Source organism: Aquabacterium sp., from assembly GCF_016234775.1.
Lineage (GTDB): Bacteria > Pseudomonadota > Gammaproteobacteria > Burkholderiales > Burkholderiaceae_C > Aquabacterium.
The window spans coordinates 171,310-228,980 of the sequence record NZ_JACRAH010000042.1 but is presented as its reverse complement, the minus strand read 5'-3'; the positions used below and the strand labels follow the sequence as shown (position 1 = coordinate 228,980).

45 protein-coding genes and 1 pseudogene (2 of these 46 only partly in view) are annotated in these 57,671 nt (G+C 63.4%); 14 read left to right on the top strand and 32 right to left on the bottom strand.

Annotated elements, in window-relative coordinates:
* Positions 1-154, top strand: partial view of a UbiX family flavin prenyltransferase gene (locus HY836_RS13255; RefSeq protein ID WP_290676622.1) — the 3' portion only. It extends 434 nt beyond the left edge of the window; only the last 154 of its 588 coding nucleotides appear in the window; its start codon lies off the left edge, out of view; it ends in the stop codon at positions 152-154.
* 1 nt (position 155) lies between these two features.
* On the opposite strand, the gene HY836_RS13250 is transcribed toward HY836_RS13255, so the two are convergent.
* The 3 genes from HY836_RS13250 to HY836_RS13240 all read right to left on the bottom strand — a co-directional run bounded on the left by HY836_RS13250 (position 156) and on the right by HY836_RS13240 (position 3,546).
* Positions 156-959, bottom strand: a complete 804-nt coding sequence (locus HY836_RS13250) for a PEP-CTERM sorting domain-containing protein (protein WP_290676621.1) — start codon at positions 957-959, stop codon at positions 156-158.
* A gap of 113 nt (positions 960-1,072) precedes the next feature.
* Positions 1,073-1,747 carry a lytic transglycosylase domain-containing protein gene (locus HY836_RS13245; RefSeq protein WP_290676620.1) on the bottom strand — a complete coding sequence of 225 codons (675 nt, stop codon included), beginning with the start codon at positions 1,745-1,747 and terminating at the stop codon, positions 1,073-1,075.
* 35 nt (positions 1,748-1,782) lie between these two features.
* Positions 1,783-3,546: a proline--tRNA ligase gene (locus tag HY836_RS13240; protein WP_290676619.1), complete on the bottom strand. Its 1,764-nt coding sequence runs from the start codon at positions 3,544-3,546 to the stop codon at positions 1,783-1,785.
* A gap of 104 nt (positions 3,547-3,650) precedes the next feature.
* Here HY836_RS13240 and HY836_RS13235 point away from each other — a divergent pair, with 104 nt between their 5' ends.
* Positions 3,651-4,268, top strand: coding sequence for an RNA pyrophosphohydrolase (locus tag HY836_RS13235; protein ID WP_290676618.1), 618 nt, complete (start codon positions 3,651-3,653; stop codon positions 4,266-4,268).
* A 78-nt stretch (positions 4,269-4,346) separates the two neighbouring features.
* Here HY836_RS13235 and HY836_RS13230 read toward each other — a convergent pair whose 3' ends face one another.
* The 12 genes and pseudogenes from HY836_RS13230 to HY836_RS13175 all read right to left on the bottom strand — a co-directional run bounded on the left by HY836_RS13230 (position 4,347) and on the right by HY836_RS13175 (position 16,365).
* The gene (locus tag HY836_RS13230; RefSeq protein ID WP_290676617.1) at positions 4,347-5,417 is read right to left on the bottom strand and encodes a putative solute-binding protein; all 1,071 of its coding nucleotides are present in this window, start codon (positions 5,415-5,417) and stop codon (positions 4,347-4,349) included.
* A gap of 203 nt (positions 5,418-5,620) precedes the next feature.
* Positions 5,621-6,739 (bottom strand): glutamate 5-kinase, encoded by a 1,119-nt coding sequence (gene proB / locus HY836_RS13225; RefSeq protein ID WP_290676616.1) that lies wholly within the window; start codon positions 6,737-6,739, stop codon positions 5,621-5,623.
* Between the two features lie 59 nt (positions 6,740-6,798).
* Positions 6,799-7,467 (bottom strand): histone H1-like repetitive region-containing protein, encoded by a 669-nt coding sequence (locus HY836_RS19010; RefSeq protein ID WP_367114696.1) that lies wholly within the window; start codon positions 7,465-7,467, stop codon positions 6,799-6,801.
* Between the two features lie 36 nt (positions 7,468-7,503).
* A pseudogene (gene cgtA / locus HY836_RS13215) lies at positions 7,504-8,541 on the bottom strand (Obg family GTPase CgtA); the annotation flags it as partial.
* Positions 8,542-8,766: 225 nt separating this feature from the next.
* Positions 8,767-9,024 carry a 50S ribosomal protein L27 gene (gene rpmA / locus HY836_RS13210; protein WP_290676615.1) on the bottom strand — a complete coding sequence of 86 codons (258 nt, stop codon included), beginning with the start codon at positions 9,022-9,024 and terminating at the stop codon, positions 8,767-8,769.
* A 45-nt stretch (positions 9,025-9,069) separates the two neighbouring features.
* On the bottom strand, positions 9,070-9,384 hold the full coding sequence (rplU, locus tag HY836_RS13205) for a 50S ribosomal protein L21 (RefSeq protein WP_290676614.1): 315 nt from the start codon (positions 9,382-9,384) through the stop codon (positions 9,070-9,072).
* A gap of 36 nt (positions 9,385-9,420) precedes the next feature.
* On the bottom strand, positions 9,421-10,782 hold the full coding sequence (locus HY836_RS13200) for a patatin-like phospholipase family protein (RefSeq protein WP_290676613.1): 1,362 nt from the start codon (positions 10,780-10,782) through the stop codon (positions 9,421-9,423).
* A gap of 91 nt (positions 10,783-10,873) precedes the next feature.
* Positions 10,874-11,836 (bottom strand): arginase, encoded by a 963-nt coding sequence (gene rocF, locus HY836_RS13195; RefSeq protein ID WP_290676612.1) that lies wholly within the window; start codon positions 11,834-11,836, stop codon positions 10,874-10,876.
* Between the two features lie 15 nt (positions 11,837-11,851).
* A complete protein-coding gene (locus tag HY836_RS13190) occupies positions 11,852-12,763 on the bottom strand; it encodes a TIGR00730 family Rossman fold protein (RefSeq protein WP_290676611.1) in 912 nt (303 codons plus the stop codon).
* 149 nt (positions 12,764-12,912) lie between these two features.
* Positions 12,913-13,698, bottom strand: a complete 786-nt coding sequence (locus HY836_RS13185; RefSeq protein ID WP_290676610.1) for a HesA/MoeB/ThiF family protein — start codon at positions 13,696-13,698, stop codon at positions 12,913-12,915.
* Between the two features lie 9 nt (positions 13,699-13,707).
* Positions 13,708-15,144, bottom strand: a complete 1,437-nt coding sequence (locus HY836_RS13180; protein WP_290676609.1) for a S41 family peptidase — start codon at positions 15,142-15,144, stop codon at positions 13,708-13,710.
* A 240-nt stretch (positions 15,145-15,384) separates the two neighbouring features.
* The gene (locus HY836_RS13175) at positions 15,385-16,365 is read right to left on the bottom strand and encodes an MBL fold metallo-hydrolase (RefSeq protein ID WP_290676608.1); all 981 of its coding nucleotides are present in this window, start codon (positions 16,363-16,365) and stop codon (positions 15,385-15,387) included.
* A 185-nt stretch (positions 16,366-16,550) separates the two neighbouring features.
* Here HY836_RS13175 and HY836_RS13170 point away from each other — a divergent pair, with 185 nt between their 5' ends.
* Entirely contained in the window at positions 16,551-19,322 is a 2,772-nt protein-coding gene (locus HY836_RS13170) for a CHASE domain-containing protein (protein WP_290676607.1), read from the top strand.
* Between the two features lie 38 nt (positions 19,323-19,360).
* On the opposite strand, the gene HY836_RS13165 is transcribed toward HY836_RS13170, so the two are convergent.
* From HY836_RS13165 to HY836_RS13140, 6 genes are all read right to left on the bottom strand, one after another.
* Complete coding sequence (locus tag HY836_RS13165; RefSeq protein WP_290676606.1) at positions 19,361-21,223, bottom strand: nucleoside-diphosphate sugar epimerase/dehydratase; 1,863 nt, start codon at positions 21,221-21,223, stop codon at positions 19,361-19,363.
* A gap of 27 nt (positions 21,224-21,250) precedes the next feature.
* The gene (locus HY836_RS13160) at positions 21,251-21,574 is read right to left on the bottom strand and encodes a chorismate mutase (RefSeq protein ID WP_290676605.1); all 324 of its coding nucleotides are present in this window, start codon (positions 21,572-21,574) and stop codon (positions 21,251-21,253) included.
* Positions 21,575-21,823: 249 nt separating this feature from the next.
* Positions 21,824-23,398 carry a glycosyltransferase family 39 protein gene (locus HY836_RS13155; RefSeq protein WP_290676604.1) on the bottom strand — a complete coding sequence of 525 codons (1,575 nt, stop codon included), beginning with the start codon at positions 23,396-23,398 and terminating at the stop codon, positions 21,824-21,826.
* Positions 23,399-23,487: 89 nt separating this feature from the next.
* Positions 23,488-24,381, bottom strand: a complete 894-nt coding sequence (locus tag HY836_RS13150; protein ID WP_290676603.1) for a ChbG/HpnK family deacetylase — start codon at positions 24,379-24,381, stop codon at positions 23,488-23,490.
* A 4-nt stretch (positions 24,382-24,385) separates the two neighbouring features.
* Positions 24,386-25,390 (bottom strand): glycosyltransferase family 2 protein, encoded by a 1,005-nt coding sequence (locus HY836_RS13145; RefSeq protein WP_290676602.1) that lies wholly within the window; start codon positions 25,388-25,390, stop codon positions 24,386-24,388.
* 133 nt (positions 25,391-25,523) lie between these two features.
* On the bottom strand, positions 25,524-25,955 hold the full coding sequence (locus HY836_RS13140) for a hypothetical protein (protein ID WP_290676601.1): 432 nt from the start codon (positions 25,953-25,955) through the stop codon (positions 25,524-25,526).
* A gap of 173 nt (positions 25,956-26,128) precedes the next feature.
* Between HY836_RS13140 and HY836_RS13135 the strand changes: the two genes are divergently transcribed.
* The 4 genes from HY836_RS13135 (at position 26,129) to HY836_RS13120 (ending at position 28,841) form a co-directional block, all read left to right on the top strand.
* Entirely contained in the window at positions 26,129-26,365 is a 237-nt protein-coding gene (locus HY836_RS13135; protein WP_290676600.1) for a DUF1653 domain-containing protein, read from the top strand.
* A 95-nt stretch (positions 26,366-26,460) separates the two neighbouring features.
* Positions 26,461-26,961 (top strand): hypothetical protein, encoded by a 501-nt coding sequence (locus HY836_RS13130; RefSeq protein WP_290676599.1) that lies wholly within the window; start codon positions 26,461-26,463, stop codon positions 26,959-26,961.
* Between the two features lies 1 nt (position 26,962).
* A complete protein-coding gene (locus tag HY836_RS13125; protein WP_290676598.1) occupies positions 26,963-27,889 on the top strand; it encodes a response regulator in 927 nt (308 codons plus the stop codon).
* A gap of 19 nt (positions 27,890-27,908) precedes the next feature.
* Positions 27,909-28,841, top strand: a complete 933-nt coding sequence (locus tag HY836_RS13120) for a hypothetical protein (RefSeq protein ID WP_290676597.1) — start codon at positions 27,909-27,911, stop codon at positions 28,839-28,841.
* Here HY836_RS13120 and HY836_RS13115 read toward each other — a convergent pair.
* The 3 genes from HY836_RS13115 to HY836_RS13105 form a co-directional block, all read right to left on the bottom strand.
* Positions 28,806-29,102 (bottom strand): 2Fe-2S iron-sulfur cluster-binding protein, encoded by a 297-nt coding sequence (locus HY836_RS13115; protein ID WP_290676596.1) that lies wholly within the window; start codon positions 29,100-29,102, stop codon positions 28,806-28,808. The two genes, HY836_RS13120 and HY836_RS13115, sit on opposite strands and share 36 nt — an antisense overlap.
* A gap of 4 nt (positions 29,103-29,106) precedes the next feature.
* On the bottom strand, positions 29,107-30,303 hold the full coding sequence (gene dinB / locus HY836_RS13110) for a DNA polymerase IV (protein ID WP_290676633.1): 1,197 nt from the start codon (positions 30,301-30,303) through the stop codon (positions 29,107-29,109).
* A 73-nt stretch (positions 30,304-30,376) separates the two neighbouring features.
* A complete protein-coding gene (locus tag HY836_RS13105; RefSeq protein ID WP_290676595.1) occupies positions 30,377-30,676 on the bottom strand; it encodes a flagellar basal body protein in 300 nt (99 codons plus the stop codon).
* 219 nt (positions 30,677-30,895) lie between these two features.
* On the opposite strand from HY836_RS13105, the gene HY836_RS13100 reads away from it, so the two are divergent.
* Positions 30,896-32,098: an NAD(P)/FAD-dependent oxidoreductase gene (locus tag HY836_RS13100; protein WP_290676594.1), complete on the top strand. Its 1,203-nt coding sequence runs from the start codon at positions 30,896-30,898 to the stop codon at positions 32,096-32,098.
* Between the two features lie 22 nt (positions 32,099-32,120).
* On the opposite strand, the gene HY836_RS13095 is transcribed toward HY836_RS13100, so the two are convergent.
* Both HY836_RS13095 and HY836_RS13090 read right to left on the bottom strand, forming a co-directional pair.
* A complete protein-coding gene (locus HY836_RS13095) occupies positions 32,121-35,366 on the bottom strand; it encodes an adenylate/guanylate cyclase domain-containing protein (RefSeq protein WP_290676593.1) in 3,246 nt (1,081 codons plus the stop codon).
* A gap of 15 nt (positions 35,367-35,381) precedes the next feature.
* A complete protein-coding gene (locus HY836_RS13090; RefSeq protein ID WP_290676592.1) occupies positions 35,382-37,928 on the bottom strand; it encodes a winged helix-turn-helix domain-containing protein in 2,547 nt (848 codons plus the stop codon).
* Positions 37,929-38,324: 396 nt separating this feature from the next.
* On the opposite strand from HY836_RS13090, the gene HY836_RS13085 reads away from it, so the two are divergent.
* The gene (locus HY836_RS13085) at positions 38,325-39,506 is read left to right on the top strand and encodes a hypothetical protein (RefSeq protein ID WP_290676591.1); all 1,182 of its coding nucleotides are present in this window, start codon (positions 38,325-38,327) and stop codon (positions 39,504-39,506) included.
* An 8-nt stretch (positions 39,507-39,514) separates the two neighbouring features.
* On the opposite strand, the gene HY836_RS13080 is transcribed toward HY836_RS13085, so the two are convergent.
* The 5 genes from HY836_RS13080 to HY836_RS13060 form a co-directional block, all read right to left on the bottom strand.
* Positions 39,515-43,243: a DUF748 domain-containing protein gene (locus tag HY836_RS13080; RefSeq protein WP_290676590.1), complete on the bottom strand. Its 3,729-nt coding sequence runs from the start codon at positions 43,241-43,243 to the stop codon at positions 39,515-39,517.
* A 123-nt stretch (positions 43,244-43,366) separates the two neighbouring features.
* Complete coding sequence (locus HY836_RS13075; RefSeq protein WP_290676589.1) at positions 43,367-43,954, bottom strand: nucleotidyltransferase family protein; 588 nt, start codon at positions 43,952-43,954, stop codon at positions 43,367-43,369.
* Positions 43,951-45,042: an XdhC family protein gene (locus HY836_RS13070; RefSeq protein ID WP_290676588.1), complete on the bottom strand. Its 1,092-nt coding sequence runs from the start codon at positions 45,040-45,042 to the stop codon at positions 43,951-43,953. The genes HY836_RS13075 and HY836_RS13070 overlap by 4 nt, the downstream gene beginning before the upstream one ends.
* Entirely contained in the window at positions 45,035-47,293 is a 2,259-nt protein-coding gene (locus tag HY836_RS13065; RefSeq protein ID WP_290676587.1) for a xanthine dehydrogenase family protein molybdopterin-binding subunit, read from the bottom strand. Before HY836_RS13065 ends, HY836_RS13070 begins: the two co-directional genes overlap by 8 nt.
* Positions 47,290-47,760: a (2Fe-2S)-binding protein gene (locus HY836_RS13060; protein ID WP_290676586.1), complete on the bottom strand. Its 471-nt coding sequence runs from the start codon at positions 47,758-47,760 to the stop codon at positions 47,290-47,292. Before HY836_RS13060 ends, HY836_RS13065 begins: the two co-directional genes overlap by 4 nt.
* 55 nt (positions 47,761-47,815) lie before the next feature.
* On the opposite strand from HY836_RS13060, the gene HY836_RS13055 reads away from it, so the two are divergent.
* The 5 genes from HY836_RS13055 (at position 47,816) to putA (ending at position 57,054) form a co-directional block, all read left to right on the top strand.
* Positions 47,816-48,415: a TetR/AcrR family transcriptional regulator gene (locus tag HY836_RS13055; protein ID WP_290676585.1), complete on the top strand. Its 600-nt coding sequence runs from the start codon at positions 47,816-47,818 to the stop codon at positions 48,413-48,415.
* Between the two features lie 91 nt (positions 48,416-48,506).
* The gene (locus HY836_RS13050; protein WP_290676584.1) at positions 48,507-49,325 is read left to right on the top strand and encodes a polysaccharide deacetylase family protein; all 819 of its coding nucleotides are present in this window, start codon (positions 48,507-48,509) and stop codon (positions 49,323-49,325) included.
* 1 nt (position 49,326) lies between these two features.
* A complete protein-coding gene (locus HY836_RS13045) occupies positions 49,327-50,760 on the top strand; it encodes a putative glycoside hydrolase (RefSeq protein WP_290676583.1) in 1,434 nt (477 codons plus the stop codon).
* 21 nt (positions 50,761-50,781) lie between these two features.
* Positions 50,782-53,259 (top strand): serine hydrolase, encoded by a 2,478-nt coding sequence (locus HY836_RS13040; protein ID WP_290676582.1) that lies wholly within the window; start codon positions 50,782-50,784, stop codon positions 53,257-53,259.
* Between the two features lie 30 nt (positions 53,260-53,289).
* Complete coding sequence (gene putA, locus HY836_RS13035; protein ID WP_290676581.1) at positions 53,290-57,054, top strand: trifunctional transcriptional regulator/proline dehydrogenase/L-glutamate gamma-semialdehyde dehydrogenase; 3,765 nt, start codon at positions 53,290-53,292, stop codon at positions 57,052-57,054.
* 36 nt (positions 57,055-57,090) lie between these two features.
* On the opposite strand, the gene HY836_RS13030 is transcribed toward putA, so the two are convergent.
* Positions 57,091-57,671, bottom strand: partial view of an SDR family oxidoreductase gene (locus HY836_RS13030; protein ID WP_290676580.1) — the 3' portion only. 172 nt of this gene lie beyond the right edge of the window; the window shows 581 of its 753 coding nt (coding positions 173-753); the start codon falls outside the window, past its right edge; the stop codon is at positions 57,091-57,093.

Sequence of the window (57,671 nt, the reverse complement as noted above, 5' to 3'; positions counted from 1 at the left end):
CGTCACCGAAATGGGCGGCATCATCTTCCCGCCCTTGCCCGCCTTCTATCACCGCCCGCAGTCGATCGACGAACTGGTCAACGACACCGTGGAGCGCGTGCTGGCCCTGCTGCACATCGAGCAGGCACAGCCACAGGAATGGCGCGGGTTGTGAATCAGCGCTGACGGCGAGCAGCGAAGCCCAAGCCGAGCAACCCCAGGCTCATCAAGGCCCACGACGCAGGCTCTGGCATAGCGGATACGTCCTTCACCAGGAAGACACCTCGACTCAGGTCCGCGGACATCGGCGAGACCGACGCCGTATGTCGACGGAGAAAGTCACCGAAATTCGTATCAATGGGCGACGATGTGGAGGTCTGGCCCTCAAGCCAAGGAGACGCGCTGTTATTGAGCAACTGCGCCAGTACCTCACGCGTGATCACCGGGCCTTCCACAACACCTTGGGAAGACCCGACATCGACCCAATCACCCTCCAGTTCCGCAGGACGATTGACGATCTCCCCAGAATTGATTCGGGTATCGCGAGTCAACAGCAAGCGATCCACCCGCACCGTGCCGTCTGCACGAAAGCCATCACCAGCCAGTACGCCGGCCAACATGGTGGTCGAGCCACCCAGGTAAGCACTGACCTCTGGCGAAGCTGCCCACGCGCCCATCCAGGCCATGAAATCCAGCTGAGTGGCGCCGTGTTGCACCAGTTGATCCAGCTCCGACGCCTTCGCGAAACGGAAACCTTGCGACAACCAGTCTGACGACAAGGCATTACCTGAGGAGATCACGTCAAAAACCGACATGCCGCGCGTCGCCGTGACGTCCAGCCATGCCAGACCAGTCTCACTGTCCACCGTCAACAGTCCATCACCCTGTGTGGACAGATCAGCCGACGACAAACCAGCCAGTGCGACCGATGACACGCTGGCGGCCAACAAGCCAACCAGCCATCCCTTGAACTTGATCATGGTATCCCTTGTGTTTGTTGATGTATTGAACGGAGCGCATTTTAACGGGCAGAAGGCCGCGCACCACATCCCGCATTCACACGTTCTCACAAGGTGCGATGCTGCGCCACCACTCAACGACGCAGCGCCGAGCCCGCGTCGGCCATCTGCGCACCAGCGCCGTCACCCAATTGCCAGGCGCGGCGTGCCGCCGTGACCATGTTCGGGTACTCGGGCTTGCCGCGGCTGCCGTTGTAGCGCCCCAGGGCCATGTAGAGGTTGCCCTTCTCCACGTCCAGGTAGTGGCGCAGGATCACGCAACCAAAGCGCAGATTGGTCTGCATGTGGAACAGGCTGCTGGCTTCGCCATTGCCGATCACGCGCGACCAGAAAGGCATGACCTGCATATAGCCACGCGCGCCAACGGGTGACATGGCGTACTTGCGGAAGCCGCTTTCCACCTGAATCAGGCCCATCACCAGAGAAGGATCCAACCCAGCGCGCTTGGACTCGTAGCACACCGTCTGCAGGAACTCGCGGCGCACCAGCTCTTCGGGCTTGCGCTTGGCCAGCTTGGCCTCCAGCGTGGCAGCCCAGGATTCGCACTGCTGGCGTTGGCCGGCATCGGCAAATACCAGCTGCGGCGCACTCTTGCCCACGGCAGCCGACAAGGCCGTGCGCACGGCGTCCGCCAAGGGCTCTTCCACCTGGGCGCCAGCCTGCGCCACCAAAGGCGCGCACAAGCCCGCCAGCAGGCCCAGGCCTGCCAGCGCACACGTCAGAGAAGAAAGCCAGCGTCGCGACAACATGAACGTCAAAGATAAACCAATCGGCGCCCTTGTGGTCAGCCGATTTGCACGCGCGACAGCACGTGATTGAGGACTTCCGTCACAGCAATCTTGCTGGCGGCGGCATCCTGGCGGCCCTGGTACTCGGCCAGACCATCTTTCAGGCCCTTGTCGCCCAGCACCACGCGGTGCGGCACACCGATCAGCTCCCAGTCGGCGAACATGGCACCGGGGCGTTCGCCACGGTCGTCCAGGATCACGTCCACGCCCTTGGCCAGCAGTTCGCTGTGCAGCTTGTCTGCGGCGGCTTTGACGTCTTCCGAGCGGTCATAGCCCACGGGGCAGATCACCACCGAGAACGGCGCGATCGAATCGGGCCAGATGATGCCGCGGTCGTCGTGCTTTTGCTCGATGGCCGCACCCAGGATGCGGGTCACGCCGATGCCGTAGCAACCCATCTCGAAGTGCTTGGGCTTGCCGTCCACGTCCAGGAAGGTCGCGTTCATGGCCTTGGAGTACTTGTTACCCAGGTAGAACACGTGGCCGACTTCGATGCCGCGCTGAATGGCCAGCACGCCCTTGCCGTCAGGCGAAGGATCCCCTTCCACCACATTGCGGATGTCGGCCACCAGATCGGGCTCGGGCAGGTCACGGCCCCAGTTCACGCCCTGGATGTGGAAGCCTTCTTCATTGGCGCCGCACACGAAATCAGCCATGTTGGCCACGGTGCGGTCGGCGATCACCTTCACGGGCTTGAGCAGCTTGACGGGGCCCAGGTAACCGGGCTTGCAACCAAAGTGCTCGATGATTTCCTTTTCGGTGGCAAAGCGGAAGCCAGCCTTCAAACCGGTGCCATCAGCCAGTTCGATCTTGCCCGCCTTGACTTCGTTGAGGTCGTGATCACCACGCACCAGCAACAGCCACACGGCGGATTTGGCGATCTCGCCATGCTCGTTGAGTTCGTCCGTGGCCAGCACCAGCGACTTCACGGTCTGGCTCAGCGGCAGACCCAGCAACTCGGCCACGTCGGGGCAGGTGCTCTTGCCGGGGGTGGCGACCTTCTCGAAAGCCACCGAGGCTGCGCCACGTTGCGCGATCAGGGCCACACCTTCGGCCAACTCGATGTTGGCTGCGTATTCGCTCGTGGGGCAATAGACGATGGCGTCTTCACCCGTGTCGGCGATCACCTGGAACTCGTGCGAACGGTCGCCACCAATGGCGCCGGTGTCAGCGGCCACGGCGCGGAACTGCAGGCCCAGGCGTTCGAAGATGCGCGTGTAGGCCGCGAACATGGCGTCATACGTCTTGCCTGCGCCTTCCACATCGCGGTCGAAGGAGTAGGCATCCTTCATCGTGAACTCACGGCCACGCATGATGCCGAAACGGGGGCGACGCTCGTCGCGGAACTTGGTCTGGATCTGATAGAAGTTCTTGGGCAACTGGCGGTAGCTGCGCAGTTCCTGGCGGGCGATGTCGGTCACCACTTCTTCGGCGGTCGGCTGGATCACGAAGTCGCGCTGATGGCGATCCTTGAAGCGCAGCAACTCGTCGCCCATCTTGTCGAAACGGCCGGTCTCCTGCCACAGCTCGGCAGGCTGCACCACGGGCATCACCAGCTCGACCGCACCGGCCTTGTTCAGCTCGTCACGGATGATGGCTTCGACCTTGCGGATGGTGCGCAAGCCCATGGGCATGTAGTTGTACAGGCCCGCGCCCAGCTTCTTGATGAAGCCTGCCCGCGTCATGAGCTTGTGGCTCACGATTTCAGCGTCGGCAGGGGCTTCCTTGAGGGTCGAAATGAAGAACTGGGAGGCTTTCATATGCGTAAAAAATACACCGCGCAAATGAGGCATTGACAAAGGCTACTAGCCGTCAAGCCATTGCGGTGCAATAATGAAACTAGTTGAAAAATTCGGAGTTGATTATGCTCGACCGGGAAGGCTTTCGGCCTAACGTCGGCATCATCCTGCTCAATCACCGGAACCAGGTATTTTGGGGCAAACGTATCCGCACCCATTCCTGGCAGTTCCCGCAAGGCGGCATCAAGCATGGTGAGTCGCCAGAGCAGGCGATGTTCCGCGAGCTCCACGAAGAAGTGGGCTTGCTGCCCGACCACGTCCGCATCATCGCTCGCACCCGCGATTGGTTGCGCTATGAGGTGCCGCAGCACTTCATACGCAAGGACGCCAGAGGGCATTACAAGGGCCAGAAACAGATCTGGTTCCTGTTGCAATTGACGGGGCGTGACAGCGACATGAACCTGCGCGCCACCAGCCACCCGGAGTTCGATGCCTGGCGATGGCATGAATACTGGGTGCCCCTGGAAGCCGTGATCGAGTTCAAGCGCGGCGTGTATGAAATGGCCCTGAGTGAGTTGGCGCGCTTTCTGCCCAAGCCACAAGGGCACCAGAACCGCTACCTGCGCGGCAACATGCGTGGCAGCAATGGCCGGCGATCAGATGGCCAGGAGGACACGGACATGCCGATCGAAACCATCAGCGAGCAATTGATTCAGGTGGAGATCGAGATCAAGCAATCCTGACATCGTCGTCAGATCGCACCACCAAATGAAAGGGCTCCCAAGGGAGCCCTTTTCGCATGCCATCAACGCAGAGGTCGATCACTCGATCTCGATCTTGGTGGCGCACTCGGCATCGGTCGGGTTGATGCTGCAACGGGCACGCTTGATGATGTTCAAGCCCTGCTTGTTGTACAGGCCTTGCCTGGCGATCTCGATGCGTGACTCGCGGAACATCAGCACGTACTTGGGAATGTGCTCGGCAGGCAGTTCATCCCACATGGCAGCAGGAATGCCCTTTTCAGCCGTCTGAACAATGTTCATCGCACGGTCAAACTGCGACAACCAGTAATTGCGCGACTTCTCGCCAAAGCCATCGGGGAACTTGGACTTGTTCAACACGACCTGCACGGTGGGGATCATGATGGGGAAGCGGCCGATGCCCCCCGTCTTGCCGATACCCTTGTAGAGCTCAAAGGGCTTGAAAGCCACCGCGGGCAAGCTCACCATGTCAACGAAGCCGTTGTTGAACTTGGGGCCGATGTTGGTGATGTCAACGGACACCGGCTGGGCGCCGATACGCTGGATCATCACACCCTGAGCCTTGTCGTAGTCGAACGCGGCGATCTTCTTGCCTGACAGGGCTTCAACCGAGTTGATCTTGCGATCGCGCACGATGGGATATGCAGCGCCCAGCGGGAAGATGCCACCGATTTCGTAGTTGCCTTCGGTCATCAGCTTGCCGGCCTTGGGATCCGCGAACACCTGAATCACCTTGCGCACGACTTCGTAGCTCGCGTCCATGTCGACCTTGCCGTTCTTGATCACGGTGGTCGAACCGATGCTGTCCAGCGAGCCGGCCACCATATTGAACTGGCGGGTACGGAAGGCGGTGGCGATCACACCGTCACACTGACCGGCACGGAAGTCCTCAATGGCCACGCGCTCATCGACATAGCTCTTGAGTTCGATGTCGGCACCATTTTTCTGCATGGCCACGGCGTAGTCCGTCGCTGCCGCAAACACATCACCTGTCTTACCCGCCACGTCCCATACGCAGACCAGGCTTTTGGCCTGTGCAGCGGAGACCATCCCCAGGGTGCCACCCAGTACGGCGGCAGCAGCCAGCGAGATAGAAGAAAAACGAGCAAGGGTGTTATTCATCAGAGCCATCAAGACCTCCTCGGAGGAATCAGAAAGAAAAGGAAACAAGGGTCACGTTTTTAACGTAAAACGCCACCACCCCAAGGACAGTACGAACCCTTGGTCACGAGCAAAGAGGGGGGTGAAAGCGGGCTTTACGCTTCCGTCAGGCGAAATTTCCCTGACAGAAGTTACCCGCAGTTAACTGGCTTTCGCCAAGCGCAATACGCTATTCAGGCCAGGACCAGGTTGTCCCGATGGATCATTTCGGGCTCGCTGGTGAAGCCCAGCACGCCTTCGATTTCGGACGAGGCTTTGCGCACGATCAGACGCGCCTCACTGCTGGCGTAGTTGGCCAGGCCACGGGCCACATCCTGCCCGGCCTGATTGCGCACGGCGATCACGTCACCGCGATGGAACTCGCCCACCACTTCCGTCATGCCAATGGGCAGCAGGCTCTTGCCTTCGTCGCGCAACTTGGCCACGGCGCCATCGTCGATGATGACGGCACCGCGCAGTTGCAGATGATCGGCCATCCACTGTTTACGCGCTGTCTGCTTGGCGGTGGCCGCCACAAACAGGGAGCCAATGGCTTCGCCCTGCGTGAGGCGCACCAGCACGTCGGGCTCACGCCCCCAGGCGATCACGGTGGAGGCGCCGCTGCCAGCAGCGCGCTTGGCGGCCAGCACTTTGGTGATCATGCCGCCCGTGCCCACACGGGAGCCTGCGCCCCCCGCCATCTGCTCCAGAGACGGGTCACCCGCCGTGCAGACATCGATGAAACGGGCGTTGGGGTCCTTGCGCGGATCGGCGCTGTACAGACCCTTCTGATCGGTCAGGATGACCAGGGCATCGGCTTCGACCAGATTGGCCACCAGCGCACCCAGGGTGTCGTTGTCGCCGAACTTGATCTCGTCGGTGACCACGGTGTCGTTCTCGTTGATGACCGGCACCACCTTGTGCGACAGCAGTGTCAACAAGGTTGAGCGGGCGTTCAGGTAACGCTCGCGGTCAGCCAGGTCGGCGTGCGTGAGCAGCACCTGGGCACTGCCCATGCCGTGCTCGCGCAGCTTGGTTTCATACATCTGCGCCAGGCCCATCTGGCCCACGGCGGCAGCGGCCTGCAAGGCATGGATCTCGTGCGGGCGCGTGGCCCAACCCAGGCGCTTCATGCCCTCGGCAATGGCGCCACTGGACACCATGATGACTTCGCGCCCATCGGCTGCCAGCGCCGCCATCTGGCGACACCAGGTACCAATGGCATCTGCGTCCACACCCTTGCCTTCGTTGGTGACCAGGCTGGACCCCACCTTGACCACTATGCGGCGGGCGCTCTTCAACACATCGTTCATGGGCAGACTCGGGCGTTCTTCATCAAGTGGCCAATGCAGTGTTCATTGGCCGAATGGGATCAACGGACAGACTTCCTGGCTGCGGCCTTCTTGGCGACCACCTTCTTGGCGACCACCTTCTTGGCGACCACCTTCTTGGCGACCACCTTCTTGGCGGCAGCCTTCTTGGCCGGAGCAGCCTTCTTGCTGGCGACCTTCTTCACCGCGGCCTTTACCGCCACCTTCTTGGCCGCGACTTTCTTGGCCACAGGCTTCTTGGCTGCGACCGGCTTCTTCACGGCGGCTTTCTTCACTGCAGCCTTTTTCAGGGCCACCGTCTTCACCGCCGCTTTCTTGGCGGCCACTTTCTTGGCTGCAGGCTTCTTCACCGCAGGTTTCGTGGCCACCTCGGCCTTCACGGCGGCTTTCTTCGCCACCTTCTTGACCGGCGCGACCTTGCTCGTCACCGTTTTGGCTGCAACGGCCTTTTTGGCGACCGCCTTCTTGGATGCCACCTTCTTGGCCGCTACCTTCTTCGCTGCCGCCTTCTTCACAACAGGCTTCTCGGCAGCAGGCTTCTTGACGACTGGTTTGACCGTCTTGGCTGCAACCTTCTTGGCAACTGCCTTCTGGACCGCAGCTTTCTTCGGCGCAACCGTCTTCTTCGGCGCTGCGCCGTCCTCATCAGCCTTCTTGGGCTTGATCAACGCCTCCAGATCGGGGTCGTAGCTCAAGCCAGCTTCGGCCATCAGGTCGCTGGCCATGGGCAGATTGGCTTCCACATCGAAGCGGATATCAGATTCAACATGGTGCTCCTGCATGGAGGCCACGTGCTGGTAGATGGTCTGAACAAGCTGTTCGCAGCCCTGGCGGGTCAGCGCGGAAATCTGGAAGACGGGGCCCTTCCAGCCATAGCGGCGTACGAAGTCCAGCACCTTCTTCGTGCGGTCTTCGGGCTGGATCATGTCCAGCTTGTTGAGCACCAGCCAGCGAGGCTTGTCGAACAGGGCCTGGTCGTAAATCTTGAGTTCGTTGACGATGGCGCGCGCCTGTTGCACGGGATCGGTGTCATCGAAAGGTGCCAGGTCGATCACGTGCAGCAGCACGCGGGTGCGCTGCAGGTGGCGCAGGAAATAGTGGCCCAGGCCAGCGCCTTCCGAGGCGCCTTCGATCAGACCGGGAATGTCGGCCACGACGAAGCTCTTCTCAGGTCCCACGCGCACCACACCCAGGTTGGGGTGCAGGGTCGTGAAGGGGTAGTCGGCGATCTTGGGGCGGGCGTTCGAGATGGCCGCGATCAGGGTGGACTTGCCGGCATTGGGCATGCCCAGCAGCCCCACATCAGCCAGCACACGCAGTTCCAGCTTGATCTTGAAGGCCTCACCAGGCCAGCCGGGCGTCTTCTTCTTGGGCGCGCGGTTGGTGCTGCTCTTGTAGTGCATGTTGCCGAAGCCACCATCGCCCCCCTTGGCCAGCATGCGCTGCTCGCCGTGCTCCAGCAGTTCCATCATGATTTCGCCGGTTTCGGCGTTACGGATGATGGTGCCCACGGGCATGCGCAGGATGATGTCGTCAGCCGCGTGGCCGAACTGATCCGAGCCGCGACCGGCTTCGCCATTGCGCGCTTCGTGGCGGCGGGCGTAGCGGTAGTCGATCAGCGTGTTGATATTGCGGTCTGCCACCACAAAGACGTGCCCGCCTCGCCCACCGTCGCCACCATTGGGGCCACCGAAGGGGATGAACTTCTCGCGACGGAAGCTGATGCAACCGGCGCCGCCATTACCAGCGGCCACATCGATGGTGGCTTCATCAACGAATTTCATGAGACAGGTGTCCTTGGAATGGGGGCAAGACGGTGATTATCCCGTCTGGCGAGCCCGATCTGCTGCGCGTTGTCACGCAGAGCGATCAAGGCGAAAAAAGAAGTGACAGGAAGGAAACGACAAGAATGACAAAAGCCCCGGCATACCGAGGCTTTGGTTCGGCTTGCCGCCCAGCCTGAGCCAGACGGCAGCCTGAGGACCGACCAAAGGCCGATCAGAGACCGATCAAACCGGCGTGACGATGACCGTCTTGCGGTTGAGCGAACCCTTGGTGGCGAAGGACACGGTGCCATCGACCAGCGCAAACAGGGTGTGATCGCGGCCCATGCCGACGTTGGTACCAGCGTGGAAGCGGGTGCCGCGTTGACGGACGATGATCGAGCCAGCGGAGATCAGTTCACCGCCGAAGGCCTTGACGCCCAGCATCTTTGGTTGTGAGTCACGGCCGTTCCGCGTGGAACCGCCGCCTTTTTTCTGTGCCATGGATTTACTCCTTGGTGGGGCTAGTGGTTAGACGAGACGGCGCTATCAGACGTTCACGGAGCTGATTTGCAGCTCGGTGTAGTTCTGACGGTGACCTTGACGCTTTTGGTAGTGCTTGCGACGGCGCATCTTGAAGATGCGGACCTTGTCGTGACGACCTTGCGACAGGACAGTTGCTTTGACAGTTGCGCCAGCCACCAAGGGCGTGCCAACCTGGAGTTCTGCGCCGGAGCCGACTGCCAGAACCTGGTCGATCACGATCTCTTGGCCAACGTCCGCAGCAATCTGTTCTACTTTAATTTTTTCGCCAACAGCAACCTTGTATTGTTTGCCGCCGGTTTTTATGACCGCGTATGACATGTGGAGACCTTTCAGGAAAAGAACTCTCCGCCTCTTTTACAAAGCGAAGCTCTCCACTCTAGCACGGTCTCTCTGCAATGTAAAGGGGCGATCAGGCCCGACCATCTCCGCTGCCGACACGGCGGGAGCCAGTTGCATGTTGGCCGACACCGGGAAGCTGGCGTCATACAGCCCGCCCTGGGCGGCAACCGGGCCACTTTCCGCGCCGTCTTGCTGCCCCCAGCCGAAAAAGCGCAGCACCTCCTCGCGCTTGGCCAGCGCATCGGTGAAGCCCAAGTGAATCAACTCTCGGGTGAAGGACGACTCGAACAGCAGGTAGCTGGCCAGGGCCGAGCCACGCGCCGTCTTGCCTCGCCCGTACACACCCACGGCCCGCAACATGGCGCGCACGGCGGGAGGCAGGGCCCAGAGGTGTCGGGCCGCGATGTCGTCAATGCGCTGGCTGGGCGCTATCACCAGAATGTCTACCGGGCGGAGCGCCGACTGGGCGCGCGCCTCGGGGGACAGCAGGCCGAGTGTCTTGTTGATGCGCTGCATGCGCTCGATGTCCACCGCCAGCGCATCCAGGAAGATGCTGGACATGGCGTGGCCCGCGATCTGCGCCAGGTTCGGGTACTCGACCACCGTCTCGCGCGGTGCGGGTGGCTCATGCAGGCGCCCCGCCCCGATCACCAAGATGCGGTCGGCACCCAGGTGGATGGCCGGCGAAATCGGCGCGGCCTGGCGCATGGAGCCGTCACCGAGATAGTGAGGTCGCCCGTCAACATGCAGCTTGACGGCCGGAAACACAAAAGGAATGGCCGACGAAGCCATCAGGTGGTCCATCGTGAGCCGGTCCTTGACGCTGATGCGCTGGGAGCGCGCCCAGGGCTGGACGTCGTGAACGGTGTCGTAGAAGGTGACGTGCTCACCCGTGGTGTAGCTGGAGGCCGAGAGCGCCACCGCGTCCAGGTGCCCCTCCGCCATCAACTGGGGCAGACGGTCCACATTGAACAGGGAAGGCAGGAATTCGCGCAGCGGGTCGTTGTTCAGCAGCGAACGGGGGCGCGCCTTGCGCCATCTGGCCAGCGCCCAGCCCAGCGAAAACAAAGTCAGCCATTGCGCACCGGAGCGGATCACCCCCAGCGAGTCGGCACGGTAGACCTGCTCGGCCCGGAAATCGCGCCAGACCTCGACCATGGCACGCACCGCCAGATCGTAGTGATCGGCCTGACAAGCCAGGGCCAGGCCATTGATGGCGCCAGCGGATGTACCGCTGATGATCTGAAAAGGGTTACCCCGCCGCCCTTCCCCGCTTTCACGGCGGATCAGTTGCAGCGCTTGCAGCACACCAACCTGGTAGGCGGCACGCGCGCCACCACCAGTCAGGATCAGGGCAGTCTTTCCAGGCAGGCTCATGGCCCTATATCGGCCATATTTGGCATGCATTGATGCCTCCCATACACGTATTAACCCCAGAAAAGGGTCACAAATCCGCCAGGAAGCGCCTTCAAGGGCGCCAGCGCATCAGGGTGGACTTGCCAAACAGGCTCTCCACCAGATCCACCACCAGCTCTGCGGTGCGGTTCTGCACGTCGCGCGCCGGGTTGAGTTCAACCACATCCACCGAGGCCAGGCGCCCCGTGTCGGCGATCATCTCCATGCACAACTGTGCTTCGCGGTAGGAGGGGCCACCCCGCACGGGCGTACCCACACCGGGCGCGATGTCCGGGTCCAGGTAATCCACATCGAAACTCAGGTGCAGGTGCGTGTGCTCGTCCACACCCATCAGGGCTTGCTGCATGACGGCGCGCATGCCGTGCTCGTCCAGGTGCCGCATGTCGAAGACTTCCAGCCCCTGGGCATGCACGAAACGGCGCTCGAGCGGGTCCACGCTGCGCACGCCGATCAGGCGGATGTGCTCGGATGACAAGGCCGGCGGGCCCGCCTCGGCCTCACCCCATGCGCCAGCGAGCTTGAGCAAGGCGGCCGGGCCATGGCCACACAGCACCGCCACCGGCATGCCATGGATGTTGCCACTGGGGGTGATGTCACTGGTGTTGAAATCGGCGTGGGCATCCAACCAGATCACGCGCAGGTGCTTGCCCTGCTGACGACAATGGGCTGCAACCGCCCCAATAGAGCCGATGGCCAGGCTGTGGTCGCCGCCCAGCAGCATGGGTACCTCACCCTCATTCAGGGCAGCCATCACCGCCTCGAACACAGCCTGATTCCAGGCCAGAGCTTCTTGAAGATGACGATGCCCGTCCTGAGGCGGCAACCAGGGATTGGGAGGGCCCTGCACGTTGCCGGCATCATGGACCTGCAAGCCCAGCCTGACCAAGGCATCGGGCAGGCCGGCTACGCGCAAGGCTTCCGGGCCGAGCGAGGCCCCGCGCATGCTGGCGCCGATGTCGGTGGGCGCGCCGATCAACCTCAAACGGGTGACAGGATCCAACTGGTCGGCGCTCATGGTGTGCAGCCCGCCTTACCAGCCGCAGGCGATGTCGTCGTCCGGCTTGCCCAGGCCGTACACCTTCTGCAAGGTGCCCCAGGCCTCATCGGCCGTCTCGACGTAGTGGAACAAGTTGAGGTCTTCCGGGCTGATCATGCCGGTATCGACCAGGTGATCGAAGTTGATCAGCTTGGTCCAGAAATCACGCCCGAACAGCAGGATGGGGCGCTTGCGGCACTTGCCGGTCTGGATCAGGGTGAGCGTCTCGAACAGCTCGTCGAGGGTGCCGAAACCACCGGGGAAGCACACCAGCGCCACCGAGCGCATCAGGAAGTGCATCTTGCGCAGCGCGAAGTAGTGGAACTGGAAGCACAGACGCGGCGTGATGTAGGGGTTGGGCTCCTGCTCGTGCGGCAACACGATGTTCAGGCCCAGGCTCTTGCCGCCCACCTCGAAAGCGCCGCGGTTACCCGCCTCCATCACACCCGGCCCACCGCCGGTGACCACGTAGATAGGGTTCTGCAACTGGGCCGAGTTCTCGGTGACCAGGCTGGCGAAAGCGCGTGCCTCTTCGTAATACCGAGACATATCGACCTGGCGCTGTGCGGCCCGCACGGCGAGATCACGCGCAGCGCCATCAGGCTGGTCCATGGCCTCGCGCAAGCGGGCCTGAGAGACCTCGGCCGGCAGGATGCGCGCGCTGCCGAACACCACAATGGTGGATTCGATGCCCTCTTCGCGCTGGATCATCTCCGGCTTGAGCAACTCCAGCTGCATGCGCACCGGGCGCAGGTCGGGGTGCAGCAGGAAGTCCTGATCGGCGAAGGCCAGGTCATAGCTGCTGTCGGCACCGGAATACAGCGACGGTTTGACCGCACTGGCGGCATTGACGTCCTGACCGGCCGTCGGGAAGTTACGCTCAAGCAGCTCTTTGGGGTTGTTCATGTTGGACGGTCCTGCACTAAGGCGGCACCGCCTGCAAAGGGAGCGGCGCTTATTGGCAGTATGCAACCGAGGCAGCTGTTGTGGCCGTCAAAAAAGCCCGTCAAGGCGGGGGAGTTGCAGCTTCACCGCAACGCCCACAGCCAGGTCACTCAGCCAGCCAGTGACGATGAGCCGCAAACCGGGCAGGCTGCCTGACGGCGTGCGCGCATCTCGGCCCAGCTCCAGGTACGGCCATCCAGCATCAACAATCGCCCGGCCAGGCTCTCGTGCCCCGCCCAAGGCGACATCGGCGAGGACTGCAGCAAGAGCTTGATGGCCTCACCCGCCTGCATCACCCCCATCATGCCCACCACAGGCGCAAAGACGCCCAACATGGCGCAACGCGTTTCTTCCGGCGGCGCGTCTGGCGGGAAGAGGCAGGCGTAGCAGGGGCTGGCAGGCACGCGCGGGTCGAACACACTGATTTGTCCATCGAAGCGCACGGCAGAAGCTGACACCAGGGGCACACCAGATTCGCGGCTGACTCGGTTGATCAACTGCCGAATGGCGAAGCGGTCGGTGCAATCGAGCACCACGTCGGCCTGAGGCACCCATTCGCGCAGCAAGGCCTCATCGGCGGCCTGGGCGATGGCATGAACCTGCACACCAGGATTGAGTTGAGACATCGCCAGCTCGGCGGACAGCACCTTGGCCTGCCCGACACGCTCGGTCGTGTGCGCGATCTGACGCTGCAGATTGGTGATGTCGACCGTGTCAGGGTCCACCACGGTGATGCGCCCGACCCCGGCCGAGGCCAGGTACATCAAGGCGGGGGCACCCAAGCCCCCTGCCCCGATCACCAGGGCATGCGACGCCAACAACTGATCCTGAGCCTCCTCTGACCACTCATCCAGCAGGAGGTGGCGGCTGTAGCGCAGGCGCTGATCGTCGTCCAAGATCGAGGATCAGTTCTTGTTGTCTTCAGGCTTGCGCTCGGTCATGGTCTTGGAGACCACCACCGGCTTGCCTTGCAGCTTGTTGAGTGCTTGCTGCAGCGGGAAGTCTTCAGGGCTGCCAAACTCAGCCAGCTTGGGCGCTTCACCCTTCTTGGCATTGGCTTCCTCGATCTTCTTGATGGCATCCTCGCGCGCCTTCTCGCGGGCCGCGTCCTTCACCTCGCTGCCCTGGCCGCTGGTGATGTGCTTGTCCAGATCCGCCTCACGCACACGCAGTGCCGAGTACAGATTGCCATTGGCACTCTCATCGACCATCACGTCGGGCACGATGCCCTTGGCCTGGATCGAACGGCCGCTGGGCGTGTAATACCGGGCGGTGGTGATTTTCAAGGCCGTGTCAGCGGTCAGCTGACGCACGGTCTGCACCGAACCCTTGCCGAACGTCTGCCCGCCCATCAGCACCGCGCGCTTGTGATCCTGCAAAGCGCCAGACACGATTTCGCTGGCCGAGGCCGAGCCTTCATTGACCAAGACGACCACGGGAACGGTCTTGATCGCAGCCGGCAATCTGGACAGGGCATCGGAGCCGAACTGGCCAGCGTAGTCGGAAGGGCGCGCCCGGAACTCCTTCTTGGAGTCAGGCAACTGGCCATTCGTGCTCACCACCAGGACATCCTTGGGCAGGAAGGCTGCGGACACGGCGATCGCGCTTTCAAGATAGCCGCCCGGGTCATTGCGCAGATCCAGCACCAGGCCCTTCATCTTGGGCTCATCCTTGAACAGCTTCTCGGCCTTGGCAACGAAGTCCTCGACCGTACGCTCCTGGAATTGCGAAATGCGGATCCAGCCATAGCCAGGCTCCACGATCTTGGCGCGAACGCTCTGAACGTGGATCTCCTCGCGGATGATCGTGACCGGGAAGTTGCGGCTCTCGGACGTGCGGTAGATGTTCAGGACGACCTTGGTGTTGGGGTCACCGCGCATGCGCTTGACCGCCTGGTCCATGGTCAGGCCCTTGACGGCGGTTTCGTCGATCTTGGTAATCAGATCGCCCGTCTTGATGCCGGCGCGGAATGCAGGCGAGCCCTCAATCGGGGACACGACCTTGACCAGGCCGTCTTCCATGCCGATTTCGATGCCCACCCCGACAAACTTGCCCGAGGTGCTTTCGCGGAATTCCTTGAAGCCGACCTTGTCCAGGTAGACCGAGTGCGGATCCAGACCGGCCGCCATGCCGCTGATCGCATCACCGATGAGCTTCTTCTCGTCAACCGGCTCAACATAGTCTGACTTGATCAGGCCGAACGCCCGAGCCAGTTGAGCCATGTCCTCCATCGGGAGCGGCGCCATGGAACTGCGGGCAGTTGCTCCAAATTGCATGGTGGTCAGGCCACCGGCCAGCGCACCCAGCGCGACCCAGCCCGCAATCTTCAGTTTGGAAGTCATGGCGTTGATTTGCCTTTTTGAACCACAGCGACGCAGGTTGCTCAATCCAACCTGCTTGATGACCGGTCAGTATAGGACCGCGCGGGGCCTCCCGCAGGGCAATAAGCGCGCAGTTCCCCGCCTGATGCGAGGATTGGCGCCAATTTCCGGCGCCCAAGCGGGCGTTGCACCCGGCCATGTCGCGCAAAGGTGACGACCGAGGCAGCAGGAAGGCCATCTCCGTCGTCACCGGGACAGCGCTCAGGGCGCCGGCTTAGGCTCAACCGGTGCAAAATCGACAGGGACCCAGCTGTAGCTGTTCTTGCCCTCGGCACGCACATGCCCAATACCGGGGAACGGCAGATGCGCCCCAGCCACCAGCAAAGCGTCCTTGGCCGTCCAGTTCAACAGGTGCATGCGCGTGGCCAACGCCTTGGCCTGGTCGCTGTCGAACTCGATGGTGACCTTGGGCTGTGGAAACTGCACGGCGGCGTTGTGCACCACATCCCCCCAGACCAGCAACTTCTGCCCCTTGGATTCCAGCAGGTAGCCCGTGTGGCCAGGAGTATGGCCATGCTCGGACACGGGCTTGATGCCAGGTTGCAGTTCAGCATCACCCTCGAAGGTGGAGAAATGCCCCGCCTTGATGTAGGGCGCCGTGGCATCCTGCGGCGCCTTGAAGAACATCTTCGAGTCTTCAGGCGCCTTGGCCAGGCTCACCGGGCTCAACCAGAAATCGGCATCGGCCTTGGCGGCATAGACCTGGGCGTTGGGGAACGCGGGCTGCCCTTCGGGCGTCAGCAGGCCACCCACGTGGTCACCGTGCAGGTGGGTCAGCAAGATGGTGTCTACCTGAGCAGGGTCATAGCCAGCTGCCTTCAGGTTGGCCAACACATGCCCCAGCGTCGGGCCAAACACCTTGGCGGCTCCCGTGTCAACCAGCACCAGCTTGTTACCCGTGTTGACCAGAAAGGCAATCACCGCAGTAGGCGTCGGGTTGGTGCGGAACATCCTGGCCAGCAGCTTCTGGGTTTGCGCCGGCGTGGTGTTCTTGAGCAGCTTGGTGTCGAGGTTGATCTGGCCGTCATACAGCGCAGTGACCTCGAAAGCGCCGATCATCTGACGATAGTAGCCAGGCACCTGCGTGAGCACCTGGGGGGCTTCGGCCTGCGCAACAGGCAAGGCGCCAAGGGTCGCGAGGGCGAAGGCAAGGGGGGCGAGCCAGCGGGGCGTGCGAATCATCTGCTTTTCTCCTGGGTGGTCTGGGTGGTCTGGGTGCAACGATGGGTACTGCTGGACACCAAAGTCTAGGGGGGATCAGGGATGCTTTGCCGCCCCCACCACGAATACCCACGCCAAACGGGGGCACACCAATGCTAAGGTGTGCAGAAAAATAGCCCCCGTTTCCCGCCCCAAGGATCCCGTCCATGAGCCAGCGCTCTCCCCTGACGTCGTTGTCGATCAGGGGCCTCATCACATGGCTGAGCTACAGCGTCACCGGCCTGCTGGCGGTGTCCCTGTCGGCTCCGCACGAGCGCGTGTCTCCCCTGTACCTGCCTGCGGGACTGGCGCTGGCCTTTCTGATGGGTTGGGGCCCCGGCATGCTGCTGCCCATCGGCATGGGGGCGGCCACGGTGATCGCGCTTGGCTCGCTGCCGGACCTGCAGGCCACGCCGTGGCAATCCGTGCTGAGCATGGCCTTGATCGGCGGCGCAGGCGCCAGCATGCAGGCCTGGGTAGCCTGGCGCCTGACCCACGGTCCCGATCGCGCTCCACTGACACTGGAGCGCCCCCTTGAGATCGGGCGCTTTTTGCTGCTGGCCGGGCCCGTGGCCTGCCTGGTCAACGCGGCGATCTCAATTGGCGCACGCACCGCGCTGGGCATGCTACCGACAGCAGCCGCACCGCAGGCCTTTCTGGGCTGGTGGACGGGTGACACGCTGGGTGTGCTGGTTGGCGCCCCCATGATGCTGACACTGGTCGGGCAACCGGCCGCGCTGTGGCGGGCGCGCCGCCGGCCTGTCGGCATTCCTTTGCTGATTGCCACGGTGTTGCTGGCGCTGGGCGTGCGTGAAGTACAGATCTGGGGGCAAGAACGTGAAGCAGCCGTGTTCGATCAGGACGTGCTGGCCACCACCAATGCGGTCAACCTGCGCCTCAACGGTTACCGAGACGCGCTGGCTGCACTGACCGGTGTATTTCACGCATCCGAACAGGTCACGCGGGACGAGTTCGCCAGAGCGTCCCGCTACTGGCTCGGTTCGCTCAAGGGGATCCAGGCTGCGGGTTGGGACGAGCGTCTGCGCGCCACGGATCTCCCCCTGTTCGAAGCGCAGCAACAGCGCGAGGGGCTCACCAGCTACAAGGTCTTCGATACACACAAACGCCTGCCGCCGACAGGAACCGAATTGGCCGTGGTGCGCTACATCGAACCACGCACCGGCAATGAATCCGCCCTGGGCTACAACGCCCTATCCCAGGCAGTGACACGCGAAGCCTACGAGCAAGCTCGGCGCGAAGACCGCGTGGTGGCCACGCGCGGGTTCAGGCTGATGCAGGAGCGCGCACAGCAAACCGGTATCGTGGTTTATCAACCGGTGTTCAAAGGCACGCCCTTCACACCCCAGACCCGCGTACAGGCCAACACCGGTGCCGTATTCCTGGCCTTGCGCATGGACGACGCCATCAACGCCATGTTGCAAGGACGCCCGGGGTATCTGGAGGCCTGCATGCTGGACGTCAGCGCCCCGGGTCGCCCCTTGCTCGGAGGCACAGCCGCATGCCGCGAGAGCAAATGGCGCCAGGTCAGCGCGCATCGCGCGCAGGTGCCGATCGAGTTTGCGGGCAGGCAGTGGCAACTGGCCATGTGGAGCGCCGGCCCTGTGCCTGTCGTGGGGCTGAGTGTGACATCGTGGCTGTTGGCCATCGGCGGTGTTTCATTGGCGGCCGCCTTGGGCGCCCTGCTGCTGGTGATGACCGGGCATGCCAGCCGCATTGAAGCGGCCATGGAGGAAGCCCGAGCGCAGCGCAGTGCAGCCGAGCTGGCCAACCAGGCCAAGAGCGACTTCCTGTCCAGGATGAGCCATGAGTTGCGCACACCACTCAATGCCGTTCTGGGGTTTGCTCAAGTGATGTCATTGGACCAGCGCGAGCCGCTGCCCCCGACGCAGCGCCAGCGGGTCGAACAAATCCAGCAAGCGGGTTGGCATCTGCTGGACATGATCGACGATGTGCTCGACATCTCTCGCATCGACATGGGCACGCTCAAGCTGCAGGCTCAATCCTTGCGAATCGGTGACGAACTGAGCCTGGCCGTCAAGCTGCTGCAGGAAGACGCGGACAAGCATGGCGTGACCCTGTCGATTCAGTCAGACATCCCTTCCGAATGGGGCGTGATGGCCGATGCCGCCCGCTTGAGGCAAATCCTGGCGCACCTGCTGAGCAATGGCATCAAGTTCAACCAGCGTGACGGCAGGGTGTCCATCACCGTTGCACAGACCGTCGCTCACAACAACAGCCCTCGCCTGCACATCACGGTTCACGACACAGGCATGGGCATGAACGAGCAGCAACTGTCGCAGCTGTTCCAGCCTTTCAACCGACTGGGCCGCGAACAAGGCCCCACCAGTGGCACGGGCATAGGCCTGGTCATCAGCCGGCACCTGGCGCTGCTGATGGGCGGCCAACTTGATGTGCAAAGCGAAGAGGGGCACGGGTCGACCTTCACGCTGTCACTGCCAGCCGTGACCATGCAGGCCAAAGTAGTGAGTGCCACGCGCATCCGCGCCCCCCGCGCCACCGCTAGTGGCGCGACCGAACCACGTCACGTCCTGTATGTGGAAGACAACCTGGCCAACAGCGAGGTGATTCGCTCGGCACTGGCTGCGCGGCCCTGGATCACGGTGACGGTCGCGCCCACAACAGAAGAAGGCCTGGCGGTGTTGCACAACCGTCTGCGCGGCAGCAAACCCGACCTGATCCTGCTGGACGTGCACCTGCCCGATGCCTCCGGCCAGGAGTTGCTCAAGCTCATCAAGGCCAACCCGGATACGGTGGACATCCCCGTGATCATGATCTCGGCCGACGCCATGCCCGAGCAGATTGATGCGGCCCTGAGTGCGGGTGCGGCCTGCTACCTGACCAAGCCGGTGCAACTGTCGGAATTGCTGCGTCAGGTCGATGAACTGATGCCGGACTGATCGGTCGGCATCAACACATCACCCACAGGCCCGACACCTCAACGAGGCGCGTACTCGGGCACCAGTTCGTGCAGCCGTGCGCGCAAGGTGGGTGGCGCACTGGCCGACTCGTCCACCGTCAGCGCCATCAAGCGTTCGATCCAGTCGGCCGGCAACTCACCGCGCAACTGCGCCAGGCGCAGGCGGGGGTGTGGCGTGGGCAAGGTGGTGTCGGCATCGGCCAGCAACTCTTCGTAGAGCTTTTCGCCAGGCCGCAAGCCACTGAACACAATGGGGATCTCAGCTTCGGTGTGGCCGCTCAGGCGGATCAGCTCTCGCGCCAGATCGGCGATCTTGACCGACTTGCCCATGTCCATCACGAACACCTGACCAGTCTCCGCCAGCGCCGCCGCCTGCAGCACCAGTTGGGCCGCTTCAGGGATGGTCATGAAGTAGCGCGTGATCTCGGGGTGCGTGACCGTGACCGGCCCGCCCTTGGCAATCTGCTCCTTGAACTTGGGTATCACGCTGCCGCTCGACCCCAGCACATTGCCAAAGCGCACGGCCATGAAGCGCGTGGCGGTGCCCTTGCCGGCCCAATGCGACACCACCATCTCGGCCGCCCGTTTGGTGGCGCCCATGACGTTGGTCGGGTTCACCGCCTTGTCGGTCGAGATCAGCACGAAACGCTTGACGCCCGATTCCGCTGCCGCCTGCGCCACCAGATAGGTGCCCAGGGTGTTGTTGCGCAGCGCGATCCACGCGTTGTCGTCTTCCATCAGTGGCACGTGCTTGTAGGCCGCAGCATGGAAAACCAGATCCGGCTGATGCGACTGCATGGCGCGACGCAAGGCGCCGAGATCCTTGACATCCCCCACCAGTCGCACGAGCGGCAGGTGCGGGAAGCGTTCACCCAGATCCTGCTCGACCTGGTACAGCGCAAACTCGCTGAGCTCGAACAACACCAGGCGGCTGGGGCCGAATCGCGCGATCTGGCGACACAGCTCGGACCCGATGGAGCCGCCAGCGCCCGTGATCATCACGGTCTGGCCGCTGATCAGATCGGACACGGCGCTCTCGTCGAGCTTGACGGGTTCTCGGCCCAGCACGTCGTCGGGCTCGATGTCGCGCACACGGTCGATGCGGGAGCGGCCTTCACGCAACTCGTCGGCGGAAGGCACCGTCACCACAGGCAAGCCCGTGGCTGCAGCCAGATCCAGCGCCCGTTTGCGCTGCGCATTGGAGGCTGAAGGCATGGCCAGAATCAGGTGGGTGACGTCGTCGAGCATGCCCGAGTCCGCCAGCAGATCCAGCCCGCCCCAGACCGTCACGCCCGAGATGCTGGAGCCGTGCTTGCGTGGGTCGTCATCCAGCAGGCCCACCACCGTCCAGCCACGGTGCTGGATGCCGGCGATCAACAACTTGGCGGCGGCCCCTGCCCCGAGGACCAAAGCATGCTGCCCGGTTGGCTGGCGCCCGGCCCGGCGTGCGCGCGACGACTCGCTGAGCATGCGCACCGTCATGCGGGCCAGCGCCATCATGATCAGGCTGAACACCGGATGCAGCGCCAGCACGGCACGCGGCACCTCCACCAGATGCGCCATGAGCACCACGACGGCACTGGCCAGGCCCGCGCCCAGGCAGACCCAACCCAGGCGGGTGATTTCATGGAAGCTGGTGTAGCGCCAGGTAGCCCTCGGCACGTCCAACGCCCAGGACACGGCGCTGTAAACCGCGATCACGCCCAGCAACACCGCACCGTCGTAGTCGGGGCGTTCGTGCAACCAGCGCTCGACCCCCATGCGAAACAGGTAGGTGGTGTGCCAGGCCAGCACGATCAACACGGCATCGGCCAGCAGCACCACAGCCTGACGGCGTGGGCGAATGCGATCCAGAAAACGATTCAGAGAGGTCCAGAGCATGGCAGGGGCTGGCGGGGGCAAAAGGGCTCAACCCGCCATTGTGCCTTCGTCGGCCAGCGCCGCTTTCGTCAAGCGGTCATGCTGGTTAGCCTCCAGCTCGATGAAGGCGGCGATCATGCTGCGGTAAACGGCTTCCACCACCTCCGGCGGGGCCCCCATCTCGCGCGCATGGTTCAAGGCCTTGTCGATGACTTGGCGAACGCGATCAGGCGCCGCCACTTCGGCCTTGTTGCGCTTGAAGCGGGCCGCTTCGTGCACGTACCGGCCACGCTCGGCCAGCAGGCCCACCAGCATGGAATCGATCTGGTCAATGGCTGAACGCACGTCGGCCAGGGTGTCGCAAGGGGTCATGGTCATATCCTGATCTGGGGTGAGGGACCGCCCTTTCAGGAGACTGGTGCTTCAGAAATACCTGCACCAAAGAAAATGCCGCCTGAGGGGCGGCATGGGTTTCTACACACGTGTGAACGTCAAGCCGCCGGATGTGGGCAGCGCCACCAGGAGGTGGTCAGCAGGACGTGGTTGGTGCGCGTGTTCATGTCAGACATACTAACCTGAAGAAAGGACGGCTGTCCAGCGCATCAATGAGGGCACCGCCCATCAAGGGCAGCGCAGGCCCTTGGCGAGCAAATCGTCACGGTCCAGCACCCACATCGACCACAGCTTGAGCTTCATGACCGGCGGCTGCCAGGCCAGCTCCGGATACGACTTGGTGACGTCGTGAGGCGCCATCACCGCCAGGCGCGGATGCTGGCACAACCAGGTCTGCCACTGACTCTTTGGTATCAGGACCTTGGGCGCCAGCGTCGGGTTGAATTCACCGGCGTCAAACAGCTCCTTGCGGTCGTTGTCGTGCTTGGGCAGGTCCGGGTCATCCCAGTTGCTGATGACGGGGATCGGGCCGGGTTGCGCCAGATAGAACGGCAGGTCGTAGACGAACTCGTTGACGTAAACCAGGGGCACACCTTGCTTGAGCAGGGGCTGCAGCACCGGCAGAACCGGGCGGGAGGACTGCTCGTCGTACCTCACCGCCGCGCCGATCAGCACCAGGCACATCAGCGAGGCCGCCACACCCCAGGCCTTCGGCGCCCAGGCACTGGCGGAAGGCCAGCGCTGCATCAAAGTGTCTGCCACCAGGTAGGCCAGAGGTGGCAAGGCCGGCAGGATGTAGCCCGGCAGCTTGGACGCCGGAATGGAGAAGAACACCAGGATCACCACCATCCACACCCAGGCAAGCCAGCGCAAGGCAGACCGGGATGCGACGGCTTGCGCCTCGGGCGCCTCACCCGAAGGCACCTGGCGCGGGCCCGGGCCCGGGCCCCAGACGGTCAGCAACCAGGCCGGCACCCAGGGCAGCGTCAGCCCCACCATCAGCGGCAGGTAATACCACCAGGCGTGCATGTTGTTGAAGCCCGTCTGCGTGAAGCGCTGGAAGTGCTGGTAGATGAAGAAATAGTGGAAAAAGTCAGGGTACAGGCGCTGCATGGCCACGAACCAGGGCGCCGCCACCAGGGCCAGCACGATCAGGCCCGGCAAGGACAGCAAACCCAGGATGGCACGCCAGCGCCCCGTGAGCAGCAACCAGGCCACGATGACGGCCCCAGGCAACACCAGGCCGATCAGGCCTTTGGCCAGCAGCCCCAAACCGGCCAGCGCATAGGCGCCCCACAGGGCAAAGCGGTAGGCCTGCCCCGCCTCGCGCGCCAGGACGGCATGAGCCGCCAGCACGATCGCGGCGGAAATGCAGCCCGCAACCAGCATGTCCAGGTTGGCGTACTGCGCGCCACCAAACCAAAAGGGCTGTGTGACCAGCACCAGCACCGACCACCCCGCCACGCGCGCCCCACCCCACCGCCGCACCAGCAGGTACAGGCCCATCGCACCCAGCCAGGCGCCAAACACCGAGGCCAGTCGCGCCGCCCACAGCGTCAGGCCGAAGGTCTTGAGCGACAGCGCCGTGAGCCAGTAAAACAGGGGCGGCTTGTGAAAGAACGGCAGACCGTTGAGCGTCGGGGTCAGCCAATCACCGCTGCGGATCATTTCCCACGCCACGCCGGCATAACGCCCCTCATCAGGCACAGCCAAAGGCCGCCACCAGGCTGTACAGAGCAGCCAGGCCAGCACTGCCAGCGCCACAGCCCAGGTCGGCCAGTTTTTCTTGGAAGCGTGCGTCACAAAAGAGCCTATTCACAAAAGGGAGCAAAGCAGCCCGGTCGGACCACCCGTGAAAGGCGCACAGTGTAGCGAAGCCCGCTCAGGCAGGGTCAAACCAAGGCGCTCAACCGCACGATTCGGACCCTGGCGTCAGTCAACTGGCGCGCAAACACATCGCCGGTCAGCACGGCGTGCTCCATCTGGCGGGACGCGGCGATCACGTCTGGCCAGGGTGGTGCGGTCTGCATGGCCACCGACGGGTGGCACATCAGCAGATCGCCCCGTGCACGCACCAGCTTGAGCCAGGCTTGCCAGCGCAGCAGATAAGCCTGCGCATCCGCGTCAAAGGGGTAGACACCCAGCAGGCGCTCGCTATGGCGCAAGCCCAGCGTGGCCGCCCCCCGCCCCATCACGGAAGCACCCAGCGTGGCGATGATGGCCGCCTTGACCGTGTCCGACACACTGATACCGGCCAGCACAGCCTGCCAGCCCGGCGATCGGCATTGCCGCACCCAAGGCCTGGGGCCCGCTTGCCCGGCGGGATAACGCCTGCGCAACACCTGCAGCAAAGCATCGCGGATCTGAGGCAACTGGTGCGCATGCTGGTGCCCGTCGATGAAGTCCGGCGCCTTGCCCCAGACGGCCTCGAACCGACCCCATTGGCGCTCGATCTCGGCATCGAGTCGCGCGACATCGAGACGGCGCAAGTAGCAGGCCCGGATCAGCGCACCAAGAGGCTGGCTCGGGCAGGCCGATTGCGCCTGCACATCCAGGGTTTCGGTGAAGTTCAGGTGCAAGCCCACATCGGCCACCGCCTGATCCGGCGCGCCGATCGCCTCACGCAAGCGCGCGGCACCGCTGGCCCAGCTTGGCCCATCCACCAGGCAACTCACGGCCGAAATGCGGCGCAGGGCCAGCAAATCGAACACCGCCTGGTTCACGCCGTCATGCAGACCAAAATCGTCCACGCACACGGCCAGCAGCCGCTCAGGCTGGCTCGACACGGGCTCAGTCACCGGTATGACCCGGCGCCGACAAATCCAGGCCACGGCCCAGCGAGCGCTTCACCACATACAGCGGCCGGCCCTTCACCTCTTCAAAGATGCGGGCGATGTACTCACCCAGGATGCCCAGGCCAATCAACTGAATGCCTACAAAGAAGGACAGCAGCACAATGATCGTGGTCCAGCCCGATACCTTGTTGCCGTAAATCAGGAAATCGATGATCACGATGGCGCCGTAGATAAAGGCCATCAAGGCCATCACCATGCCGGCAATACTGGCCACACGCAGCGGCCAGGTCGTGAAGGCGGTCAGCCCGTCGATCGAAAAAGCGATGAGCTTGAGGGCGTTGTAGTGGGTCTTGCCCACGGCACGCTCAGCCGGCTCATAAGGAATCGCCACGGACTTGAACCCCACCCAGGCGTACAGGCCCTTCATGAAGCGGTTGCGCTCGGGCAGCGCGAGGATGGCCTCGACCACGGCGCGGTCCATCAGGCGGAAATCACCCGCATCCGGTGGCACCCAGAAGCGTGACTTGGCGTTGATCAGGCGGTAGAAGGCACGGGTGCCGACCTGCTTGAACACGCTTTCATCGTCACGGTTCTCACGCAGGGCATAGACCACATCGGCGCCCGCCTGCCATTGCTGGATCATCTCGGGAATGAAGCGAGGCGGGTGCTGCATGTCCGAGTCCATCAGGACCACGACATCGCCGTTGGCCGCCTGCAGCCCGGCCGTCAGCGCCGCTTCCTTGCCGAAATTGCGCGAAAACTCGATCGCACGGAAACCCGGCTTGCGCGTCCACTCGTCGAAAACGGTGGAGGTATCGTCGCGGCTGCCGTCGTTAACCAGCACCACCTCCCACTCAGCCGTGCACCCGTTCAACTGCTCGGCCAGAATGGGCAAGAGCAAACGCAGGTTGGCTGCTTCGTTGTAGCAGGGAATGACGCAGCTCAGGCGGGGCAACTGGGCGCGGGCGCTAGAGGGGGTCGGTTGGGCAATCACGGTCATCCCGCGATTATCGCGGCTATCGAGCCGCATCTGGCTTCAGCAGGAGGCCGACCCTTTTTGGACGATTTGTCGTCGACCTTGCCTGCCGGGTTCCCAATCAGAACAGAACCCGGCCTGCGCTCACCACACGCGATTACTTGGTGTTGGCTGCATCGTGGTTGCGATGGCGTCGGTCATGACGGCGCTCCATGCGGTCGCGATGCAGATCAGCACGGTCCTTGGCGATGTCGTGCTTGTCTTCCTTGATTTCCTGGCGCTCGGCTTCACGGCGGGCTTCAAATTTTTCAGCAGCGGCGGTGTCCCCACGCTGGAGGGCGGCTTCCTCACGCTGCTTTGCGATCGCACGTTGCTTGCGGTCCACCGCCAGCTCCTTGCGATCTTTGGCCAGATCAACCTTGTCGGCACGGATGTCCTTGGTGTCCTGGCGGATTTCCTTGTTGTCATTCTTGACCTGTTGCACCGCGCTGGCGGCAGGGCTGGTCGCCACGGCAGGCGCGTTCATCTGGGCAAACACGGGCAGGGCACAGATGGTCACCAGGGCGGCCGCAATCAGTTTGGTCTTCATGAAAGGTTCCTATCAACGAGGGTCATGTTGTGAGTTCGGTGTGCGGCATTCATCGTAGTGATCGACGTTTCGCAGCGCCTTGAGATCTACAACGCGGGCTCGATTCGGGCTGTTGACGCCCCCTTTGCAAAGGGTTTGTAAAGAGCGCCCGGCTTTCTATTCACAATCCGCATATGACCGAAGTCCATCCCCTCCCCCCTCTGCCCTCGATCGAGCCGGGCACCTACCGCCATTACAAAGGCAATCTATACGACGTACTGGGCGTGGCCCGGCACAGCGAAACGCTGGAACCACTCGTCGTCTACCGCCCTCAATATGGAGACCGCGCCATGTGGGTACGCCCTTGGGCCATGTTCTTCGAGCAGGTGGAGGTCAATGGCGTGCATATGCCGCGGTTTGAACGGGTCTAGCAAGTCACGTGTCAATTTGTTTGAAACACTGCCGATACCGCTAAGGGCATAGCAGCCACTCAAACCTGAGCACCGTTCACACCCGAGACCGCACGATGTACCTCATCCCGAAGGACACCATGGCCAGCAAGCTGGACCCTGCGTGGACCTTTCTCAGTGGCGCCGAGCGTCACTTCGAGGAGGGGCCGGCGCAGGCGACCAGGCCTGGCGAGCGCGAACACGCGGTGGTATTGCCCGTCCATCTGCACGATGGCCTGCCCGAGCGTTTGATGGCGGTGGGGCTGTTGATCGACGACCAGGAGGCCACTGACGTAGCTTGCTTCATGTTTGGCCTTCCGCTGGATGAAATCAGCACGGATGACGTGCGAGATGCCTGCATGGAGGCCTGCAACGTCCTGGGTGGTTGTCTGGTGATGAGTCACGACGAGACGCATACCGTCGAGATCGGGCTGCCCAAGGAGTTGCCATTGGCCCGATTCACGGAGTTGCAGCACCATGCACGCGTGAGTGTGACATTTTCGAGTGAAAGCGACGCCGGCAGGCGCATCGTGATCACGGTGTTTGACGCGATTGACCAACGTATCCTGGAGTCCTGACATGAATGTCGCAACACAGACGACACCTGAGGCCTTCCGATTTCTGATCGTCGATGACAGCCGAGCCATCCAGGCCATCATTCGCCGAGTGGTGGAATCATGCGGCTATCCGGCGGTAGAGATCCGCGTCGCCATCAACGGTGAAGTGGCGCTGGACATGATCAGTGACTTCAACCCGCACCTGATCATCACGGACTGGCACATGCCCAGGATGTCCGGCCTGGAATTGCTGCAGACGTTGCGCCAACTGGGACAGGCCAATGTCAAGGTTGGCCTGGTCACCACAGAAACCAGCCCGACCATGCTGGAAGAAGCCCGTCGCAACGGGGCCGTCTTCGTGATCAACAAGCCCTTCAAGGACACCGAACTGATCTCGCATGTGCTTCACATCGTGCCAGCCGATGGCAGCACACCTGCGGACGACAAGGTTGAAGAGGAAGAAGCGCCGCCGGGGCTGGTGATCACCGAAGAATGCAAGAAGCTGATCCAGTCGCTCATGAACGGCATTCCTTTCCGCTTGCTGGAACAGGAACCCCTCGTGGCGCACGCGCTGACATCGCAGAATCTGATTGGCCTGTATGGCGGACGCAGCAAGCCCGTGACCGCCATTGCCGTGCTCGACATGAACGCCGTGTGCATCCTGGGTGGCGGCGGATCCAAACAGCCTCCCGCAGCGGTACGTCAGGCCATGCAGCAAGGCCAGGCTACCGAGGGTATGGTCAAACATGCCAGCCAGTTCATGCAGAACGCGGGCGCGTTATTGCGACTGGAGGCCGAAGTCGATCCCGTGCCACTGTCGCGTACCAGCATCGTCCCTCAGGGCTTTCAGAAGCTCAATGAACTGCTGATCAAGAACGGCGGCCGGGCGGACTTTCGCATTTCCGTGCCTGGGTACGGCGACGGCCGGTTCAGCTTCCTGGCCGTCTGACCCCGCAAGGAGCGCCCGTATGCAGCTTGAAAGCGTCGCCGTCCTGTTTGTCTTTATCGGCAATGCGGCGGCCATCATCCTGCTGGCCTTCATGCTGTTTCGCATCCTGGGGCAGACCGAGACCACCCACACGCTCATGCGTCAGGGCACGGATGAGCTGATGGGCGCGGCCAAACGCCTGCACGAGATGCTGTCCTCGGTGGACCGACTCAGCGACCGTCTGATCGATGCCAACAAGCAAGCCAGCCACGCCAACAGCCAGGCCCTCAACATCTCGCAGGACAGCCTGCAGAAGATCGCCGCTTTGACCGACTCGCTGACACGCGAAGGCATCGAAGAGCACGAAGGCATGATGGACGAGATGCGCGAACTGCTCGAATCACTGCAGCGCGTGGACCCCGATGGCTACACAGCCTGGCGCCAGGACAACCAGGGCAAGCTGGACCACACGCTGACCCAGCGCAGCCACCTGGCCACCGAACTGGAGCAAGTCAAGATCCGGCTGGATGAGGCCAACATCGTCATCAACGAACTGCGACGTGCCAATCGGCTGGCAGAAGCCTCCACCCAATCCGCCGAGGTGCTGCGACAGAACATGGATCAGCAGCAGCAGTTGCTCAACCGTGCCAAGGAACGCGCGCAGAAAGCGGAAGCCACTGCCAACACACTGACCCAGGAAGTGGAAAAACTCCAGTCCGAGGTGGACCACGCACGTCACTCAGCCGAGAAGGACATCGAAGACCTGCGTTCGCAGATGAATGCCATCACCCAGGAACGCACCATTTTGTTCAACCAGCTGGAAGAGCTCAAGAACACAATGAAGCGCACCCTGCTTGAAAAGGACTTCATCGAAGACAAGTTGCTGGACCTGGACGAGGCACACCGATCATCCTCGATTGAGGATGCGAGCAGTGACTCAGACACCAGCCCCATCAGAGAAACGGCGAACTGAGGGCACCCAGAGCACCACGTCGCCCAGTGGCAGGGCCACGCAGGGCAGCACCCAGCCCTCGTCCTTCTCGTCCGGACTCAGCCCTGGCCACTCGATGCGATAGCGAATCTGCCCCGTCTCCAGGCGGCACATGCACGCCCGACAGGTCCCGTTGCGACAGGATCGGGGCATGTTGATGCCGGCCGCCAGCGCGGCTTCGAGCAAGGACTGGCCCTCGGTCATCTCGCAAGACAGGTGGGCGGGCTCGATGGTCAGCTTCATGGCATCACAGGCTCTCGAACAAGGGCAACGAGTACGGCACGGCCGGCTCCTGGGCCGGCAAGGCTTCTTCGGGCTTGCACAGGGATTCCATCTTCACGCCCAGCAGGCGCAAGCGCCGGTCCAGCGGCACAGACTTGAGGCAACGCCCGGCCCACTGCCGGATCACGCTTGCGTCGCGCGTCGGGGCAGGCATGGTCATGCTGCGGGTGACGATCTTGAAATCGTCATAACGCAGCTTCACGCCTACCGTACGCCCCAGGTAGTCCTTGCGCAACAGGTCCTGCGCCACTTGTTCGCACAGCTTCGTGAAGATGGGGCTCAGCGCTTCCCGGTCATCGCGCGGGTGCAGGTCACGCTCGAACGTGGTCTCGCGACTGAGGGACTTGGGCGCGCGCCAGGTCACAACCGGCCGCTCGTCGCGACCATGTGCCGCCGCATGCAGCCACGCCCCGTAGTTGCTGCCGAAGTGTTCAAGCAGCCAACCAGGCTCGGCCTGCGCGAGTTGCCCGATCGTGTCGATGCCGAGGTGGGCCAGCTTCGCGCTGGCTTTGGGGCCGATGCCGTTGATGCGACTGGCCGGCAAGGGCCAGATACGGGTGGGGATCTCTGCCGGCATCAGGACGGTGAGCCCGTCCGGCTTGTCCAGATCCGAGCACAGCTTGGACAACAGCTTGTTGGGCGTCACGCCGATCGAGCAACTCAGCCCGGTGGCCTCGGTCACCGCTGCCTTGAGACGTGCCGCCAGGGCTCGCACGCCGGCCAGCTCGTCGCCGTCCGCCACGTCTTGCGCGCCAGGCACGTCCGTGAGGTCGAGGTAGATTTCATCGATGCCCCGGTCTTCCATCACCGGGGCCAGTTGCGCCACTGCGGCCTTGAAGCGCCGCGAATAGGCCCTGTACTGGTCAAAGTCCACCGGCAACAACACGGCATCTGGCGCCAGCGCAGCGGCCTTCATCAAGCCCATGCCCGAGTGCACACCCAGTGCCCGCGCCGGATACGTTGCCGTGGTGATGACGCCTCTGCCGGCGTAATCACGCAAACGCGCAAAACGCCGCAGCCCAGCATCGTGCTCGACCGGCTGGTGACGCCGCCCACCACCGATGACAACAGGCTGCCCTTTCAGTTCCGGATAGCGCAACAACTCGACGGACGCGTAAAACGCGTCCATGTCGAGATGGGCGATGAAACGGCGAGCAGGCACAGTGACGGATGGGCGAAAGCAATACAACGCCCATTCTGGACCGACTTGAGGCCGGTCAGGCTGCAGGCGACATTCAGGCTTTGACGTCCAGAATGCTGCCAACCATCTGCTCCTGCGTCTGGATGGTCTTCAGATTGGCCTTGTAGTTGTAGCTCGCCTCCATCTGGGCGACCAGATCGGCAGCGAGATCCGCCCCGATTTCATCGACCTTGCCGACGGACGTCATCACGCCAGCCGTTTCCTGGCTTTGCTGGTGCACGACCTGGCGCTGAAAGCCGGGTGTCTGGGCATTGGCGATGTTGTGGGCCGCCACGTCCAGACGGGTTGAAGCCGCATGCGCACCCGATACTGCAATGGATGAGATGGTGTTCATAAACCCTCCATGGATCCGTGATCGACGGAAAAGCACCGAACTTGAAGCACCTCAATGCTTGATGTGTGGAAAGTTGCCGAAACCCGCATTTCAGGACATTCGCCCCGATGTTGTATCCAAAATGGCGCGCCGCGCGCTTGACACAGGGTTGACCTATGCTTTGCAATGCAACGAGACTCGACTCCTGTCACCTCATAAAAATTGTCTGGAAGCACAACCATGTATGACGCCATCGTTGTTGGCGGTCGCTGCGGCGGCGCGGCCACTGCCATGTTGCTGGCCCGCCAAGGTCACAAGGTCCTGATTGTTGACCAAGCCAAGCTACCCAGTGACGTCAGGCTGTCCACTCACCTGATCTGGCACGCCGGTGTGGACCTGCTGCACAAGTGGGGTCTGCTGGACGCCGTGAAGGCCACCAACTGCCCCCTGCTGACCAGTTTTTCCCTGGATCTGGGTGAACTGGTACTACGCGGGCAGCCGCCAGGCACGACTGTCGGCGCAGCCATTGGCCCCAGGCGACTGGCACTGGACAAGGTCCTGCTGGATGCAGCTCTGACAGCCGGCGCCGAACTCCGCCAAGGCGTGACGTTTGAAGACGTGCTCAAGGACGGTGACCGTGTCACGGGCATCAGGGGCCGCCTGCAGGATGGCAGCGCGTTCACGGCTCACGCCAGGATCGTGGTTGGCGCCGATGGCACCCACTCACGCGTGGCCCGCGCGGTGGGCGCCGAGAGCTATAACGAGTTCCCCAAGGAGGCGGGCTCCTACAACCTCTACTCGTACTTCAGGGGCGTTGAGCTGGATGGGGTCGAGTTCTTCTCCCGCCCAGAGCGCATGATCTACGCGTGGGAAACCAATGACGGTCGCTCGGTGATTGGCGTTATCCAGCCCGGACGCGCATCACGCCCGGCCCGTGAAGACATGGGAGCGCACTTCCAGTCGGAGCTGGCCACCCTGGCCCCCGGTCTGGCTGCACGCGTCCAGGCCGGGCAGCGAGATGACGAGTGGTTGAGTGGCGCCATCGGCGCTTTCTGCCGCCAGGCCGCCGGCCCCGGTTGGTGCCTGGTTGGTGATGCCGGGGTCACCATGGATCCGATCACCGCTGCCGGCATATCCAACGCCTTGCGCGATGCCGAGCTGGCCGCCACACTCATCCACGAAGGCCTGCAAGGCCCAGCCTCGCTGGACGACAGCCTGGCCACTTATCAGGCACGCCGCGATGCGGTATCCGTGCCCTTGCAACAGTTTGCACAGGAGATGGCCAAGCTGGCGCCCCCCACGGAAGATGTCATCAAGCTGTTCATGGCCCTGGCAGGCAATCAGGAGCAGATCGACAACTACTACGGCGTGTTTGGCCAAACGGTGACGCCCATGGCCTTCTTTGATCCGACCAACATGGCCAGGATCTTTGCGCCCGCCTGAACTGACAAACGCTTCGGTTTCGTCAGCCGCATGACGCGAGTGCCGCCTCGGCGCGCACTCGCCACAAGGTGGCCTGCTGGGCTGTCGCCAAAGCCAGTGCCTGCTGGTAGGCGGCACGCACCTCGTTGAGGTTCACCCCGGGCATCTGCCGCAGCACATCGCCTCGGATGCGGTGCCACTCGGCATCATGCCAACGCTCGCCACCGCGATCAGTCAGCTCACGCGCCTGCGCCAGACAGGCCAAAGCCTCGTCAAATCGCCCGACCTGCCCCCAGGCTTGTGCCATCAGGGTCAGGAAAAACGGCAACACGATGCCTGCGCCGGTGGCCTGGAAGGCGGTAATGCCCTCGGTCATCAGCGTGATGCCATCGTCCATCTGCCCCAGACGGGTGCGACACCAGCCCATCGCAAAGCGCGCCAATGCGGACACGTAGGCAAAGCCGTGCTCGTCAGCCAGGTGCCAGCCCGCTTGCAGTCTGGGCAACAAGCGATCCAGGTCACCTGCGTGCAGATAGGCCATCACACCCCAGGTGCGCGCCCAGGCCAGCGAATACGGGTGCTCAAGTGCCAGGGCTCGTTGTTCGATGGCCGCATAGGACGCATCCAGATCATCGATCTGCCCCATGATCCATTGCGCATGCAGGCCGTGCACCATGCTCACCAGCTTGAGATCGGTTGAATACAGTGCGATCAGACTGCGATCCTGCGGATCGTTAAAGCCATGCTCCACCTGTTCGCCATAACCAGGCACCTCTGACAGTTGCCCGCCGTAGAAGCACAACTGGGTCTGCATCATGTTGTGCACCAACCAGGCATGACGGCTGTTGGACTGCCTGGCCACCGTCCCCATGCGTCGCCCGATCGATTGGGCCTGCCCAATCTCGCCGCGCACCTGGTGATAGACGCACACACCCCACAGAGGCCAGATGGCTTCATCGATCCTGTCAGCGGCACTGGCCAGTTCGTTGGCGCGCTTGTAGGCCTGCTCCACTTCTGGAGCTGCCCACCCTTTGCCGAGCATGTGCACGGTACCCAGCGAGGCGTGCAGCTGCAACTCGACCTGATCACGGTCGGTACCGGAAGGCAAGCGCTGAGACGCTTGCAAGCCCGCCTGAAGATGGGATGCGGCCTCATGCAGTGCCAGCCGGTTGATGGCCTGTTCACTGGCCTTGCGCCAATAGGGAATGGCAGCACGAACCAAGCCTGCGGCACTGGCATGCCGCGCCAACAAGGCGGGCTGATACCGTACTGTCTCAGGGTAGCGGGCCTCCAGCTGTTGAACGATCGCGGCGTGCAAACCCTCTCGGCGAACCTTGAGCAAGGAGTCGTAAGCCGTGTCCTGCACCATGGCGTGCTTGAATACATACACCGGACCGTGTGCACCATCCTGGCGAGAAGCCAGGCCCGACTTCAGCAAAGCCTGGATGCCATCATCCAACTGATCAGCGCCTTGGGGGAAAAGGGCCGCCAGCAAATCATGGGCAAACTCGCGGCCGATCACAGCCCCGATCTGTGCCACCTCCTTGGCCACGGCATGTCGGTCAAGACGCGCCATCAAGGAGTCCCGCAAGGTCGATGGCAGCGTGCTGGCAGCAGGCATGCCCGCGTCATCACGGCTGGCCAGCTCCAGCACCGATTTGGTCAACTCCTCCACGAACAGCGGCACACCGTCCGTGCGGTTTTCGATCTGCTGCGCCAATGCATCGGGCAGAGCCTGATCGCCCATCAACCGAGACACCAGTGCCAGCACTTCCGCGCGCCTCAGACCCGGCACCTTCAGCGCCGTCACGTGAGCCTGTCGGTCAAACGCCGGAACAAATTCAGGGCGATGGGTGACCACCATCAGCACAGGTACCTGCCGAGCCCGCTCCACCAAAGCGTTGAGTGCCGCTATAGATGCCGGATCGGCCCAGTGCGCATCTTCGAACAACATCAGGAAGGGCTCCTGGTCCATCCGCGCCTGCAGCAGGTCCACCAACACCTCGATGATGTCCTGCTCACGCTGGTGGGCGCTGCTCACGGGCAACTCATGACGACCGTCCGAAGGGATCGACAACATCGCTGCCAGCAAGGCCGCATGTCGAGGCGCCTGAGCTCCGATGCGGTCATTGACCAGCGCGTCAATGCGGTCGAGCTTGAGAGACGTCGGCATCTCTGGCCGCAAGCGCAACAGGTGCTCCATCGCATCGATGAAGGGATGAAAGGCGCTGTCTGAACGATGGGCTGAGCATTGCAGATGCACAGCCGTCAAGCCAGCGTTGCCGAGCCGATCACACAACTCCTTGAGCATGCGGGATTTGCCGATACCCGGCTCACCCGATAACAGCACCACCTGTCCCTGCCCTTGCAGAACGGTCTGCCAGCGGTCCATCAGGAGACTCATCTCCTGTATGCGTCCAACCAGTGGGCTCAACTGCTCGCCGCTGGCCGCATCAAAACGACTGAGGGTGTCGCTCACGCCGGTCACACGCCAGACCTGACGCGGTTCGGTCACGCCCTTGAGCGTGTGCACACCGTGGTCCTCATAGGTGAAACTGCCGGCGGTCAGGCGACGCGTCTGGTCGGTGATGAGTACGGTGTTGACCCGCGCAAGCGCCTGCAGGCGCGCAGCGATATTGGGCGTATCGCCCAGCGCGAGTTGCTCCCGCCGGGGCCCTGCGCCGATGTCACCGATCACCACGCGACCAGTGTCGACGCCTATGCGCAATTGCAGTCTGACGTGCTCATGGTCGTCCACGGCGATGTCAAGCTCACCGATACGGTCCAGCAATTCCAGCCCAGCATGCACGGCGCGCACAGCAGCATCTTCCTGCGCCTGCGGGTAGCCAAAATAGACCAGCAAGCCATCGCCCAAGTACTGCGCCACCGTGCCACCACAACGGGTGATGACCGCCACGGCAGCCTGCTGATAAGCCAGCACGACCTGGCGCCACTGTTCGGGGCTCAACCGCGCGCACAGCGCCGTGGCATCCACCAGGTCACAGAACATGATGGTGAGTTGGCGCAACTCGGTGTGCGCGGCTGGCGATACCGCCGGCATGACCGGCGGTGCAGTCTGCGCACCCGACAGCAAATCCTGGATCGCTCTCATCAGGCGTTTGCGATCACCCATGGTAAGACCGAGCTTTTCCAGATCGGGCTCGGTCAGGCTGGTTATGACGTCTTCGGCGATGCCGTTTTCCAGCAGCAAAGACTCCAACCGGCTCAGCCCGATGGCGCCAAGCCAGGCTGACATGGATGAGACAGGCGTGCCCTGCGGCGGCTGCATGCTCGTGATTCCTGGCTAACCGGGCGGAGACGACAAAGCCCAGGTGCACACCGACTCAGGGTCCAGATCGGAACCCATGCTCTTGAGCCGATCCAGCACGGTTGCATCCAGTGCGTCCTGAACCAGGCCATTGACGCGTGACCAGGCGTACACCGTCACCACATCACGCGAGCCCAGTTGTTCGTAAGACTTTGCGGTGTAGCCCACCAGGCGGGCGGCCGCCTCGTGACGGCCTTCCAGGGCAGCGAGCAAGGCCAGCAAACCTGAATACAGGCCCAGCCACTCCCAGTCACGGCTACGCGAAGCGCTCACGAAGTCGGTCAAGGCAGCGCGGGCCAAAGGCAGGTCACTCTTGACGAAGGCCACACAGGCCATCACCGCGAGCGCATGCAGGACGAAGTTGTCACGACGGTGGCGGCCGCGCGCCAGGATCTGTTCGCACGTCAGGATGGCCGCATCCGTGTCGCCCAGCGCCATGCTGATGGAGGCCAGATCATTGAGTGCTGCCGACACAACCCCTTCCAGGCCGGCACTTTGCGCCCGCACCAACAAGGTCTGGCATACGCGGCGGGCTTCGGCCATGTGTTCAATGGACTTGAGCACACTGACTTCTGCCAGCAAGCGCTGGGTGCACAGTCGCGCGGGCCAGTCCGGCTGCTCCAGGGAGGCCATCTCATCCAGTGCAGACATGGCCTGCACTGGCGGCAATACACCACTGCCAGCCAGACAACGCAGCGCCAGGTACAAGCCGCGGCGATCAGCCGCCGCGCGATAAAGCGCTGATGCACGCAGGGCGAAATCGTGCATGAGGTTATTGCCCACACCCCAGTACAGCCGACTGCGCTCCAGCCAGAACCGGGCCACGTCAGCACCCGGCTGCGGGCTGGTAGCCAGCAATTCGAGGCTCTGTCCGCGCAGGCGGCATTCGGGCGCCAGGCCCATCAACAGGAACAAGGGGCCCGCGGCGCCCAGCAACCTGACCGCCAGATTCTGGTCGTGCTGCACCGCCCAGTCCAAAGCCATGCGCACGTTGTCGATTTCCGGGCCGTAATGCGACAACCATTGCGCATCGGACTGCGCCCAATAGTCTTCATAGGCCTGATCCATCATGAGGGCAATGGCCAGGGCATGACGCTTACGGATATCAGGCAACTCACCCGACTCGACCAGTTTGAGACCAGCATAGTCACGCATGCTGTCGAGCAAGCGATAGCGCGGCATCTCCCCCGCATCGGCCATCACCAGCGAACGGTCCACCAGGGAGCCCAGCACGTCGATCACGGCCCACTCGTCCAAATCCTGGTCGTGTGCCAGCACCTTGGCCAGATCCAGCGTGAAGCCGCCCGCCAGCACGGCCAGGCGCCGGAACACCGCACGCTCGGGTGCGGACAACATCTCGTGGCTCCAGTCCAGCGCCGCCAGCAGGGTTTGCTGCCGTGATGGTGTGACGTTGCTGTTGCCGTGCAGCAGCTTGAAACGTTCACCCAGGCGCTCTTCGACGCCCTGAAGACCCAGAAGCGGCACGCGCGCCGCAGCCAGCTTGATGGCCAGCGGCACGCCGTCCAGCTTGCGGCACAGGCCGATGACCCGATCCAGTTGCGTCTGACTGAGTTCGAAATAGCGGTTGATGGCCTTGACCTGGTCCACGAACAGCGCGACGGCGCCGTGTTGCATGGCCTCGCTGACCGTCACGCCCGCCTCGGGCACGGACAGCGGCCCCAGGCGGAAGACGCGCTCGGCAGGCAAGCGCAAGGGCAACTGGCTCGTGACCAGGACGCGCACATTCGGCGCGCCCGTCTGCACAGCCTGAACCAACTTGGCCACGGCATCCAGTACATGCTCCGCATTGTCGATGACCAGCAAGGCTTGCAAGGGTTTGAGCGCCGCAACCAAGGCATGCAGGGGATCCTGCCCCCCCGACGACAAACCCAGGCCCTGCGCCACCATGGACACCACCAGATCTGGATCAGCGATGGCCGCCAGCTCAACCCAGGCTGCGCCATCAGGCCAATGAGGCCGCCAGTTGTGCGCAGCACTCAGCGCAAAGGCCGTCTTGCCAATGCCTGCCTGCCCCACCACCGTGATCAAAGACGCAGGCAGCAGCGCATCCAGCGCAGCCTGATCGGCCTCGCGCCCCCAAACCGCACCAGGCAAGGCTGGCAGGACAGACAACACGTCCACAGGCGCTGGATAGGCACCCATGGTCACCGTTGAGGGCGCCAACCCCACAGGCTGCTGCTCGCCGTCAAATTCGACGGGCAGGCAGAAACGGTATCCGCGGCCAGGCACCGTCGCAATCGACTTGGCGCCGAGCAGTTTGCGCAGCGAGGAGATCTGAACCTGCAGGTTGTTTTCTTCGACAACCAGGTTCGGCCAGACCCGGTCGAGCAATTCCGCCTTGCTGACCAGACGCCCGCCTTCGGACACGAGCACCGTCAACACATCGACAGCACGGGCGCCCAGGTTGGTCGGCTCTCCCTCCAGGTACAACACCCGTTCGGAAGGACAAAGCTCGAAACGATCGAAACGGTAACAGTTGCGCGACAAGTGTTCCCCAGCCATCAGAGAGGTGTGAGCCGAATGTTCAGCCACGAACGCATCGCCACTGCGAGTTCACAGCGGGTTTCAGGATAATTTAAGTGGCAATTCAGCACAAATACCGACCTGCCTCTGACAATAGTTTCAATTCTAAAGAAATCCAACCAAAATCATTGGTCGATCAGAGCCTCATTAGGGCAGCAAGTCGCGAATTGACAAACTGCCTGAGATCCTGAGCAAGCCGAAGGATGGTTGCGAAAGCAACGCTGTCATCTATCAGCTGCCTCCAAGCAGTCCCAAGGGCCCTCCACCGAACTGGTGCAGGGCCCTTGGCTTTTTCTGGACAAGACGCCGTCACTCCTCTATCGTGAACGCGTTGCTGCACCGCAGCAAATACACATTCACATCGGGAGCAACCACATGGCCCTTGCCTTCATACAGCTGAAGCGCGCTGTTCGTCTATGCCTGTCCATGGCGCTGAACCTGCCCGCCCTGGCGCTGGCCCAGACGACAACCCCCACGCTGCCCGCCTTGGGATTGAACCCCAAGGCCGTCTCGGTATCCGGGCTGTCATCCGGTGGCTACATGGCCGCACAGTTCGAAGTGGCCTACTCGCGCACCGTGATGGGCGCTGGCATTGTGGCAGCCGGCCCTTACGGTTGCTCGATGGGTTCGGTCACCACCGCCGCCCTTACATGTTCCTGCCCTTACGACATCAGTGACAACAGCGGCCCCGCGGGCATCATGACGGCCGTGTCGCGCCTGAGTTGCGTGCACCTGCCTGAAAAAATCCTGTCTGAACGGGCCACCAGCGCCATCGCGGGCAACAAAGGCCATGTGGATGGCATCAGCAACTTGCGCAAGCACCGTGTCTGGCTGTACTGGGGTGAAGACGATCCCGTGGTGGACCCCTCCATCGTCAAAGGGCTGGCCCGCTTTTATGCCGATGCCCGCGTCCCGGCTGTGCAAACGGTATCGGGCCCGCACGCTGGTCACGGCATGCCGATCGCCGCCGATGGCCAGTGCCAGGTCACCCGCAGCCCTTACATCAACGGCTGCAAGATCGATGGCGCCGGCAAACTGCTGAGCTGGATCTACAAGTTGCCACCATCAACCCAACCCACGGCTGACGCCACGACGGGCTCACTCCAGCCCTTCGACCAGACGCCCTACCGCCAGAAAGACGTCTTTGACAGCCTGGACAAGACGGGCTGGTTGTATGTGCCCAAGGCCTGTGAACAAAAAGACGCACGTTGCAAGCTCCACGTGGCCTTTCATGGCTGCGAACAAGGGCAGAACTTCGTGATGAGCAATGGACAGCCTTACGGCACCATTTTTGTCGAGCAAGCGGGCTACAACCGCTGGGCGGAAAGCGCGGGCATCGTGGTGCTGTACCCGCAGGTGGTGCCCAGCAGCCAGATCAACCCGGGTTCAGCCTTTGGCTTCAACCCCAAGGGTTGCTGGGACTTCTGGGGCTACACCACGCCCCCAAGTGACAAGTGGGAGTTCGGCAGCGGCCTGCCTTTCAACCGCCGCGAAGCGCCTCAGATGCGCGCCGTCAAGAACATGATCGATGCCTTGGTGGCTGCGCCCAAACCTTGATGCGGCTCTTACTTGATCTCGAACTGCACGCGGGTGGCCGGCCCCTTGTCATCCGGCAGATCCTGCTTGCCCACGCGGGAAGCGGTCAGCAACACACGTTCCGGCGGCAATTTGTGGGCGAGATAGGCCTTGACCTGGTCGCCACGCTGGTTGGCCAGGGCCCGCAGTGCTTCCGGGTTGACCGGGGCAGCAGCCTTGAGCATGGCCTCCATCTCGGCGTCCGGCAAGGTCTTGGCCATACCGACCAGGTTGCGCGGTTTCTTGATGTCGGCGGCTTTGTAGGCGGCGGCCAGCCAGGTGCTGCGCTCTGACGCATTGATCTGCACGTCAGCCGGTGATTGCCCGGTCGCCTTGGCCTTGGCCGCGCGCATGAGCTTGTCCACATGCGCCTGGCGCAAGCCCTCGGCATCGGCATCCGGATCCGCACGCCCCGTCGCCGCCAGTTTCAGCGCAGGCCTGTCCACCAGCTTGGCAGCCAGCGTATCCAGACGCTGGCGTGCGCTGTCAGACAACTCGCCCTGCCCCGCATCGAACGCCACATAACCCAGCTCGTCCGAGCCACCACCTGACAGCAGCGCAAACGGCGCCGTCACGGCCTTGGTGATCAGGTTGACGAGCACGCGCCAGATGATGCCGCCCACCGAGAACTGAGGATCATCGAGCGAGCCGGAAATCGGCAGGTTGATGTCGATTTCACCCTTGCTGTTCTTGAGCAGGGACACGGCAAACAGCACCGGCAGCTTGACCGCGTCCGGGCTGTCGGTCTTTTCACCAAAGGTGAGCTGGTCCAGGAAGATCTGGTTGCTGGCGTCCAGCTTGCCGCCGTCCACCTTGTAGTGCACGTTCACCGACAGCGTGCCCTTGTCGATGGCATAGCCGGCATAGCGGGCCGCATACGGTGTCATGCGGGTCAGCTCGATGCCTTTGGCCGTGGCCTGAATGTCCGTGTAGAGCTTGGGGCCCAGCGGATGCAGCTGCCCGGTGATCAGCAAGGGGGCCGCGTCATCCACCGCGCCAGCGATCTTGACGGTGGCGGGCTCGGGCTTGGTCGATGACACGGCCGATACATCACCCTCGATCTGCGTCAGCCGTGCCGAGTAGTTGGGCTTGATGAAGTTGTCGGTGAAATCCACACGCCCCTTGCTCAGCTGGATCTGTTGCCAGCGCAGTTTGGGCGTGGGCTTGTTGCTGGCCGTTGCTGCAGGTGCGCTGGCCGCCGGCTGTGCGACGGCAGCCACGGGTCTGGTCGATGGCGATGACGCCGCGGGCTCGGGCGTAGTCAGCGAGCGCGCCTGTCCACCAGCCTCATGGCGCATGATGCCCGCCACATTCAGTTGCCCATTGGGGTTGATGATGAGACGACCGTAGAAATTCTTGAATGCGATGCGCCCCAGGTTGGCGTCCACGGCCTCGCCATCCAGCGCCACATCGGCGCCATCCAGCGTCAGGACCTGCCAGCTCAGGAAGTCGGCGTCGTTGACGCGGTCCAGCACGCGCACATCGGTCAGGCCCACGCGGCCCTTGTAGCGCACCTGCATGCCGCTGTTGGGCGGCATCTGCAGCTTGAACTGCCCATCCATCTGGGCTTTGGCGCCGGCGAGGGTGATGTTGACCATCGGGTCGATATAGGGCTGGATGGCGCGCAAGTCCAGGCTGGCCACGTGGACGCGGGCATCCACCTGAACAGGCTGCGGCTTGACGGTACCCTTGATGCGCACGCGCCCCTTGCCTTGTGCGAGCGTGTCCAGATCCAGCGCGATCGGGCGGCTCAAGTCCTGGCTGAGATCCGCCAGATGCAGATCGGTCTGATGCAGCTCGAACGCGGCGGCCGGGCTCACGCCCTGATCCTTGAAGGCAAACTGGCAGGCGCGGCAATACAGCTCCTTGAGTGTGAACTGAGGCGCGGGGGCCGTTTGACCTCGTTTGTCACTTGCACGTTCTGCGAGCTTGCTGGCGGGTGGTGCGCTGGATGGCGCCATGCCCAGCCACTCGCCACGGGCACCACGCGTCACAGCGGCATCCAGCTTGTTGAGGGTCAGCTTGTCGGCGCTCACAGTTCTGAGGGCAGCCCCCTCACCCAAGTCCAGCTGGACCTGTATGCCATCGAGGGACAGTTCATCGAGCAAGACCTTGTCAGCGATCCCCTTCTGCGAGGCAGGCGCACGCAACTGGCTGATCGCCACGTGGCCAGCGATGAGGCGCGCCTCGGCTGGCTCCAGCGCCGATGCGGCCTTCAAGCGGGCATTGAGCTGAGCCTGCACCGCCAGCTGGCCCTGCTCAACACGCAAGGGCAGCTTCAGCGAATCGGCCAACGGTGCCAGCCAGGGGCTGATTTGTGCCTTGCTGAGGTTGAGCTGCATGTCCACCATCTGCCGGGCCGCATGTACATGGCCTTGCGCCAGCAGGCTGGCGTCGTGCTCGTCGTGCAGGTTCAGCTGCCAGGTGGCTGGCGCGGCCTTGGCCTGGCTGCTCAAGCCTTCCACCTTGAGACGCAAAAGGTCGATCACGGGCCAGGCCTGTGTGGCCTGGGTTTGTGCGTCCAACCGAGCCAGGTTGAACTGAAGTTGGCCGATCTGCCATGACCAAGGGCTGGTGCCAGACGTGGTCGTTGATGTCGAGGCGGGTGAAGCCTTGGGGCTCGATGCCGAGTCCTGCTGGCTTGCCGGTATCACCACCGGCTTGGGCTCACCCTTCTTGCCTGTCAGCGGGCGATTGCGCCATTGCACCCCGTCCAGCAAGACTGCGCCGAGCTTGACCTGACGCTCCAGAGGCTGGGCATCCAGACCCTGGATATCGAGCGTCTGCCAGCCTGCCTCCACTTGCCCCAGTTCAGGCGCATGCGGCAGGCTCAAGGCCAGCTTGCTCAGCTTGAGTCCACCTTCGATGCTGAGTTTGGGCACGGCAGGCGGCTTACGTTCTTCAAACTTCAGGGTGAGGTCGGCATCCAGCCGCCCGTCTGTGGCAGACATCGCCCAGGGTTGCGGCACAAAGGGCTGCACCACCTTGACCCAATGCGGCACGTCCACGCCATCCCACTTGAGGTGCACGGCGGAGCGCATGCCTTCAGTAAAGGGCAAGGTGTCGCCCACGATGGACAAGGCACTGCCGTCCACGCGTGCGCTCAATTGCGGCTTCACGTCGACGTTGACGAAGCTGGGCAGGTTGGACACAAAGGGCACGCCGATGCGCAACCGATCAACGCGGTGTTCCTGGTTCAGGACACGGTCGCTGTAGCGCACCAGGCCTTCGTTCACCTCGATGTTGAACACGGCGAAGTGTGCGGGTTCATCATCCTTTTGCGGCTGGGGGGATGGCGCCGTGAGCTTGTCCAGCACGGCTGAGAAATTGAAGCGTTCAGTACTCTGGCGTTCGATCCAGATATCGGGCTTGTCAATGCGCACACGCCTCAGCACCGGGGCCAGGCGCCAGATGGATTCCAGCGAGATCTGCGCCTGGGCGCGCTGGATGCGCAGCATGGGCGCGGCCGTTGGCCCCACGGCCAGGCCATCCAGTACCACCTCACCCCGCCAGGGGCTGATCTGCAAGGCCTGCAGGCTCACGGGCGTGCCCAAGGCTTGCGCCGCAGCCTGCTCGATGCGGGGGCGCAACCAGCCTGGCAACCACATGCCGACGAGCAACGTCCACAGCACGGCCAAGGCCGCCACGATGGCCAGAGGGCGGCGCCAGCGCGACCACGCGCCTTGTCCGGAAGAAGGAGTTGCTTGCTCAGCGCTCATGCTTGTGTCTCGGTTGGAAGGCCCTCGCCTTCCCGGCCCAACAGCAGGGCCACAGGCCCGATGTTACAAGCACGGTCATACCTGGGCGCAGTGCCAGCCCTGGCGCGCGATCTGGATCAACAATCAGGGAGCGACGGGGGATGTCCGCAAATCTTCAGGTCTGTCCACATCGAACAGCACGCCCGCATCGTCCACAGTGACGGGCACCGCATCGCGCTGCCAATCCAGCATGTGGCGTGCGCCTTGATCGCCCTTGAGCAGCGCCAGATCCGGCAAACGGCTCACTGGCAGGCCACGCGGTTGCCCGAGTTTGCCGCGGTACACGGGCACGACGGGTTGCCCCGTCTGCAGCAAGGCTTGTTGCAGTGATTGCACGGTGGCGCGCGTCACCCAGGGCATGTCGGCCAGGCCGATGATCACGCCGTCCAACCCCGTCATGCTCATCAAGGCGCGAGCACCCTGCGCCACGGAATGACCCATGCCCGATGCCGCATCGGCACAGGTCACCACCTGCGCACCGCATGACAGAGCGAGATCACGCGCCCCATCATCATCGGGCCTGATCACCACCAGCAAGGGCTCGCAAAGACCCGCGTAGGGCTGCAGCGCGGCCTCCAGCATGGTGCGCCCGTCCGGCAACACGGCCAGGCGCTTGTCCGAGCCAAAGCGAACGCCTTGTCCAGCAGCCAGGATCAAGCCCGCCACACTCATGCTGTCGAGGGCGTGGTGGGCACGGGCTGTGGGCGTGATTCGTCGCTCAAGGCACAAGCGGCTTGCGAGCCCGATGCCGGCATCCAGTCCGGCTGTGCACGACGGGCCTCAAAGGGGTCTTCACCTGTTTCAAGCAGGCGCCGAACCTGGATCAGCTCGGCGGCAATGGACACGGCTATCTCGGCAGGCGAGCGGGAGCCAATGGGCAGGCCGACCGGTCCACGCAGCAGGCTCACCTGTTCAGCATTCAGATCGAACTGACGCAGCCTGTCCTTGCGCCGCGCGGTGGTGATGCTGGAGCCCAAGGCGCCCACATAAAAGGCGGGCGTGCGCAAAGCCTCCATCAAGGCCAGATCGTCCAGCTTGGGATCGTGCGTGACGGTGACCACCGCCGTGCGCTCGTCACACCCGAACCCCATCACCACGTCATCGGGCATGCCGGCCAGCTGCGTGGCGCCAGGCTCCTGCCACGCGCCGGTGTACTCGGTACGCGGGTCGCAGATGCTCACGGCATAGCCCAGCGACTGCGCGATCGGCAGCAGGTAGCGGCTGACCTCGGTGGCACCGATGAGCAGCAGGCGGTGTCGTGGCCCCAGAACGGCGGTAAAGCCCAGTTCGTCGTCACTGAAATCACGCACGTCTTGAGCGGGCGTCAGGGTGGCACGGCCACTCGCATAGTCCAGTCGCTTGCACACCAGTTGCTGCGCACGGATGGCGACCAAGGCCAGCTCGGCCTGTGCCACGTCCCAGAAGGGTTCGATGGCCAGGCGCAGTGCATTGCCACAAGGCAGGCGATAGCGCTCGCGCTCGGCCGCATCACAGCCATAAACCCGCATCAACACGCGAGGTGCGCCCGCGGGCGGCTCACCCCAGAGTGCACCGCTCATGACCTCGTGCACCAGATCATCTTCCACACAGCCGCCCGAGACAGAGCCCGTGATCAAACCTTGCTCGCTGATCACGGCCATGGCACCTGGTGGCCGCGGGCTGGCACCAAAGGTACTCAACACTGTCACCAGCACGCAGCGCTGCCCGGCCGCATGCCAGCTCAGCGCCTGCTGCAGGACCTCGTGCTCGTTGCTATGCATGGTCCAGCCTGATGGGCAGCGAGCGAATGCGATTTTTGGTCAGGGCGTAGATCGCATTGGTCACAGCAGGTGCGATGGGCGGCGTACCGGGCTCACCCACGCCGCCCGGCGCGGCCGTGCTGGGCACGACGTGGGCTTCCACCACCGGCATCTGCGCCATGTGTACCGCATCGTAGGAGGGGAAGCTGGTCTGCTCGACACGTCCGTTCGCAATGGTGATCTCGCCAAACAGCGCGGCACTCAAGCCATACACGATCGAGCTCTGCATCTGGGCTTCCACCGTGTCGGGGTTGACCACGGTGCCGCAATCGATGACGCACACCACACGGTGCACTTTCACTTGCCCACCTTCCACCGACACCTCGGCCACTTCCGCGCAGATGGAGCCAAACGACTCATGCAGGGCGATGCCGCGCGCGCGTCCGGCAGGCAAGGGCTTGCCCCAGCCTGCCTTGCTGGCGGCCAGATCGAGCACGGCCAGATGACGGGGATGCTTGCCCAGCAAACTGCGGCGATAGGCGTAGGGATCCTGCCTCACGGCCCAGGCCAGTTCATCCACAAAGCTCTCGGTGAAGAAGGCGTTGTAGGAATGGCCCACGCTGCGCCACGAGCCCACCGGCACATGGGTCTCGGGCCGGATCTGGCGAACCGAGATGCTGTCGAAATCGTAGGGGATGTCGAACGCGCCTTCGATCTGATTCTTGTCGGGCATGGCGTTCGATGCCGCAGCGGGCATCAGGCGCCTGACCGAATCAAAGCTCACCGACTGTGCCGCCACGCGGTTGGACCAGGCCGTCACGCGACCCTTGGCATCCACGGCGGCACGGAACACCGACAGCGCCGCGGGCCGGTACATGTCGTGCTGCATGTCCTCTTCACGCGTCCACACCAGCTTGACCGGCTTGCCATCGAGCTGTTTGGCAATGGCCACGGCCTGCTCGACCATGTCGACCTCCAGGCGTCGGCCAAAACCACCACCGAGGAAAGGCACATGCAGCTTGACCTTGTCCGAGTCCACCCCGGCCACCTGGGAGGCCTTCCACTTCGCCAGCGAAGGCGACTGGGTGGAACACCAGACCTCTACCTGGCCGTCCTTCACCTGGGCCACGCAATTGATCGGCTCCATCGCGGCATGGGCCAGGAAAGGCGCCCAGTAATCGGCTTCGATCACCTTGGCCGCCTGCTTGAAGGCCCCATCGGCATCGCCCTGGGTGCCATAAGTGAAGCCGTCCTTGGCCGCCAGTTCGTCCTTGTAGCGCTGACGGATATCGGCCGACGAAACCTTGTCGTTGGGCGAAGCCTCATAGCTGATCTTCACCTCGGCCAGCGCCTGCTTGGCACGCCACCAGTTGTTGGCCACGACCACCACACCCTGCGGGATCTGCAGCACCTTGAGCACGCCCTTGCGCTGCAGGGCAGCCTGGCTGTCCACGCTGGCCACCTTGGCGCCAAACACGGGTGGCTGCGCGATGGCGGCATAGACCATGCCCTCGCGCTTCACGTCGATGCCGAACTCGGCCGAGCCATTGACCTTGGCGGGAATGTCCTGCCGCGCCATCGGCTTGCCGATCAGCTTGTACTGGCTCGGATCCTTGAAGCGCACGTCCTGAGGCGGCGTCAGGGCAGAGGCATCTTTGGCCAGCTCGCCAAAGCCCAGTCGGGCGCCGGTCTTCGTGTTGATGACGTGGCCCGCCTCCACCTGGCACTGCGCCGGTGTGATCGACCAGCGTGTGGCCGCAGCCTGAACCAGCATGGCACGCGCCGTGGCACCGGCAAGGCGCATGGGCTCCCAGGCATCACGCACGCTGGCCGAACCACCGGTCACCTGCAAGGACAAGGCATAACCCAGGCGCTGCATGCTGGCCCGGGCCACACGTGCCATCACGCTGTCATCGTCCGAGGTGAAGGGCACCACGTTGAGCATCATGGTGGCGTTGGCGTAGATCTGCGCCACCGGCGCCTGTTCGACCTGCACGTCTTCCCAGCGCGCGTCCAGTTCTTCCACCAGCAGCATGGGCAAGGCGGTCAGCACGCCCTGCCCCATCTCCGAGCGGGGCACGGCCACCGTCACCTTGCCGTCGGGCCCGATCTTGACCCAGCCATTGAGTGCGACCTCGCCGCCCTCCACAGCCAGGATGCCCTTGTCGCCCAGGCGGTCTGAGGCCGAAGGCTTGCCACAACCCACCAACAGGCCACCCGACATGGCCGCCCCCGTGATCAGGAACTGGCGGCGAGAAACAGATACCCTCATGCCTGCTTCTCCTGCACGGTGGACGATGAAGCCGCCGAATGGATGGCCGCGCGCACGCGCTGGTAGGTGCCGCAACGGCAGATATTGGTCATGGCAGCATCAATGTCCGCGTCCGTTGGATGGGGGTTGCCACGCAACAAGGCCGTGGCCGCCATCAACATGCCAGACTGGCAATAACCACACTGGGGCACCTGATGGCTCACCCAGGCGGCCTGCAAACGGCTCAGGATGGGATCGCCCTGGCTCTCGATGGTCTGCACGGCTTTGCCGGACACGGCCGCCACAGGCATCACGCAGGAGCGTGTGGCCACACCGTCGATGTGCACGGTGCAGGCACCGCAGGCGGCCACGCCGCATCCGAATTTGGTTCCCGTGTGGCCCAGCTCGTCCCGCAGGACCCAGAGCAAAGGCATGTCGTCTTCGACATTCACGGAAACAGGCTGACCATTGAGCTTAAATGTGTGCATGGTGTACAGCGTACATCTTTATGGACTCGGCCGTCAAGCAAGGTACATTTGCCCCATGTCCTACCCCAAGAAGATCAGCCGAGAGACCATCCTGGCGTCCGCCATGGCCTTCATTGAAGACCACGGGGTGGCGGAACTATCTATGCGAACACTGGCGGCGAATCTTGGGGTCACCCCTAATGCGCTGTACCGCTACTTCGCCAGCAAGGCTGATCTGGAATTCGCCATGGCCGACGAAGGGGGCAAGTTGCTGCTGGCCGATCTGGAACAAGCGGCTTCAGGGCTGGCGCCACCGGACGACATCCGCGCCATGGCACGCGCCTACATCCGGTTTGCCCGCCGCTATCCCAAGTTGTACGCCATGAAGATGCAGCACTGCGCGCTCAATGACGACAAGCCTGGCAGCCACGATGCGATCTGGGCGTTCGTGATGCAACTGGCCGGCCAGTTACCCACCGCCTGGGATCCCAAGGATCTGGCCATGTCCCTGTGGGCCTTTCTGCATGGCATGGTGGAGCTCGACCGCGCGAACCTGCTGGAAGGCCGCGACCCCGAAGCCACCATCGAAGTCGGGCTGGACGTGATGATGGCGGGCCTGCTGGCCCACATCAGTGCACAAGCGAGCGCTGACGGCAGCACGTTGAAATCCCGGTGAAAACAGGCACTTAATGGCTTGTTGCATGGCGAAATAAAGCGCCATACTGGTTTCAACTGCCCACGCCACAAGGGCGGCAAAGACCCCGCTGATGCTGCTTGCGCCTGACACCCTACGCCAAAGCCGCCGAACCTGGCTGCAGCAAGCCGCCGGCCTGAGCGCCCTGAGCCTGACCAGCCACTGGGCTCGTGCCACAGCCAGCCCCAGCCAGGCCATCATCCTTTGTTATCACCGCTTCGCCGACACAGTCGTCGACAGCATGACGGTGCGCAAAACCACCTTCACCGATCACATCAAGGCGATCACCGAATCAGGTGCGCACGTGATCCCTCTGGCCGATCTGGTGGCCTTCCGGCAAGGCAAGCTCAAGCAACTGCCGCCTCGCGCCGTGGTCATCACCGTGGACGACGGCCACCGCTCGGTCATCGAGGTGATGGACCCCATGGTTCGCCAGACCAGATGGCCCATCACCTTGTTCATCTACCCGTCGGCCATCTCCAACGCAAGCTATGCCATGCGCTGGGAGCACCTGCAGCAGTTGCAGGCCACAGGCCAGTACAACATCCAGTCGCACACCTACTGGCACCCCAATCTGGTCAAGGAACGCAAGCAGCAATCTCCTGCTGACTTCGAACGCTTTGCTCGCAATCAGTTGAAGCGGTCCAAGGCGGTGCTGGAACAACGCATGGGCAAGCCCGTGTCCTACCTGGCCTGGCCCTTCGGCATGTTCGATGAGGGCCTGATGGAGATGGCCGCGTCGGAAGGCTATCAAGCCTCGCTGGCGCTGGAGAACAAGGCCTGCACAGCGAGTGATCCGATGCAAGCCCTGCCAAGACACCTGATGGTTGATGCACTCGGTGGCCAACGTCTCAGACAGTTGATCGATTTGGCTTTTTCAACAGGAGCCTGACATGAGCACCGCTGGCAAAAAGGTTTGGACTTGGGGCGGCTTGATCGCCCTGGCGGCGGCCCTCGGGGTAGGCGCCACGCTGACCCACATCTGGCCAGCCCATGCGCAACCGGGCAACGTGGCCAGCACACCAGCCGCGACACCCTCCGCCACACCGCCTGCCGCCTCTACACCACCTGTTGTCGCGGCCACCTTGCGCGGCATGGTGATCGACGCCGACACCAAACAAGGTATCCCGCTGGCTTATGTGGTCAGTGGTGACCTGACGGTGCGCACCGACCACGATGGTCGCTTCACCCTGCCAGCATCGATGGCGGGGCAAGCCGTGGGCGCCCGCATGCCGGGCTATCGCCAACAAAGCGGCAAGCTGCAACCCGCGGCGTCGGGCATGACCGTCCTGCCCCTGCGACAGTTCGACGCACGCGGTCTGTACCTGTCGGCCTGGGGCATTGGCAGCAGCAAGCTGCGTGGCGATGCGCTGGAGTTGATGGCGCAAACCAAGCTCAACACCCTCGTCATCGACATCAAGGGCGACGCCGGCATCGTGCCCTACCGCAGCGAGGTATGGGAGAAGCTGGGCTACCCCAAGCAGACCGTGGTCACGGTGCGCGACATGCCCGCCCTCATCAAGGATCTGCATGATCGCGGCATCTACCTGATCGCCCGTGTCGTTACCTTCAAGGACGACAAGATGGTGCAGGTCAAACCGCAATGGGCGGTCAAAACCACATCCGGCGCCATCTTCAAGGACCGCGAAGGCCTGTCATGGCTGGACCCGTCCATCCCTGACACCTGGGAGCCTGCCGTGGCCATGGCCGAAGAAGCCGCCAAGCTCGGATTTGACGAGATTCAGTTCGACTACGTGCGCTTCCCCGACACGCCTGGCCTGCAGTTCTCGCAGCCCAACACCTGGGAGATGCGCCCCTTCATGATCTCGGCCTTCCTGGACAAGGCCCGCAACCGCCTGGCCAAATACAACGTCTATGTCTCGGCCGACATCTTTGGCTACGTCTGCTGGAACACCAATGACACCCTCATCGGCCAGCAACTGGAAATGCTCGCCGATCGCATCGACTACCTCTCACCCATGCTCTACCCATCCGGCTTCACCTGGGGCATCCCGGGCCACACGATGGCCGTGGGCTCGTCTTATGAAATCGTGCACCACTCGCTTCGGGCTGCAATCGATCGCTCCGGCATGGGCGGTGTGCGCTTTCGGCCTTGGCTGCAGGCATTCAAGGACTACGCCTTTGACCGCCGCGTGTTTGGCGACAAGGAAATCCGCGCCCAGATCCAGGCATCAGAGGACGTTCACACGCATGGCTGGTTGCTGTGGAATGCCAGCAACCACTACAGCACCGCCGGTCTGGACTTGAAAAAACAGCCCGCGGCACCAACTGGCAGACCATCGTCCACCGTGGCCAGCGCGCCCTGAATGCGCGCAGCCCTACACACCATGCGCCTTCGGCTTGCCTGCCTGCTGACTGCGGCCTGCGGGCTCTACGCCGAGCACGAGCCAGTGCACGCGCAAACGCATACCCAAACGCCGGCCACACTACCCGCATCACCTCAACAAGCTGTCTCGCTGTCAGACAGGTTGGGGCCGGCCATCGGCGCAGCCGTGCGAGCCCAGATGGATGCCGGTGCCATGCCGGGTGCCGTCGTGCTCATTGGCAATGAAGAAGGCGTGCAGTTCAAGCAAGCTTATGGCTGGCGTGCCTTGCAATCTGAACGTGAGGCCATGAGCACCGACACGGTGTTCGATCTGGCCTCGCTGACCAAAGCAGTCGCCACCACCACCGCCGTGATGCAACTCGTGGAGCGCGGGCGCCTGAAACTGGATGCCCCCGTGGCACGCTACTGGCCCGCCTTTGCTGCCAACGGCAAGAGGGACATCACGGTGGCGCAACTGCTGGCCCACACCTCCGGCCTGCGCCCCGATCTGGACAGCACCCCGCCGTGGTCGGGCTATCAGACCGGCCTGAACAAGGTCATCGCCGAAAAGCCTCAGACACCGCCGGGCACCCGCATGGTGTACAGCGACATCAACTTCATCGTGCTGGGCGAACTGGTGCAGCGCGTGAGCAAGCTCAACCTGCCCGACTACGCCGAACGCCACATCTTCCACCCACTGGGCATGAAGGACACGCGCTTCCTGCCTCCGGCCGAGATGCGCCCGCGCATCGCGCCCACCGAACTGCGCGGCGATGGCTCGATGATGCGCGGCACCGTGCACGATCCCTTTGCCCACCGCATGGGCGGCTGGGCCGGCCACGCTGGCTTGTTCGGCACCGCCGATGACCTGGCCCGCTTCGCGCACGCCATGCTGCATGTGGCCGCCGGTGATGCGCAGCCGAATCGGCGTCAGGCGCAACCGGCACGGGCCTACCCTCTGCTGCGCGCCGAGACCTTGAGCCTGATGATGCAGCGGCAGTCACCCGCAGAACAATCCGAGTGGCGTGGCCTGGGCTGGTCACTGGATGCACCCTGGTCGCCGCAAAGAGAAACACTGCCACCATTGGGCCTCATCGGCCACACCGGCTACACCGGCACCGGTCTGTGGATCGACCTGCTGCACAAGCAGTACCTCATCGTCCTCAGCAACCGCGTGCATCCGCGCGGGCTGGGCGATGCGCGGCCCCTGCGCCGGCAGATACAGGCCCTGTTGTCTGCCACCTATCCCGTCACGACCGCATCGGTGCTGGCAGATCGCCTGCCCGCGCTGCAGGAACAGGTTGCACAGGCAAGCTCACCAGGCGTCAACGTCACGGCACTCCCCGCCATGAACGCGGCGAACACGACCGTGATGACGGGCATCGACGTCCTTCGCAGCCAGCACTACAGCGCGCTCACCGGGCAAAGGCTGGGCCTCATCACCAACCTGTCGGCGGTGGACAGCAAAGGCTGGCGCACGCTGGACCGCCTCAGCACCGCACCCGGCCTGCAGCTGCGCAAGGTCTTCACGCCGGAACATGGCCTGAACCGCGACCAGGAAGGCCAGATCGCCTCGGGCACCGATGCCGTCTCGGGCCTGCCGCTGATCAGCCTGTACGGCAAACAGTTGCGCCCCACACCGGACATGCTCAAGGACCTCGACACCCTCGTCTTCGACATGCAGGATGCCGGTGCGCGCTTCTACACCTACATCTCGACCATGGGTGAAGCCATGCAGGCAGCCGCCCAGGCTGGCTTGAACTTCGTGGTGCTGGACAGGCCCAACCCCGTGATCGCAGACCGCGTGAGCGGCCCCGTGCTGGATGCCGACCTGCGCTCCTTCACGGCCTTTGCCGAACTGCCCGTTCAACACGGCATGACCTTGGGCGAGATCGCCCGCTGGCTGCACGATGACATCCGCACCCGCACCGGCCTGGAGGTCAAGCTGCAGGTGATCAGCATGCAAGGCTACAAGCGCCCCATGCGCTTCGAGCAGACAGGCCTGGACTGGGTGCCGCCCTCACCCAACCTGCGCACCCCGACCACCGCCATGCTCTACCCCGGCGTGGCCTGGGTGGAAGGCGCCAACATCAGTGTGGGGCGAGGCACCGACAGGCCTTTCGAATGGGTGGGCGCGCCTTGGGTCGATGCCGACAAACTGGCCGAGGCCATGAGCGTCGACAAGGTTCCAGGCCTGACCATCAGCGCCGTGCACTTCACGCCCGCCAGCGGTCCGTATCAGAACCGGCTCTGCCATGGCGTGCAATTTCGCATCACCCACCGCGATTTATTCGATGCCCAGTTGCTGGGCCTGAGCCTCACGCGCCAGTTGCGCCAGCAAAACCCGAGCTTCCAGGTCGACAAGACCCTGGGCATGATCGGGTCTCGCGACACCCTGGCTCGCATCAAGGCAGGGCAGTCGCAAGAGGCCATTGCCCACAGCTGGCAAGACCGATTGCGTGACTTCATGACGCGGCGCGCGACTTACCTGCTTTACTGAACGGGCCGCATGGCTTAAGGTGGCAGGGAGATGACGCCGAACCTCCGCCCCTTCCACTCGCTTGGGCTGGCTTTGCGCACCCAGCGCCATCCTCTGCGTGAGGCCATCACCCTGGCCACTCGCTGTGATGAGCCTGCGTGCGTGCAAGCCCTGCTGGAGGCCGGCACCCTGACGCCGGAGCAGGCCGAATCCGCCCGATCGCTGGCGCTTGACCTTTCCATCCGCCTGCGTCAACGCAAGGTTCAGGGTGGCCGTGATGGTCTGGTACAGGCGCTGATGCAGGAGTTCTCACTGAACTCGCAAGAAGGCATTGCCCTGATGTGCCTGGCCGAAGCCCTGCTGCGCATCCCCGATCTGGCCACCCGAGACGCCCTCATCCGCGACAAGATCGCCGGCAGCAACTGGACGGCCCACCTTGGGCACAGCCCGTCGCTGTTCGTCAACGCCACCACCTGGGGGCTGATGCTCACCGGCAAGCTGGTCAGCACGCATGGCGAGACCGGCCTGCGTGCCGCACTCAAGCGTGTGGCCATCAAGGGCGGCGAGCCCCTGATCCGCAAGAGTGTGGACGTGGCCATGCGCCTGCTCGGCGAGCAGTTCGTCATCGGCGAGACGATCCAGCAGGCCCTGCACAACGCCCGTGCGCAAGAGGCCATGGGCTTTCGCCACTCTTACGACATGCTCGGTGAAGCCGCGCTCACTGAAGAGGATGCGCAACGCTACCTGAAGGCGTATGAAGACGCGATCCATGCCATTGCGCTGACCACCGGGGGGCGCTCGCTCTACGATGGGCCTGGCATCTCGATCAAACTCTCCGCCCTGCACCCTCGCTACAGCCGCGCCCAATACACACGGGTGATGGACGAGCTCTACCCGCGCCTCCTGAGCCTGTGCACCCTGGCCCGCGACTACCACATCGGCCTCAACATCGACGCCGAAGAATCGGAGCGCCTGGAGTTGTCGCTGGACCTCATGGAGCGCCTGTGCCTTGAGCCGGCCATGCAGGGCTGGGATGGCATCGGCTTTGTGGTGCAGGCCTACCAGAAGCGCGCGCCTTTTGTCATCGACTACCTGATCGATCTGGCAGGGCGCAGCGGACACCGCCTGATGGTGCGACTGGTCAAAGGCGCCTACTGGGACAGCGAGATCAAGCGCGCCCAGATCGAAGGTCAGCGTGATTACCCGGTCTACACGCGCAAGGCCCACACCGACCTGGCCTACCTGGCCTGCGCGCGCAAGCTGCTGTCGGCGCCCGCCGAGGTCTATCCGCAATTCGCCACCCACAACGCGCACACGCTGGCATCGGTCGTCGAGCTGGCCGGACCAGATTTCAAGGCTGGGCAATACGAGTTCCAGTGCCTGCACGGCATGGGTGAGCCCTTGTATGAGATGGTGATGGGCCCGGTCGAACAAGGCGGTCTGGGCCGCCCCTGCCGGATCTATGCGCCTGTCGGCACGCATGAAACCCTGCTGGCCTACCTGGTGCGGCGCCTGCTGGAAAACGGCGCCAACTCATCGTTCGTCAACCAGGTTGCCGATGAGGACGTCGATCTGGATGCTCTCGTGCTAGCGCCCGGCACGGCCGTGTTGCGTGCCGCCGATGCCGACGGCGTGATCGGCGCCAGCCACCCGGGCATCCCGCTGCCGGAAGCGCTCTACGGCACCGAACGCCCCAACAGCATGGGCCCCGATCTGAACAGCGACCTTGTGCTGGCACAGTTGCATGCCGACCTGAGCCGAGAATCGCTGCCTCATGTGGAGGCCGCCCCCATCGTGGCCCATATCCGGGATTCGAGGTCGGCGCTGGATCAGTTGATCCGCAACCCCGCCGACCGCCGTGACACCGTTGGCACCGTGCAATGGGCCGATGTCGATGATGTGCTTCAAGCCTGCGCCACGGCGGCACAGTTTGCAGCCCAATGGCAGCACACACCGGTGACACGCCGCGCCGCCATGCTGGATACCGCCGCCGACCTCATGTGCCAGCGCGGCCCCATGCTGCTGGGCCTGCTGGTGCGCGAAGCCGGCAAAACCCTGCCCAATGCTGTCGGTGAAGTACGTGAAGCCATCGACTTCCTGCGCTACAACGCGGCTCAAATCCGAGCGGATCTGCACGACGGCCACCACCTGCCACTGGGGCCGGTGGTGTGCATCAGCCCCTGGAACTTCCCGCTGGCCATCTTCACCGGGCAAGTGGCCGCCGCACTGGCCGCCGGCAACACCGTGCTGGCCAAGCCCGCCGAGCAAACGCCCTTGATCGCCGCACAGGCCGTGCGCATCCTGCATGAAGCGGGCATCCCGCGCGTGGCCTTGCAGATGCTGCCGGGTGAAGGCGAAACCATCGGGGCCGCCCTGGTTGCCCACCCCGCCATTCGCGGCGTGATGTTCACCGGCTCCACACAGGTCGCACGCCACATGCAGGCCCAACTGGCCTCCCGCCTGAACGAGCGTTGGCAGCCCTTGCCCCTGGTGGCCGAAACCGGTGGCCAGAACGCCATGGTCGTCGACTCATCAGCCCTGCCTGAACAGGTCGTGCAGGATGTGTTGAGCTCGGCTTTCGACAGCGCCGGCCAGCGCTGCTCCGCGCTGCGCGTGTTGTGCCTGCAGGAGGACATCGCCGAGCGCGTGCTGCACATGCTCAAGGGCGCCATGCGTGAACTGCGCCTGGGGCCCACCGACAGGCTGGACACCGATGTCGGCCCGCTCATCGACCAGGATGCACTGGAAGCCATCGAGTTGCATATCGCGGCCTTGCGCGCCTGCGACCGTGACGTCTATCAAGCCGACACCGCCATCGCCGGCGCGCAGGACCACAGGCACGGTTGCTTCATCCCCCCCACGGTGATCGAACTGCAAAGCCTGGATGAGTTGATCCAGGAGGTATTCGGTCCCGTCCTGCACGTGCTGCGTTTCAAACGAGATGAGTTGGGTGCAGTCGTGACCCGCCTCAATGAACTGGGCTATGGCCTGACCATGGGCGTGCACAGCCGCATCGACGAGACGATCGACTTCATCACCGAGCGCGCGCACATCGGCAACATCTACGTCAACCGCAACATGATCGGCGCCGTGGTGGGCGTTCAACCCTTTGGTGGCGAAGGGCTCTCGGGCACCGGGCCCAAGGCGGGTGGGCCGCTGTACCTGCATCGGCTGCTGCATCAAAGCCCTGACACCAGCCTGCGCGCGGCCCGCCTGAAGGCGCTGGCAAAGCGACGTGCCCCAACGCAAGCACTGGCTCCCCTGCAAACCTTCCTTGACTGGCTGGAAGCCGCGCCCACACCCCACGCCCAAACGCTGTCCTTGCACGCCCAACACCTGCTACAAACAAGCCCACTGGGGCTGGACATGAATCTGCCTGGGCCGACGGGCGAGCGCAACCGCTACCGTCTGCTGACCAAACGCGCCGTGCTGTGTCTGGCCAGCGCGCATTCGGATCTGCTCTATCAGTTCGCCACCGTGCTGGCAGCCGGCACCCAGGCCGTCTGGCTGGATCACCCTTCCCTGGCGCCATTGCTGATGCAACTGCCCGACGAGCTGCGCGAACGTATCCATCTGGTGAGTGACATGGCCGACGCCCCGTGGCAGGCCGTGCTCATGCACGCCGAATCGGTCGATGTGATCGAGATGGCCGAATACCTCAGCGAAAAGCCCGGCCCCATCCTGCCCTTGCAGACCTTGCCGCCGGGCTGGCGTCAGATGGGAGGCTTCAGCGTGTGGCGCCTGCTGAGCGAGCAGTGCATTTCGGTCAACACCGCAGCAGCGGGCGGCAACGCGAGCTTGATGAACCTGGGCTGATGGGCCTGCCACGTGAGCTGGTTGCCGGTACCACGGTCACACCTGGCTGAGCCCCCCGTCGACGACCAACTCCGCGCCCGCAACAAATGAAGCATCTGCGGACGCCAGGAACAAGACCGCCTTGGCAATTTCTTCCGGCTGCCCCAGACGCCCGAGTGGAATGCGCGGAATCAATCCTTGGGCAGCCGCTTCAGCCTGCTCTGGCGTGGCACCGTTTCGGCCGAAGATGGGCGTCCAGGTTGGACCAGGGCTCACCGCATTGACACGGATCCCGAGTGGCGCGAGTTCCGCTGTCGCTGTACGCACCAAAGCGCGCAAACCAGCTTTGGCTGCGGAGTAGGCCCCCAGCCCTGCCCACCCTCTTTCATTGGCCACCGAGGTATTGACCACCACCGACGCACCCGGCGCCAGATGTGGAATCAAGGCTTGCAAAGTCAGCCAGGGGCCCTTCAGGTCAACGCTGATGACAGCGTCGAAATCAGCCTCGCTGCCTTGCGCCAGGCTGCCCGCCTTCAAAATGCCTGCGTTGAGAAACGCCACATCGACCTGACCAAACTCTGCGCGAATCTCGCTCAAGAGCGCGCTGACGTCCTCCTGCCGGGCGGTGTCTGACACGC

Excerpts from the sequence above, each read along its gene's own strand:
- rplU (WP_290676614.1), bottom strand. The coding sequence starts at position 9,384 with ATGTCATACGCGGTCATAAAAACCGGCGGCAAACAATACAAGGTTGCT.
- HY836_RS13245 (WP_290676620.1), bottom strand. The coding sequence starts at position 1,747 with ATGTTGTCGCGACGCTGGCTTTCTTCTCTGACGTGTGCGCTGGCAGGC.
- HY836_RS13120 (WP_290676597.1), top strand. The coding sequence starts at position 27,909 with ATGCAGCTTGAAAGCGTCGCCGTCCTGTTTGTCTTTATCGGCAATGCG.
- rocF (WP_290676612.1), bottom strand. The coding sequence starts at position 11,836 with ATGAGCGCCGACCAGTTGGATCCTGTCACCCGTTTGAGGTTGATCGGC.
- HY836_RS13140 (WP_290676601.1), bottom strand. The coding sequence starts at position 25,955 with ATGAAGACCAAACTGATTGCGGCCGCCCTGGTGACCATCTGTGCCCTG.
- HY836_RS13050 (WP_290676584.1), top strand. The coding sequence starts at position 48,507 with ATGCTGCTTGCGCCTGACACCCTACGCCAAAGCCGCCGAACCTGGCTG.
- HY836_RS13060 (WP_290676586.1), bottom strand. The coding sequence starts at position 47,760 with ATGCACACATTTAAGCTCAATGGTCAGCCTGTTTCCGTGAATGTCGAA.
- HY836_RS13130 (WP_290676599.1), top strand. The coding sequence starts at position 26,461 with ATGTACCTCATCCCGAAGGACACCATGGCCAGCAAGCTGGACCCTGCG.
- HY836_RS13080 (WP_290676590.1), bottom strand. The coding sequence starts at position 43,243 with ATGAGCGCTGAGCAAGCAACTCCTTCTTCCGGACAAGGCGCGTGGTCG.
- HY836_RS13040 (WP_290676582.1), top strand. The coding sequence starts at position 50,782 with ATGCGCCTTCGGCTTGCCTGCCTGCTGACTGCGGCCTGCGGGCTCTAC.
- HY836_RS19010 (WP_367114696.1), bottom strand. The coding sequence starts at position 7,467 with ATGGCCGAAGCTGGCTTGAGCTACGACCCCGATCTGGAGGCGTTGATC.
- HY836_RS13085 (WP_290676591.1), top strand. The coding sequence starts at position 38,325 with ATGGCCCTTGCCTTCATACAGCTGAAGCGCGCTGTTCGTCTATGCCTG.
- HY836_RS13190 (WP_290676611.1), bottom strand. The coding sequence starts at position 12,763 with ATGAACAACCCCAAAGAGCTGCTTGAGCGTAACTTCCCGACGGCCGGT.
- HY836_RS13135 (WP_290676600.1), top strand. The coding sequence starts at position 26,129 with ATGACCGAAGTCCATCCCCTCCCCCCTCTGCCCTCGATCGAGCCGGGC.
- HY836_RS13180 (WP_290676609.1), bottom strand. The coding sequence starts at position 15,144 with ATGACTTCCAAACTGAAGATTGCGGGCTGGGTCGCGCTGGGTGCGCTG.
- HY836_RS13075 (WP_290676589.1), bottom strand. The coding sequence starts at position 43,954 with ATGAGTGTGGCGGGCTTGATCCTGGCTGCTGGACAAGGCGTTCGCTTT.
- HY836_RS13090 (WP_290676592.1), bottom strand. The coding sequence starts at position 37,928 with ATGGCTGGGGAACACTTGTCGCGCAACTGTTACCGTTTCGATCGTTTC.
- HY836_RS13250 (WP_290676621.1), bottom strand. The coding sequence starts at position 959 with ATGATCAAGTTCAAGGGATGGCTGGTTGGCTTGTTGGCCGCCAGCGTG.
- HY836_RS13055 (WP_290676585.1), top strand. The coding sequence starts at position 47,816 with ATGTCCTACCCCAAGAAGATCAGCCGAGAGACCATCCTGGCGTCCGCC.
- HY836_RS13070 (WP_290676588.1), bottom strand. The coding sequence starts at position 45,042 with ATGCATAGCAACGAGCACGAGGTCCTGCAGCAGGCGCTGAGCTGGCAT.
- HY836_RS13115 (WP_290676596.1), bottom strand. The coding sequence starts at position 29,102 with ATGAAGCTGACCATCGAGCCCGCCCACCTGTCTTGCGAGATGACCGAG.
- HY836_RS13125 (WP_290676598.1), top strand. The coding sequence starts at position 26,963 with ATGAATGTCGCAACACAGACGACACCTGAGGCCTTCCGATTTCTGATC.
- HY836_RS13230 (WP_290676617.1), bottom strand. The coding sequence starts at position 5,417 with ATGGCTCTGATGAATAACACCCTTGCTCGTTTTTCTTCTATCTCGCTG.
- HY836_RS13175 (WP_290676608.1), bottom strand. The coding sequence starts at position 16,365 with ATGATTCGCACGCCCCGCTGGCTCGCCCCCCTTGCCTTCGCCCTCGCG.
- proB (WP_290676616.1), bottom strand. The coding sequence starts at position 6,739 with ATGAACGATGTGTTGAAGAGCGCCCGCCGCATAGTGGTCAAGGTGGGG.
- putA (WP_290676581.1), top strand. The coding sequence starts at position 53,290 with ATGACGCCGAACCTCCGCCCCTTCCACTCGCTTGGGCTGGCTTTGCGC.
- HY836_RS13045 (WP_290676583.1), top strand. The coding sequence starts at position 49,327 with ATGAGCACCGCTGGCAAAAAGGTTTGGACTTGGGGCGGCTTGATCGCC.
- HY836_RS13170 (WP_290676607.1), top strand. The coding sequence starts at position 16,551 with ATGAGCCAGCGCTCTCCCCTGACGTCGTTGTCGATCAGGGGCCTCATC.
- HY836_RS13095 (WP_290676593.1), bottom strand. The coding sequence starts at position 35,366 with ATGCAGCCGCCGCAGGGCACGCCTGTCTCATCCATGTCAGCCTGGCTT.
- HY836_RS13145 (WP_290676602.1), bottom strand. The coding sequence starts at position 25,390 with ATGACCGTGATTGCCCAACCGACCCCCTCTAGCGCCCGCGCCCAGTTG.
- HY836_RS13100 (WP_290676594.1), top strand. The coding sequence starts at position 30,896 with ATGTATGACGCCATCGTTGTTGGCGGTCGCTGCGGCGGCGCGGCCACT.
- HY836_RS13240 (WP_290676619.1), bottom strand. The coding sequence starts at position 3,546 with ATGAAAGCCTCCCAGTTCTTCATTTCGACCCTCAAGGAAGCCCCTGCC.
- HY836_RS13165 (WP_290676606.1), bottom strand. The coding sequence starts at position 21,223 with ATGCTCTGGACCTCTCTGAATCGTTTTCTGGATCGCATTCGCCCACGC.
- HY836_RS13105 (WP_290676595.1), bottom strand. The coding sequence starts at position 30,676 with ATGAACACCATCTCATCCATTGCAGTATCGGGTGCGCATGCGGCTTCA.
- HY836_RS13065 (WP_290676587.1), bottom strand. The coding sequence starts at position 47,293 with ATGAGGGTATCTGTTTCTCGCCGCCAGTTCCTGATCACGGGGGCGGCC.
- HY836_RS13200 (WP_290676613.1), bottom strand. The coding sequence starts at position 10,782 with ATGAGCCTGCCTGGAAAGACTGCCCTGATCCTGACTGGTGGTGGCGCG.
- rpmA (WP_290676615.1), bottom strand. The coding sequence starts at position 9,024 with ATGGCACAGAAAAAAGGCGGCGGTTCCACGCGGAACGGCCGTGACTCA.
- HY836_RS13160 (WP_290676605.1), bottom strand. The coding sequence starts at position 21,574 with ATGACCCCTTGCGACACCCTGGCCGACGTGCGTTCAGCCATTGACCAG.
- HY836_RS13235 (WP_290676618.1), top strand. The coding sequence starts at position 3,651 with ATGCTCGACCGGGAAGGCTTTCGGCCTAACGTCGGCATCATCCTGCTC.